Source organism: Clostridium sp. 1001275B_160808_H3 (genome assembly GCF_015550425.1).
Classification (GTDB): Bacteria; Bacillota; Clostridia; order Clostridiales; family Clostridiaceae; genus Clostridium.
In genome coordinates this window covers 115344-173014 of record NZ_JADNAT010000002.1, presented here as the reverse complement: position 1 = coordinate 173014, position 57671 = coordinate 115344, and the positions used below count along the sequence as shown (strand labels likewise).

Here is a 57671-nt window from a genome sequence, read left to right as displayed (position 1 = left end):
TAAATGCAAAAGTTGTTGTTGAGCATATATAAGGAATGTTCAATTTTTTAGCAAATAATTTCCCCCAAAAGCATAAAGAATCTGATACAATACAGTCAGGCTTAATACTTTCTAATTCAGCAGATACTTTTTTATCTAGAGATATAGTCGTATCCACCACCATTTCTATTAAAGCAGGGAAATCCTTACCTATTTTTTTCTCATCTTCTGGTCTTAATTCTGGAAGATAATCATCACAACTTATAAAATTTGCACCTGCATCTTGAATTTTATCTTTAAATTCATTAAATGAATAATACCATACTTCATTGCCTCTACTTACTAATTCTCTTACTACTTCAATTGTAGGATTTGTATGTCCACTTGCAGGAATACAAAAAAATATTATCTTACTCATATTAACCCATCCCTTATCAATTTATTTTACTATTAATCATCATTTTTTCTTGGAATTCCTATTTCCCCTATGAAGTTTATCAAGTCTCTCTGATGTACAATAGCAAGACCTCTATCTTCATCTCCTAATATTAATAACTTATCTCCTGAATTAATATTAAAAACTTCTCTTGCATCTTTAGGAATAACAATTTGTCCACGTTCACCAACTGTAACAGCTCCAAAAAAGTATTTTCCTTTTGGTGGTATTACAATGCCTGTCTCTTCTTCTGAATGGCTAACTAAATTATCTATTGTTACATTATATAATTTTGCAAGTTCAATACAACTAGCTATGTCAGGTGCAGATTCACCACTTTCCCATTTTGCAATAGATTGCCTTGAAACATTTATCTTTTCTGCTAATTGCTCTTGAGTATATTGATATATTTTTCTTAATCTTTTTAAATTTTCGCAAATCATATTTATCATACCTTTCATACTTATTATATTTAACTTTACCCTTAATTTCTATCAACCAATCTTAACATCAAAGTATATATTCATAGCATTATTTTTAATTAATTATACAAAAATTAATAAATAATTATACAAAAATTTTTCTCCAAACTACCTTGCATTGCTACTACAAACAAATAAGCTATATATTACTAATTTGCTTTAATTTACACTTGCTTTTATAGAATATCAAAAACTTTTTCGCAAATAATAAATATTAAAGTAAGGTGGTGATATATATGGGTAGTTCTCAATATAACAAAAATAAGAATAATAAAAGTAACTTTGGGAAAAATAGAGACAACAATAACAAGGATAAGGGAAATAATCAAGTAAAGTAAATTCTATACCATAGTATATAATTTACAAGATAAAAATTAAAAACTTTTGATTTAATTCTTTTAAATTTTTATGATAATATTAAAAGTGACAACAAATCTAAGATAATAGTAGATTTGCTGTCACTTTTTTATAAATTTCCTTATAACAAGGAAACTACATTATTTATATGTATTTTTATGTATTATATAACTAAAAATTATAGTTTTCATCCAATAAACTATTTAAATCACTTTTAGTAGCTACAACCATTTCCTCAATGTTAATATTGTCTTCATCATCTGTATTAACATCAATAATAACGCTTCTTTTTCTATTTCGTGCTGATTTTCTCTTATTTTTATCATCTAATGCCATCTTTATTAAATTTATTGATTCAGTAGGAGTTTCGCATCCTCCAAGAACTACTATATTATTTTTATCATTATATGTTATATATGTACTTCTATAAACTTCAAATAGCTTAGATAATTCATATGGATCGTATCCATCAATTTTTAAATTAATTCCCAAGTAATCACAATCATATATATCTGGTTGAACAAACACACTATTTTTTATAGCTAAATCAACAGCTGTTTTAACATCCTTTAATCCATCATATAACTTTAAAATAAGCCCTGATCCCTCTGCAGTATTTATTCTTAGAGAATCTTTATTATCAATGCAACCATCAGCATGAATACCTATTATATTATAGGCTAGATCTAAACTTTCAATTACTTCATTATTTATTTCTTTATATGTATTCCTTCTATTATTATCTACAAATTTAACGTCATTTATTAAATTCATTACACTATTTATGTCATTCCAACATTCTATAGTATTTTTAAATGCTAACTCATCTTCCTTTAAGCTAGGTAAAATAGCTACTACATTAATCTTTGCATTTTTTAGTACTTTTTTCGCTATTTGTATGAATGTTTTTATTGCACCAGAGCCTGTCCCTCCCGCCATAGTTGTAAATACTACTATGGCTTCTGTTAACGGATATTTACTTAATAACGCTGCTAATGAATTGACGTTGTCTTTAATCATTTCCTTAGATTTATTTCTATCTCTTCCTGAACCATCTTCTCCAGGATAAACATATACATTTTTTGTTATATCTGCATTTCTTAATGGCTTAATATCAAATAAGCTGCTATTTATAAATAATCCATTATATCTTGGATTTTTACTTAATAGTCCATCTACTATATTTCCAGCACCTTGCCCTAATGAAACTAATAACATTTTGTCTTTTTCCATAATAACTCTCCTCTATCATACTATATAGATTTATTATCGGTAAAAAGTAAAATAACCTTATATTTATTTTTTAATCAAATTATAATTATTACTTAAGCTATCCTATTGTTCGTTCGAAAATATAATGGGGTGAATAAATTATTATGGATAATAAAGAAAAATACATAAATAATCAAAAAATCAATTCTAAAATCCTAAATAAAAAAAGAGGAGAAATATTATATTATTCTATAGATCAAGTATCTGACTTATTAAATGAAAGTATAGATAATATAAAATACTACACTAACATATTTGACGATATACTAAAAATCGAAATACTAGATAAAGAATTACGCTATAAAGATAATGATATAGATAAACTAGAACTTTTAATAAAACTAAAAAATAGAGGCATGTCAATAAAAGAAATATATGAATATTATAACAAATTACCTTTAAATGATAGTGAGATTCAATATAGTGAAGGAAACTTATTATCTGTTGAAGAATTAATTGATTTAATTAAAGAAAATCAACAAATTCAACTAAATATTTTTAAAGACCAATTAATTAACGATTTACAAAATGTAAACTCCCTATATCTTAATAACATTAGTTCAATTGTTATCGAATCTCAAAATAAAAAACTTAATGAACTTAAAAATGATTTATCTAAGGAAATTACAGAATACCTAACTGTTAAATTAGATAAAATCAATGAAGTTAATAATGATATACATAATAATATAATTAATGATGCTAAAGAGTTTATATCAACTAAAATTGATAATAAAAATGAAGAGTTAATAATTGATTTCAAAAATAATTTTGATGATTTTACTAAGCTATCTTCAAATAATAATGACCATTTAATAAATGAAGTTAAGTCCTTTAAAAGAGTTATGGAAGATGCTTATTATACTAAATGTGAAGTTGAAATGGAGGAAGATGCAAATAAAGGATTTTTTGCTAGACTATTTCAAGCATTAAAAGTTAATTAGTTACATTTTTATCTCAATGAAAATTATAGCTCTACAACATTTGTCGTAGAGCTTACATTTAATATTGTACTTTTTCAAATTTACATCTATCAATATTGTACATAGTTTATTATTTAAGTACATTTCTTATCTTTCTGGAAGAAAAACAGTTATTCTCGTACCTATTTCTTTCCTACTCAAGACGCTAAAATATCCATTGTGACTATCAATAATCCATTTAGCAATAGAGAGTCCAAGCCCTGTGCCACCATTTTTTCTAACCCTTGCAGTATCTGCTCTAAAAAAGCGTTCAAATATATGAACTACGTCATTTTCATCCATTCCTATTCCATTATCTTGAATTGAAAAATAAGGTTCATTATTATCATTTTTGCCACATTTTAATATTATCTCTTCACGTTTATCCGTGTATTTTGCTGCATTTTCTATTAATATTCTAGCTGTTTGTTTAAGTAAGGATATATCACCATAAACTTTTATATCTTCTGAATCTATATATGTGTATGTGTGATATTTATCTATCATTTGAGATTCTTCTAATACTTCTTTCATCATATCATTAAGTGAAAATTCTCTAAGTTTAAGTTGAGTTTTACCATTAATACCTCTAGCTAGAAATAACAACTGCTCCACTAAGTTTTTCATATTTTCTGATTCACTTTTTATAGCTGCAATAGATTCTTCTAATACTTCTTCATCATCTTTTCCCCAACGATCTAGCATATTTGCATATCCTTGAATTACAGAAATAGGAGTTCTAAGCTCATGTGAAGCATCTGAAACAAACCTTGCTTGTTGTCTATAAGATTCTCTCATTCTATCTAATAAGTTATTAATTGCTTCCTCTAACCCCTGAAGTTCACTATCTCCAATATGAATTCTTTCATCAGATGCAATTGGACTAATCTTAGATATAGCATCTTCAAGACTATGAAATTTTTCTTCATCAAAAGCCATATCACTAAGTCTACTTGCAGTTTCTGCTATTTCATTAAGTGGTTTTAAAACTTTTCTATTTTTTGAAGTACCAAATATTATTTCATTTAATAGCATAATAAATTCTATGATTCCAATAACACTAATAGCTCTTATAACAAGATTTAAAAAAGTACTAGCTTCTTTAATCATGATCTTTCCATCATCAAAGACAACTTTATAAGTTGCTGTTTCTATAGGATAAAAGTTAAAAGACCTTTGAGCATTTTTTATAAATTCACCATAAAAACTTAATTCACTTTCAACACACCAAATACCAATAAATATAATAATTATAAATATATCAATTAAAATAAACTTAAAAAATAAATCTCTTATAAAAATGGAATTTAACTTTATTGCAATAGATGTAACATTTTTGTTTTTAATCTTTTTACTCATCCTTAATTACGTACCCCACACCACGAACTGTAGTTATTATTTTTACTTTAAACATATCATCTATTTTTGTTCTTAAATATCTTATATAAACATCTATAACATTTGTTTCTCCAATATAATCATATCCACATACCTTTTCCATAAGTGTATTTCTAGTTAGTACTATATTCTTGTTTTCCATTAATATTTGCAACAAAGTAAATTCTCTATTTGTAAGCTCTATTTCTGTACTATCATAAATTACCTTATACTTCATTTTGTCTAATGATAATAACCCACATCTTAATATGTCTTCATCCTTTTTTACTGTAACTATTCTCTTTTTAAGCGCTGTTCTTATTCTTGCAAGCAATTCTTCAATTGCAAATGGCTTAGTTATATAATCATCTGCACCTGCATCAAGGCCTGAAACTTTATCCATAATCGCATCTCTTGCAGTAAGCATTATAACTGGAATATCTGAAATTCTTCTAAGCCTTCTTAATACTTCAAGACCATTGATTTCTGGAAGCATTATATCAAGTAGGATTAAATCCATCTCACCTTTTTCTGCAATTTCAAGACCTGTTCTTCCATTATTAGCTTTTACTACTTCATATCCTTCATGTTTTAACTCAAGTTCAATAAACCTTGCTAGCTTTTCTTCATCTTCAACTATTAAAATCTTAGTCATTCTTAACACCCTTTTTAAACTTCTCTTTTATATCTTTTACATATTTTGAAATCTCATTTAGTATCTTATTAACTTTATCTGTATTGATACTATTTGCATAAACATAAAATTCTATATCAAAAAATAGTCCAACAATAATTAAAGGAATAATAATCCAAAACATAAAAAACGAAAGTAAAATCACTACTGTAAGTGGAATCTTTAAAAATATCTTGTTTGCCTTTTTTATCTCTAGGAAAATATTATTACATGTATCTATAAACTTACATATAGCTTCAAATATTCCTTGAAAACTGCTGTTAGTTTTATACTTATATTCTTCATTATTTCTAATAACTTGTATTTCTCCAGTATATCTTGTTTCATTAGTATAAAAAATGCTAACAGAAGGCTTTTCAACTTTTCCACTTTCCTCTAAGTACAATAAAGCATCTAATATATCCCAATTGCTATTTTCTAAAACTTTTTTAGCTTCCTCATAACTTATATTTGTTTTTTTTCTTAATTTCTCTACTAGCTTATGCTTATCCATAAATAAACCTCCATATCTATGGCATATAAAAATAACATATATTATTTAAATTTTACTATTTTACTTATGATAAGTATATTAATTTTTTAATAAATTGCACAATACTTTTACAAATAATAATCTCATAACCAATTTGATATTATTTCGAAATAAAAAATACCGTATATTCATTTCTTAATATACGGTATTTAGATAATTTTATAGTATAATCTATTTACTTTTTTCAAATGATAGTGCTACTTCGCCATCACCAATTATTGCTATTATTTTTTTTGGTGCAATATTACGGAGATAAAATCTAGTGTTATATGGTATTGAGCTAATAAATTGAATATTCATATCTTCATCAAGAATCATAATTTTAGTAGGAACTTGAGTAAGTAGTGTTACGCCTATATCAACATCAGTTGCATTATTAAATTTATGAAAACCCTCTGTATATGTTTTTGAAATAGTTGGTATAGGCTTATAATAATTAGATGTAGTACTTGCACTAACAATGTTAGGCAATGATATAAATAGTATTAGTGCTAAAAATATTGATTGCTAATGATAATTTAATTGGCAATTCAGAAATTATAAGATGTCATTATAAAAATCGGAAAGTTAATACATATCATTAAGTCTAATTATCATTCATTATTTCTCATAGCCTTCTTTAAAGTCCTTTTTAATAGTATCTGCTGATTCTGATGCTTTTTCAAAAACACTATTTACTCCATCATAATTAATATTAGCACCAGCTAATGAATATTTATATCCACAGAATAGTCCAATTACTAATAATACTATAGTTGGTGCAAATAAAAATACTAATAGAAGTATTGATACTGTTATTGATACTCTTATTGGCTTTTCATTATCTTTTTTTATTTCAAAAAAGTTCTCATTCCCCTTTTTTATAAATTTACCTATAAATTTAAATATTCTACCTATGATTTCTCCAATTCCACCATATCCTTCTTTATACCTTTTACTATTTTCATTTTTTTCTTGCTTTTGATCTTCTTCTTTAACTTCAATTATTGTAGTAGTTTCATTATTTTCTATTTTCCCATTTCTCTCTAGATATATAATAGTATCTACAACATCCCAGTTACATTTTTCCAAAGCATCTATTGCCTCTTCACGAGTTATCTTAGCTTTTGCAATTATAATTTCAATCATTTCATTTCTTTCCATTTGATTTACCTCCATGTATTTATTAATCATTCATCATGGTTATATAATACTTTGGAAAGATTAATCTAAAATATAAGAAAGATTAAAATTAGATTAAAAAATTAAAATAATTATCACTAAAAATTAATTGAAAAGCTACATAATATTATCTTTAGTCTATTTTCATTAATAACCCTTCTTTATTTAATATAGGTCTTAATACATTATATATAATTACTACTACTATTGTAGAAACTATCGCATTTACCAATGTAGTAACTGCACTTATTTTAGCTAAAATAGCTGCTGCATCTTGTGGTTGTCCCAATATAAATTGTTTATAAAAAAATCCAACTATAGGGTCTGCTACTACATTAAAAACCAACCCACCAACAGATGCAATAATGCTCCACTTAAAAATATACTTTTTATCATTATTTTCACTAATTTTTGCAATTCTATGTGCAATTAATCCAGTTATCAATCCAATACACAATTTTAAGATGAATGTTTTTGGTGCTACCATTATATATACAGGATCTAACAAATCTGCAATAGTCATCCCTATTGCTCCTGCTAGTCCTCCATACCATCCACCAAGTAATAATGCAGCTAAGACACAAAATGCATTCCCAATATGAAGTGAAGTTGTATTTCCTCCCGGGATTGGTATTTTAATTTGTAAATAAGTAAATGATACAAAACATAATGCTGCTAATAATGCTGTTTGATTTAATTTTTTTATTCTTGTTTGTTTATTCAAAACAACCGCCCCTTTACTGGTAAAACTTACTATAAATTTTACACTTTCTAATCTTAAAATCAATTTTATCGATACAATACTGCAATCACTTATATATTTATTTTTTTCATTATAAATAAACATTATTATTTGGTTTATTATAAATTTTGAAATAATAATGTACAGGATAACCAATATTTTTATGTAATTATTGAAGATATAATAACAAGGGCTATTTTTCAATAGCCCCACTTATTTTTAATTTACCTTTTAATTTACTTTTTAACTTAATTGCTTAAATATCTAAACTCTATACTTGTTAGAAGTAATGCACCAGCAAAGTCATTATTGTTTGGAATACGTGCAACACTTAAAAGAGCAAAATCTTCTGCTCTAATAATATCATTTAATTCAAATTCTAATACATAATGATTATATTGAAAATTTCCTGGTGAGTTTTGTATTGGAATATTAACTCTATTCATAGTCCTTAAATTTGCTATATTTACTACTCCATTAACTCTAGTAAATAATGATGACAACCTTATTGCAAACCTATTTCCAATTGGAGTATTTGAATTATCGGTTAATAAATGAACAAACACCCTAGCTCTTGAAGACCTAATAGCATCCCTCGGAACGCTAAAAGTTAGTGAATACTCATTTGTATCACCTTGAGGAAGAAGCCATCCTAATATTCTAATACTAGAAGTAGCACTTCCTAGAGGTACAGTGTCAGGTGAAGTTTCTTCAGCATCATTAATTGTTCCAGCATTGAATATTAATGATTTGAATTCTAGTTTATTATTAAAACAATAATCATTTAACATCTTGAATCACCTCAAAATTATATAAAAGCTTTCTAATATAGTGTATTACAAATATATAATTATGTTACTAAAATATTAATTCATTTATATATTCTTCTAATTTTTTATTTCTGTATAATAGTACAACAAATAATATACTCTAAAGGATTAAAAATCTCCATCATAATCCATCTATAGTAAGTTAACCTATTCATAAATAAAGGAAGTCGCGAAACGCGACTTCCTTTACTTTGACCTTTACTCTATAGATTTTAATGCATCTACCATATTTACTTTTTTTAGTTTTATATGCATCATTATCATAACTAATATTGCAAAAAACATTGTAATTAATCCAGCAATTATATAGCCACTTATATTTACAGTTGGTATCATCATCATATTATCCATTTCTGCCGTACTTACTAAAAATACATATAGTATTTTACCGAGGAATGTACCTAAAAGTATTCCTAATATAGTAAGTATTATGTTTTCTCTAAATATATACATTGCTACTTCACTATCATAAAAACCTAATACCTTTATTGTAGATATTTCTCTTATACGTTCAGATACATTTATATTTATTAAGTTATATAATACAACAAATGCTAAACTTCCTGAAGCTACTATTATTACTATCATAACTAATCCTAAATCAGCAGATTCACTTAAACTCTTCATCTTTGAAGCAAGTGTAACATTTATTACTTTATCGTTATCCATAAGAGTAGTAGATACTTTATCATCATCTTCTCTTTCTGAATTTAAATTTAATAATTGCGCATTATATATTAGCTCACTATTAAATACTTCTTTATAATAGTCTGGTGATAAATACATATAATGTCCAGCATAATTTTCTACTATATTATCTACCTTAACTTCATAATCATTATTTTTTGAATCTGTTACAATTATATTATCACCTACAGATGCATCTAAAATTTTTGCTAGTTTTTCATTTATAATTACTCCACTATTTGATAATTTGTACTCAATACCACGTTCTCTATCATTTAGTAATATATACTTATTTAATTCATCTGTATTTTCTGGTACATACATAGTGGCAGTTTGCTTGCTTACACCTTCTTTGCTAAAAGTAACTGAATCTTGATAAATGTTTAAGCTACTTTCATATCCTCTTAAGTTATTTAAAGACTCATTATATTCTTCATTTTCTTTTTCAATATTCTTGTCATTAAATATTACCATAGCATCATATTTAATTAATTTACCAAACTGAATACCCATGACTGAAGAATTAGATTTTTCAAGGGCTAATCCTGCAACAAGCATAGCCATGCATCCTGATATACCAAGGATTGTCATTAACATCCTTTGTTTATATCTAAAAAGATTCCTGAAAGTAACCTTTTGATTAAAGTTTAATCTTTTCCATAATGGTGTAATTCTTTCTAATAATATCTTCTTACCAACCTTTGGAGCTTTTATTCTCATCAAATTAGAAGGACTATCTATTAATTCTCCTTTTAATACAATTAAAGCTGCTCCTACTGTACAAACTATTGAAGCTACTAAAGATTGAATTATATAAGATGGATAAAAATATATATTTACATTTGGTAAAGTAAATGAAGCTGAATACGCTTGGCTAACTATATACGGAAGCATGCTACTTCCAATTGCTATACCAAGAATACTTCCTATAATACTAGCTAATGCTGCATAAACTACAAACTTTTTAGCTATTTCTAAATCTCTATATCCTAAAGCTTTTAGTGTTCCTATTTCTACTCTATTTTCTTCTACCATTCTAGTCATTGTAGTTAAGCATATAAGTGCTGCAACTAAGAAGAAAAACACAGGAAATACTAAAGCTATCTTATCTAAGCTATCAATTGAACCTTTATAAGTTGTATAACCAGGATTATCCTCCCTATCAAAGAAATAATATTTGCTATCATCTAAATCATTTAGTTTTTCCTTTTCCTTATCTATTTCTTTTCGTCCATCTATTAGCTTTTCTCTATTTTCTGCAATTTCTTTTTCTCCATCAAGAAGTTTTTGTTCTGAATCCTCAAGCTCTTTCTTAGCCTTATCAAGCTCTAACTTACCTTGAGTTTTACCTTCTTCAAGATCTGCTTTTCCTTTTATAATTTCTTCTTGTCCTTTATCTAATTGCTTTTCGGCTTCTTCAAGTTTTATCTTACCTTCATTAAATACTTTAACTTGCTCTTCATAAGCAGTTACTCCTTGCTGATACTTAGTTATTCCCGCCACTAAAGTATCTAATTTGGATTTATTTTCACTTACAGTTTTACTAGCTGCTTCTATAGCATTAGAAATATTAAGTGCCAGAGAAATATTTTCTGGATTTTGTTCTAAAGCATTTACTAAATCATTTAAAGCAGTTAATCCTAAGCCTTGGTTAGATATAATTCCTTTCCAATATTGAATTTTCTCATTTGGAATTCTATCATCATCTTTTAGATTGCTTGTTGTTTCTTTTATATCATTTGAAAGTTCATCATATGTTTTAATTAACATATTTAATCCTTCTATTTGATTCTCATATTCTTTTGTACTTTTAGTAGGATCAATTCCTTTATTTAAAAATTCCTGCTTTGCATTATCAAGTTCAACTTTAGCTGACTGAAGCTTTATTTCTCCATTTGAAAATTGTTCTTTTTGCTTATCTAATTCATTTTGTCCATCAACTAATTGCTTTTCACCTTCAATTAGTTTTAATTCACCATCTTTAATTTCTTGATTATATTTTTCTACAGCTTCTCTATATTGATTTTTTCCGTCAATAAGTTGAATCTTCCCATCATCTATTTCTTTTTGAGCATCTTCAAGCTTTATTTCACCATCTTCTATTTCTTTATAAGCTTTATCAAACTCTTTTTGTGCTTCTGATTTTATTTCTTCAACTCTTTCTATAGCTCTATTTGAATATAAATCTTCAAGATACTTATTATTTTCTTCCATCTTTTCTTTATATTCATCACTATATGAGCCAAGACTTTCTACATTTTTAAATCGTACATATATTTCAGTATATACATCCATTGATATATCACTACTATTTAAAATTGCAAAATAATCAATACTTCCTTTTCCAACAGTAGTTGTCCCTCTAGATATATTTTCTATATACATAGGACTTTGAACAAATCCAACTATCTTAAAAGTTTTCTTACTAAAATACTCATCTAAGTTTATATCAGATTCTATTGTATAATTATCGCTTATTTTTAGATTTTCATTTTCCTTTAAAGCATTTTTATCTAAAGCTATTTCTCCACTATTTTCAGGTAACCTACCTTCTATAACAATAGGATTATTCATATTAATAGAATCATTAGGATTATACTCCATAAATCTAACAACATTATTTGTATTAGTTAAATTTACATCTATGCTATGTGTTGCATAATAATCTAAAATTTTATCGTTATTTTCAAGTAACTTTAAATCATTATCATTAAGACCTATACTAGATACTATCTTACTATCCATTAAGTTTTGCTGATTAAAAAATTCGTTTATAGAATCTTTTAAGTCTGGACCAGCTGATTTTATTCCAGAATAAACAGCTACGCCTAAAAATATTATTGCTAATATTGAAATAAACCTTGCTTTTGAAGATAGTATTTCTCTTGTTATTGATTTTTTATATGCTATATTTTTCATCTTTATCCTCTACCACTCTATAGAATCAACTGAAACAGGATTTTCGTTTACTTCTATGCTTCTAACCTTTGCATCTTTTATTTTTATAACTCTATCTGCAATTGGTGCAAGAGCTGAATTATGTGTTATAACAATTACTGTTGTTCCTGTATTTTTACATGTATCTTGCAGAGTCTTTAAAATCTGCTTTCCTGTTTTATAGTCAAGGGCACCAGTTGGCTCATCACATAAAAGTAATTTAGGATTTTTAGCTATGGCTCTTGCTATAGCTACTCTTTGCTGTTCCCCTCCTGATAATTGAGATGGAAAATTACCTTTTCTATGACCAAGTCCAACTAACTCAAGAGTTTTATCAACATCTAAAGCATTTTTTGTAATTTGTGTAGCAAGTTCCACATTTTCCTTTGCAGTTAAATTTTGAACTAAATTATAAAACTGAAATACAAACCCTACATCATATCTTCTGTAATTTGTAAGCTGTTTATTATTGAACTTTGATATATCAACATCATCAATAATTACCTTACCTTCATCACAAGTATCCATTCCTCCAAGAATATTTAATACAGTTGTTTTTCCAGCACCACTTGGTCCTAAAATAATAACAAACTCTCCTTTTTCTATTGAAAAATCAATTCCATTGTTTGCTATAATAGTGTTTTCTCCAATTTTGTATCTCTTATATTCGTCTCTTATTTCTATATATGACATCTCTCTCTCCCTTATCTTTATCTACTCAAAATACTAAATGTTATTAAATAGACACCTTGTTTGGTTAATGCTATAATTAAGTATAAATAATATGTACTCTAATTACAATAATCACATACTTTTCTAATGTTATTAAATATACATTTTGATTGTTTTTGTTGATTTATTAACATATAATTAAAACTTTTAAATAAATACATAAAAGGATGGGTTAAATGGCAGGAATTAAAGGAAACAGAAGAACCTTATATACTAAAAAAATAATAAAAGAAAGTTTAATTGATTTACTTCAACATAAAAAAATTCATGAAATTACAGTTACTGATATCTGTAAAAAATCAGATATTAATAGAGGAACTTTTTACACTCATTATAAAGATTCTTATGACTTACTTAAATCAATAGAAGATGAGCTATTTAATCAAATATCCATATATATTGAGGAAACCCCTGTAGAAGATTACAAAGAAGTTTTATTACTCAAAGCCCTTGAATTGATTTATGAAAATAAAGATTTATGCAAAATATTATTCAGTAAACAAATGGAGACTAACATTATGGATCGTATTATTTACGTGACAAGCAAATCTGAAATTGATAAGCTGGTTGGAAGTGCAAATATTGATGCTGTATTTTTAGATTATTTTATAAAATATACTGTAGGCGGAGTTGTTTCAGTTATTCAAACGTGGTTAGAAAATGATTTAAAGGAACACCCAAAAGAAATATCTAAAATTATAAATGATATTATTTCATTTCATCCTTAATTTTTATAAAAAACATAATCTTATTTTAGATAAGTGCATTAAAATATAAAATACTCATACCAATTTTGATATGAGTATTTTATAGGGTATTTAGAAATTAAATATTAATTAAACACTTATTTTGATAATAATGAAATATATTCGTTTTTAGGAACAGGCTTAGAAAAATAATATCCTTGAGCAATAAAACAATTATTTGCTATCAAAAATTCAACTTGTTCTTGAGTTTCAATTCCTTCCGCAATAATTTTCATATTTAATTTTTTTGCCATATCTATCGTAGATTTTATAATAATATCCATCTTAGGATTTCCTATATTATCTATAAATGATTTATCAAGTTTCAAAGTATCAAAACTTGATCTTGATATTGAACTAAGTGCAGAAATTCCTGTACCATAATCATCCATTTCTACTTTAAACCCCAACTTATGCAATTCATCAACAATACTATTTAATTTATCATTATTATTAATAAATACGCTTTCTGTTATTTCAAAAGCAATTTTAGATGAATCTATATCATATTTTTCTAACAAAGCTTCAATTCTTTCTACAATTCCCTGATATTCAAGATGAAGCCTTGATAAATTAATAGAAATTGGATGGATTTCATATCCTAAATAACTCATTTCCTTAATATCTTTGCATACTTTTCTTATAACTTCCTCATCTAGTTGAATAATTTGTCCATTATTTTCAAACACAGGTATGAATTTAGCAGGAGATATTAAAGAACCATCTTTTTTTCTCCATCTTATCAATGCTTCTGCTCCACAGATTTTCTTATTTCTGATATCATATTTGGGCTGATACCAAACTTCAAATTCATCATTTTTCAAAGCTTCTGGAAACTCAGATTCTATTCTTTTATTATCTATTATAGTTTTTTTATTTCGCTCATCAAAAAACTTATAACTTTGATTCATTTTATCTTTTATCTCTCTTTTTGCTATAAGAGCGTTACTATATACCCTATGCAGACTCTCAGAGTTATCTAAAGAACATATGCCCATAGATATTTTTATAGGTATTACTTCATTTCTTTCAATATCCGTTTTAATTCTATAATCAAGCATATTTAATTTTTTAATTATTTCTTCTTTGTCAGCATGATATATAATTCCTATAAACCCATCTGCCTTATCCTTATATAACTCATCATTAGGTAGCACTTCCTTAAATATTCTAACAATATATTTTAAAACATTATCTCCTATATCAGTTCCATGCATTATATTTATAACATTAAACTTATCTATATCAAAAACCACTAATGATTTATTTTTTCTATCAATCTGCTTCATATTTTCAAAATGCAATCTCAAACATTGATAATTTCTTTCTTTTGTCAATTCATCTATAAAGATAAGATAAGAAATCTTCTTTTGATATTTGTTATAAGATAAAATAAATATTCCAGCAGCCAAAATAAACGTAATATAAAATAATGCACTCTCTATATGAATACCTCTAAATATTATATCCGCATTTTGATATACACGCCTATTAGGTACATAAGATATTAAATACCAATCATTTATATTAAGAGGCTCATAATATATCAAATAATCTTCTTCCTCATAATTGCAACTAATAAATCCACTTTCTTCTCTTGAGATATTTTCTTGAACTACTTTATATAATTCTGAATCCTCTACTTTTAACTTATTAAACACATTGAAATCCCTATCATATATTTTATTAGGATTAGAAACAAGATTTCCTAATTTATCAACTACAACACTTTTTCCTTCTCCATTAAAAGAATCGATATTTAAAATATTATAAAAATCATCGGATTTATATGTAGCGGTTAATATCATCTCTACATCATTTCCATTGTAAATTGGAAATGTAAATATATTTAACATAAATTGTTTATCTTCACTAAAATAACTTTTAGATACGCCCGAAATCCCATTCATTCCATTTTTGTAATAATCATATTTACTTAAGTCTAATACTTCACCTAAAGTCGTATAGCAAATACCATCTTTATCAATAATACCCATATTGTAAAATCCATAAGCTTTACTATAAATTTTAAAATTCTCAACTATATTCAAGATTTTATTACTATTAATATCTTCTATACTTTTCGCTAAAGATTCTAATACTTTTTGTTTTGCTTCAATTTCTGCCTGCATTGCTATAACATTTTGTGAAGATACATTTTTAAGCTTTGCCCTAGCCTCTTTATCAATCAAATCACTTAAACGTCTATTGTGATAGCTAAATAAAAATACTCCTATAATTAACATTAAAATAAACACTATACATATTGATATAGATAATCCTTTTTTATATTTGTCATTAAACTTTGCTACACTTATCATAAAATTTTGCTCTCCATACCAAATTCTTATTTTTAAGATTAATTTCTTTTTATAAAAATAGTTTTCAAAATATATCTACTCATTTATCAATCATTTTATAACCTATATCAGTACCACTTTTATACTTTTATATACTTTTTTTGTTATTAATAAATTCATCCTAATTATCTTATTAACTTTATCTTTATAAAAAATAAGCTAGATGAAGTAATTCTCACCTCATCTAGCTTGTCTATTTAATAATGATATAATTAGATTTTTTAAAGTTTCATTTCATGATAATCTTCATTATCACATATAATATACTCTTTTACATCTGGTAGTCCTATTGTAAATCTACTACCTTTATTAGGTTCACTTTCAAGTTTAACATAACCACCATGAAGTTCTGCTATATGTTTAACAAGAGTAAGTCCAATACCACTACTACTTGCCTTTGTAACACCAGTTCCCTCAACTTGTGAAAATCTTTGGAATATAAACTCTTGGTCTTCTTTTGATATTCCTATTCCTGTATCCTCTACAGTAATCTCAATATTATTTTCAACTTCTTTAATAAATACTCGGATTTCCCCACCTTCTGGAGTAAATTTAACTGCGTTTCCTAATAAGTTAATTACACATCTTTCTATTTCAGTATCATCAAAAGAAATAATTTTTTCTTCCATATCTGGGTCAATTATAAGAGATAGCCCTTTGTCTTCTATGAACTTACTCATATTAAGTGCAGCTTCTTCAACTACATATACTATATCATTATTTGTTTTGTTAATTTTATACTGGCCTGTCTCTATTTTTGAGCTATCTATAATATCATTTATTATTTTTAATAAATTCCCACAGCTTTTATTTATAATATTCATGTATTTATTAGATTTTTCTTGTGTTAATGATTTATCTCTACTAATTGCGTTTATTAACTGTACTGTTGATGCTATAACATTTATTGGTGTTCTTAGTTCATGAGATAAATTTACAAAATAATTATTTTTAAACTTTTCTTTGTCTATTATTTCTTCACTTAATTTTTTATTTTCTTCAATCTGCATGTTAAGTCTCATTGTTTTTTGAGTTACTAATTTTTTTAGTATTTTAACATAATTTAATATATAAAAAGCTATTAATATTATTAAAATTAAGTATATTAAATAAGCTAATGGACTTTTCCAAATTGGTTTTTCAACTCTTATATTCATACTTGTCTCTTCAGTTAATTCCCCATGTCCATCTCTAGCTCTTAATTTCAAAGTATATTTACCTGGATCTAAGGATTTAAAATGTAAATTACTTGTAGAGTCTATATATGACCAGTCAGAATCAATTCCTTCAAGCATATATTCATAAGTTATTTGATTTAATCTTTCATAGTTAGGCAAGAAATAATTAATATATAAATCTCTATTTTTATATTTTAAAACTAATTCATTTTCATCATAAATGGCTTTATTTTTGCCAATATAAATATCACCAATTACAACTTTATTTTTATTTCCCTTAGGATAAACTATATCATTAGGATTAAAATGTATTGCTCCATTTGTACTTCCAAATATCATAAATTCGTTTTTAAGCTTTATACCTGAGTTTAAATTAAATTGATATCCGCGTAATCCATCTTGCTTAGTAAAGTTTGTAAAACTTTCTTTTTCTATATCAAACTTATTTAACCCTTTATTTGTGCTTATCCAAGCATTATTATTATCATCAAATAAAATCGAATTTATAAAGTTATTTGTTAATCCATTAGCTGTAGTGTATGGAGTAATTTGATTTGTTTCTATATCAAATCTAATAAGTCCTATATTTGTCCCTATCCATATCTTTCCTTCACTATCAAATCCCATACAATTTATATATTTATTTATTAAGGAATCTTCATAGGAACAATCTTTACCATATTGCCCTACAACTCCATTTTTCTTATGATATTTTACTAAGCCTGTATCAACTCCACCTAACCAAAGAATATCTTTATCTTTATAATCTGGCAATATATAGTTTATGCGTCCAGGATTTATATTAAATTTTATTAAATTATCACTATGATATATATTCTTTCCAGTATTAAGATCACAACTAAAAAAATTAAATGTGGACGCAACCCAAACAATATCTCCATCACTATATACATAATTTAACTCGGAAGCATAACCGTCTTCAACTAGATGTAATTTACTTAACAACTGTTCTGTATCAAATGATATTGTTCCATTATTAGTTGTAATAATAATATACCTGTCATTTATCTTAAATAAACTCTTTATATATTTACCTTTCAAGCTTATCTCATCATTAATTTCATATATTGACTTTAATAATTTACCAGTAGAATATTCAAATATATATATTCCATTATATTTAGTTGCTACCCATATTTCCCCCTTATTCTGAAGTATAGATACTATATTTTTATCCCCTAAATTCACTTGATCTAATATGTAATTGAATTGATTATTAGTATTTAATATATTCACACCTTTATCTGTTCCGATCCATATTGTTCCATTAAAATCTTCATAAAAGCATGTTATAACATTACTAGTAAGAGATGAAGATAAACTTGTATTTTTTCTTAATATATCCACATCTTTATTATCAGCTGTATATCTCATTATGCCATTATTAGTAGCCATCCATAAATTATCTTTACTATCACTCATAATAAAATAATTGTTATGAACTTTTTCTATATGTTTATCACTAGTATAAACGGTCTTTATTTCTTTTTCTTCAATGCTATATATTTTTATCCCCTCAGAATCTATAACCCATATTATTCCTTTTTCTTCTGATTTTATATCACACATAAGAATACTGTCTTTCGTAGAAATCCATACTCTACTTGAATTATCAATTTCTATGTTATAGATATATAATTTATCTTCATATATTTCAGCTTGATTAACAAAGATGTTCAAATTTTCATTTATAACATTTATACCATATTTTGTTCCAACCCATATAGATCCATCTTCTCCTTCTGTTAAGCAAGTTATTGATGAATTAGTCAAGAAACTTTCGCCATTTTCATCATGATAAAAGGCTCTAATGCTATTATTCCCAAGGTCTATTTGCATTAATCCGTATTCCGTACCAACCCACATAATATTGTCATTATGGCTGCTTTTCAATAAAGATGTAATCTTTAATTTACCTAAATTATATTTATCTTCAGGTAAATCCTTCATTCTTACTATAGTATCTTTGTCCCTAATTAAGAAATCTAGTCCATGATCAGTAGCTATCCATATATTCCCATATTTATCTTCCTCTATATCTGTTATATATGTTGAACTTAAAGTATTTACTTCTTCATAACTACAATTATATATCTTTATAAATTCACCATCATACCTATTAAGCCCATCTACTGTACCTATCCACATATATCCCATGCTATCCTGAAATATTGTTGTTACATATTCATTAGAAAGCCCTTCATCAATAGATAAACTTTCAAACTGCTCTCTTGTTAATATATCTGCTGATACTTTTATTGGTATTAAATTACTTATTAAAGTTATTATTAAAATACATGTCAACAATTTACATTTTAGCAATTTAGACTTCATTTAAATATTACCTCACATTTCTGAATATTACTCATCTTTAGTATAGTTTTATTTCTATAATCAAATAATTATATGAGTAAATAATAACATTTTTCTTTCATATTTTCACCTAAGTTCACCAATTGTTAACATAAAAAATTACATTTTATTATTTTTTTCGACACTAATACCATTTTTATATCTAACCCACAAAAAATGGATTAAATAAATCATTAGTTTTATACTCTCAATACTAAATAATGTTGTCTATAATATATTTTTAATATTGTAACTTTTCATCTTAATTATCTTATTCGCTTTATCTTTATAAAAAAATAAGATAGATGTGAAGTAATTCTCCCCTCATCTAGCTTATCTATTTAATAACGATATTTAGATTTTTTAAAGTTTCATTTCATGACAATCTTCATTATCACATGTAATATTCTCTGCTACATCTGGTAGCCCTATTGTAAATCTACTACCTTTATTAAGCTCACTTTCAAGTTTAACATATCCACCATGAAGTTCTGCTATATGTTTAACAAGAGTAAGTCCAATTCCACTACTACTTGCTTTTGTAGCTCCTGTTCCCTCAACTTGTGAAAATCTTTGAAATATAAACTCTTGATCTTCTTTTGATATTCCTATTCCAGTATCTTCTACAGTGATTTCAATATTATTTTCAACTTCTTTAATAAATACTCGGATTTCCCCACCTTCTGGGGTAAACTTAGCTGCATTTGCTAGCAAATTAATAATGCATCTTTCTATTTCAGTATCATCAAAAGAAATAATTTTTTCTTCAATATCAGGATCAATTATAAGCGATAAACCTTTCTCCTCTATAAATTTACTCATATTAAGTGCCGCTTCTTCAACTACATATACTATATCATTATTTGTTTTGTTAATTTTATACTGGCCTGTCTCTATTTTTGAACTATCTATAATATCGTTTATTATTTTTAATAGATTATTACAGCTCTTACTTATGATATTCATATATTTATTAGATTTTTCTTGTGTCAATGCTTCATCTATACTAAGTGTATTTATCAACTGTACTGTTGATGCTATAACATTTATTGGTGTTCTTAGTTCATGAGATAAATTTACAAAATAATTATTTTTAAACTTTTCTTTATCTATTATTTCCTTACTTAACCTTTTATTTTCTTCAAGCTGCATGTTAAGTTTCATTGTTTCTTGATTTACTAATTTTTTTAATATTTTAACATAATTTAATATATAAAAAGCTATTCCTATTATTACAGTTAAGTATATTAAATAAGCTACTGGACTTTTCCAAATTGGTTTTTCAACTCTTATATTCATACTTGTTTCTTCAGTTAATTCACCATGTCCATCTCTAGCTCTTAATTTCAAAGTATATTTACCTGGATCTAAGGATTTTAAATTTAAATTACTTGTAGAGTCTATATATGACCAATCAGAATCAATTTCTTCAAGCATATATTCATAAGTTATGTAATTTAATCTTTCATAGTTAGGCAAGAAATAATTAATATATAAATCTCTATTTTTATATTCTAAAACTAATTCATTTCCATCATAAATAGCTTTATTTTTGCCAATATACATATCACCAATTACAACTTTATTTTTATTTCCCTTAGGAGAAACTACATCATTTGGATTAAAATATATTAATCCATTTGTACTTCCCAACATCATAAATCCATTTTCAAGCTTTATACCTGAGTTTAAATTAAATTGATATCCACGTAATCCATCTTGCTTAGTAAATCTTGTAAAACTTTCTTTTTCTATATCAAACTTATTTAGCCCTTTATTTGTGCTTATCCAAGCATTATTATTATCATCAAATAAAATCGAATTTATAAAGTTATTTGTTAATCCATTAGCTGTAGTATATTTAGTAATTTTATTTGTTTCTATATCAAATTTAATAAGTCCTATATTTGTCCCTATCCACATTTTTCCTTCCTTATCAAATGCCATACAATTTATATATTTATCTATTAAGGAATTCTCATAGGAACAATCATTGCAATATTGCTCTATAACTCCATTTTTTTTATGATACTTTATTAAGCCTGTATCAATTCCACCTAACCAAAGAATATCTTCATCTTTATTATCTGGGAGTATATATTTTATACTTCCAGGTTTTATATTAAATTCTATTAATTTATCCCTAAGATATACAGTTGTCCCATTATTTATATCATAACAATACAAATTAGATGTAGTTGCTCCCCAGAGAAATTTTCCATCACTATATGCATAAGATAATTCTGATGAATAAGCATTATCAAGTAAATAAAACTCAGCTAATAGCTCCTTTGTTTTAATTAATATTACTCCCTTATTAGTTGCAACTAAGATATCACTATCATTCACCTTAAATAAACCCTTTATATATTGATTTCTTAAACTTATTTCATCATTAATTTCGTTTATTTGCTTCAATAATTTACCAGTAGCATATTCAAATATATATATTCCATTATATTTAGTTGCTACCCATATTTCCCCATTATGCTGCAGTATAGATACTATGCTTTTATCTCCCAAATTCATTTGATCTACCATTGAATTAAATTGATTATTAGTATTTAATATATTTACACCTTTGTCTGTTCCAATCCACATTGTCCCATTAAAATCTTCATAAAAGCACGTTATAACATTACTTGTAAGAGATGAAGATAAACTTACATCTTTTCTTAATATATCAACATTATTTTTCTCAGGTGAATACATTACTATCCCATTATTGCTAGCCGTCCATATATTATCTTTACTATCATTCATAACAAAATAGTTGCTATTAATTTTTCCTATATCAATAGAGTAATTATAAACGGTCCTTATCTCTTCTTCTTCAATATTATATTGCTTTATTCCATCAAAATCTACTACCCATATTGCTCCTATTTCTTCTGATTTTATATCACACATAATAGTACTATCTTTTGTAGAAATCCATACTCTTCCTAAATTATCAATGTCTATATTATAAATATACAATTTATCCGAGTGAATTTTAGATTTGTTAACAAATATATTTAAATTTTCGTCTATGATATTTACTCCATATTTTGTACCAACCCATACGATCCCATCTTCTCCTTCTTCTAAACAAGTTATTGATGAGTTAGTTAAAGATTTTTCATTATTTTTATCATAATAGAATGCTTTAATATCATTACTTTCAAGATTTATTTGCATTAATCCATATTCCGTACCAACCCACATAATATTGTCATTATAGCTACTTTTTAATAAAGATGTAATCTTTAATTTACCTAAATTATATTTATCTTCTGGTAAATCCTTCATTCTTACTATAGTATCTTTGTCCCTAATTAAGAAATCTAGTCCATAATCAGTAGCTATCCATATATTTCCATGCTTATCTTCTTCTATATCGGTTATATATGTTGAACTTAAAGTATTTTCATCTTCATAACTACAGTTATATATCTTTATAAATTCGCCATCATACCTATTAAGACCATCTACTGTACCTATCCACATATATCCCATGCTATCCTGGAATATAGTTGTTACATACTCATTAGAAAGTCCTTCATCAATAGATAAACTTTCAAACTGTTCTCTTGTTAATATTTCTGCTGATACTTTCACAGGTATTAAACTACTTATTAAAGTGCTTATTAAAATACATATCAGCAATTTCCATGTTAAAAATTTTGACATCATTTAATCAGTACCTCACATTTTTAAGTATTTTTATCTTTTGTTTAATTGCATTTATATTAATATACTTAATACCTTTGTTGAATACTATTCCATCTAAATAATACCATTATTCTAATATATTTTCACCAAAATTAACTTAAATTAACTAAATGTTAATAGAAATATCATACTTTTTTCAACTTTTTTCTACAAAATTTGATTCCATTGATTCTTTACAATATTTCATTATATATATAACTTCTATTTTATAATTAATTAGTAGTTTATTAATAATTTATAGATTAAAATATCTATCTTGGATATGTAAATATATTTCCATACTCCTATTAATTAGTAACTATTACATTTGTGTTATATGCTATAATATTCTTGAACTTTTTAGATATTGGAGGTGTTTTTTTATGAAGGTTAATTATACATTCAGCCTTAAATCAGTTTGCTCTTTGCAAGGATTACTAAAGTCAGCTATGCTTTGTTTGGAGCCTAAACTGTTTAATTAGCTGAAAGTTTTATACTTTTTAGGTTCTGTAACACATAGCATTTTGTATTCTTTGCCTTAATTATTTAATAAAAAATTAAGGAGTAAGAAAAATGAAATATGCAAAAGCAAATGATGTGTTACCAGATGAAATAATTAAAATAATCCAAAAATATGTAGATGGGAAATATATTTACATCCCTAAAGTAAGTGCTACTCATAAATCCTGGGGTGAAGAAAGTGGCATAAAAGCTTCACTACAAATTAGAAATGCTGAGATTTATGAAAAGTATCTTAATGGTTGTAGTATAAATAAATTATGTGAAGAATACTTTTTATCAGAAAAAAGTATAAGAAGAATAATTTATCAGCAAAAAAATTGCTCATAATTATTGCAGAATCATTTTATAGCTTGAATATGTCTTATATCCACTATATCCTTATTTGTATAAAATAAGTTCAATAAGCGGAGGTAAATAATGAAACCTTTTATTAAAAATCATGAGTTTAATTATATAAAGAGGTGCATGAAAGATTTAAATAATTCTTTTTCATTATGTGTAGATAAAGATATTATTCAAGCTAACAAATTATATATAAATCAAAAAATCTTAGATAAGTTTTCAAATTTATCTAAGGAAGAAAGTGATTTACTTGATATTACAAAAATAACTGAACAATATCATATTGATTTTTATTTAGAAAAGTTATTGAATTACGTATACGAAAGACCTAGTATAACAAATGCACAAATAAATAGGTTATTTAAAAAAGAAAAAAAATTTAAGCTACCTGATGAAGATACTATTAATTTAAAAAGTACTTACTTAGGATGGATTGATAATCAAATAAGGAAATTATTTATTGCGTATAATTTAGATGGAAACCTTCTTGGAATGGCTTGTAGAATATCTAATCCTGAACCTAAAGGTTCACATAGATGTATTCTTTGTAATCACATTGGTAAGGAAAATGAAGTTGCCTTTGTTTCGCCAATATGCAAACCATCATCTAAAGATGCTTATAAATCTATAGGCTTTGATATATGTTTAAATAGTAAAGAGTGTAACGAAAGAATAGTTTCTATCAGTAAGCTCGAAGAACTTTTGAAAACCGTAAATAATATTAAATAACTTTTTTAACTAAAAAGTTAAAGGGGGTCGCGTAACGCGACCCCCTTTAAAATAAACATATAATTTAAAATCACTTTGATATATACTTAATTACAATTAATAAAATAAATGCTTATGAAATAATAACTAATCAGTTGGTAATATTATTGTAAACTTACTTCCCTTATTTAATTCACTTTCCAAAGCAACATGTCCCCCATGTAATTCTACAATATATTTTACTAATGTTAATCCTATTCCACTACTACTTACTTGAGTAGAATTAGAGTTCTTTCCTTGTTCGAACCTTTTAAATATAAATTCTTGATCCTCTTTAGATATTCCTATACCACTATCTTCCACAGAAATTATTACAACATCATTATCGTCTTCAATTAAAACTTTAATTTCTCCACCACTTTCTGTAAACTTAACTGCATTCCCAATAAGGTTAATAATACATCTTTCTATTTCCTTAGGATCACAGCATATAGGCATTTCTTCAATTTCAGGATCAATGATTAATTCGATCCCCTTATTATTAATATAATCACTCATATTTAATGCAGTTTCTTCAACTAAATAGACTATATCAACATTTTCTTGCTTATTTATCTTATAAGCACCTGTTTCTATTTTAGAACTATCAATAATGTCATTTATTATATTTAATAAATGATTGGAGCTTTTCTTTATAACATTCATATAGTTATCAAATTTCTCTTTAGCTACTCCTCCATTTTTGTCTAAAGAATTCAATAATTGAAGTACTGATAAAATTATATTTAAAGGTGTTCTTAATTCATGAGATAAATTAACAAAATAGTCATTCTTAAACTTTTCATTTCTAATATTTCTTTCATAAAGCCTTTTATTTTCTTCCATTTGTGAACTTATTTCTTTTGTTTGCTTATCTACTAAAGCTCTTAAAATTTGTACATAATAAGTAGAACATAAAATTATTAAAAATATAACTACTATATAAAGACAATATGCTAAATCCGATTTCCAAAACGGTTTTTTTATAACAAAGCTTATAGATGATTCTTCTGTTAGACTTCCATCACTTTTAGATGCCTTAACTCTAAATGTGTAATTACCTGGATTTAATGTTGAATAAGAAGCATACCCCTCCCTAGTACTGCGCACCCACTCTTCATTTATTCCATCCATTTTGTATAAATAAATTATTCCTTCTATTCTTGAATAATCTGGAAAGAAATACTGTATTGATATATTATTTTCGTTATATTTAAGCTCAATATTTTCTTTTTCCTCCAAATATAACTCTTTATTTACCCATAAATTATCTATAACTATTTTATTTTCTTTAGAAACTACTTCTTTTATATTATTGGGATGAAAGGAAACAACACCTTTTGTTGTTCCAAATAATAAATGCCCAATTTTTGTTTTATATACGGCTCTTTTATTAAATTGGATTCCACATAACCCATCAACTTCTGTAAAATTAATAAATCTATTTTCACTTATAATAAACTTACTTAATCCATAACTTGTCCCTAACCATACATCTTTATTATTATCTATAATAATGCTATTTATATAATTGCTACCTAAACCATCATCTTCACAATATCTAGTAAAACTCTCCTCTTTAATATTAAACTTATTTAAACCTACTTCAGTTCCTATCCAAAGATTTCCGTTACCATCTCCCTGAATACAATTTATAGAATCATAACTTAATGAATTACTTTCAGAAGATGATAAATAATTTTTTAGTACTCCTTTAGTTTTATGGAATTTTATTAAACCACCGTTTCTTCCTCCTGCTAACCAAAGAATATTTTCATCATTATCATCTTGATAAATATCAGATACTATATAATTTACTATGCCACTTTCGATAAAATGTTTTTTATAATTCACAACTTCATATTTCTCATTGTTACCTCTATAAAGTCCTTCATTAGTTGCAATCCAAATATATTTATCATCATTTAAAATTTTTAATTCTTGATTAAAAAAAGTAACTTTTTGAAATTCTTCTTCAGCATATTTATTTATTGTTCCAGTTGCTTTGTCAATTATATTTATTCCTTTTTCAGTGGATACTAATATTTTGCCGCTTTGTCCTTGAATAATACTTTTTATTGTATTACTACTTAATGAATTTTCATTATTTTCATCATAAAGAAATCTTGTCATAGTATTTTTATCTACATTAAAATAAATTATTCCACTTTGTTCAGTACCTATCCATAAATCATTTTCATTATCTTCTAAAAATGACGTTATACTATTCCCGCTTATATTGTATTTCTTAAATAAATTATTTATTTTATTACTAAACTGTTGTTCAATATTTAATATACTAACACCATTATCCGTACCTATCCATAGTACTCCATTTCTATCTTCATATAAACATCTTATTGAATTACTTAATAAATAATTTGACGAATTATTCCCTGACTGATATATTTTTGTTGCATTATCGCTTGGAGTATATTTTATTAACCCATTTAAACCACCAAACCATATATTCCCTTTGCTATCACATAATACCCTAGTTATATCTTGCTTTAATTTTTCTCCAATATCAATGCTGTAATTTGATAATTCATATCTACCAGCTGTTATCTGATATATACCATTTTTACTTACGCTCCACATATTCCCTTCATTATCTTTATCTATTTTATATGTGTGCACAGTATTATTATCATTTTTTCTATTTTTTATATCAAAATTATCTAAATCTATAGTTCCAACTCCATCTGTAGTAGACACCCATAAATATCCATAATTATCTTCTTCCATATCTGTTATATAATTATCGTTTATACTTCTATCTGTTCCATCTGAATAATACTTTACAAACTCTTTGTTTTCTTCGTCATACATATTAAGCCCATTTATTGTTCCAACCCACATAGTATCATTTATATCTCTATATATCGTTGTTATTGTATAATCAGATAATATATCATTGTCTCCCTCATTTTTTGCTATTTTATAAACCTTATTTTCAGGTCTATTTATAATATTTAACCCATTATCAGTTCCAACCCATATATTCCCATACTTATCTTCATTTATACTTGTAATACAAGTTGAAGTAAGCCTACATTCATCATTACTGTCATAGTTATATTCTATTATTACATTCCCATTGTATTGATTTAAACCATCTTCAGTACCTATCCAGATATAACCTAACGAATCTTGGTAAATATCTGTTATAAGATTACTAGATAACCCATGCTTCATAGTTATATTATAAAAATTAATTTTATCTTCTTGAGCAATAGAATTGTTATAAAAATCTACATTATTGGCGAAAACTACACTTACATTGCTAAATAAAGTTAAAAATGCTGCTACGAATACTACTATATTTTTTCTATATTTTTTCATTTTCTTAATTAATTCCTAACTAAATATTAATATTTTTACAACTTATTTTAAACATTTTTTCCCACAATAGTCAATATACGATTAATACATTTACAAAAATATAATTTTCTCCATAAAGTACTTTCTTTATTTTCTTATAAATAAAAATATTTATTAATTTCTTTTATTTATAAAAATAAAAACAGAGTCTATTGACTCTGTTTTTATATACTCTTTTGCTATTTATTACTTTCCCTCTTCTTATTTCTTACTGGTACAAATTCTGAAGTTTTATCATTTGGATCAATATAAACATATTCCCCATTGCTATCCTTCTTCAGACCTAAAGATGCCATTTTCTTTTTACTATTTCTATACTTTGTACTCATTAGCTTCACCTCTTAATGATATTTATATTACTTATTATGTCTTAACCAATTAATTGCACAATATGTATGCATAGCTGCACCTGTAACCAATATATCTTCATTAAATACTACCTTTTCATTATGCATTGGTTCACCATATAAAGGATTTTCTTGCTTTGTACCTGCTCCTAACATAAGATAAACACTTGGAACCTCATATGAATAAGATGCAAAATCTTCTGATCCCATTCCTCCACCTTCAAATAAATGAACTGACTTTTCACCCAATAAATCTTTTATATAAGAAGTAACTTCTTTAGCTAAATCAGTATTATTAGCTAATGGTGGTACTGATGACAATTCTATAAGCTCTGCTTCTCCTCTAAACATCTTAGCAGTAGAAACTACTATATCATTCATTCGATTAAATATAAATTCTCCTACTTCCTTATCTAAACTTCTTATAGTTCCTTCCATAATAACTTCACCAGGTATTATATTAGGAGCATCTCCACCTGAGAATTTTCCTATTGTCAAAACAGCAGGTTTAGTTGCTGTTATTTCTCTTGATATTATTTCTTGAAGTGATATGTATATGTGAGCTGCTATGTTGATTGGATCCACGCCTAGTTCTGGCATAGCTCCATGACAACCTGTTCCTTTTACAACTATTCTAAATCTATTACATCCTGCTATACTAGTTCCTAACCCACATAATACAAAATTGGAAGGTGTTCCGGAATGAACATGCATTGCCATAGCTGCATCAACCTTAGGATTTTCAAGAACACCTGCCGCTAACATTTTCTTAGCACCAGTAAAGCCCTCTTCATCTGGTTGAAACACCAATTTAACTGTTCCCTCAATTTGATTTTGATTTTCTTTAAGTAGTCTTGCAGCTCCTAAAAGCATTGCTGTATGCATATCATGTCCGCATGAATGCATACAACCATTAGTTGACTTAAAATCACATTCAGTAGTTTCTTTCATTGGTAGTGCATCCATATCAGCTCTTAATAAAAATGTTTTTCCTGGCTTATTTCCTTCAATTGTAGCAACTATTCCACTTTCACATATTTCCTTTGGTTCATACCCAAACTCTCTTAACTTATCCATTACATAAGCTTTTGTTTTAGGTAATTCAGGTCCAACTTCAGGATTACTATGAATAGTTCTTCTATAACTTATAATATCATTTTTTATTGATTTGGCTTTTTCTATAAATTCATTCATATCTACACCTCATTTTCTAATACTCATATTTATTCTTCCACTTATTTTTATAAATTAATTATTCATTTGTCAACTTATAGTTTTATTTAAAGAAAATGTCCACAGTACGTATTATAACTTTTTTATATTCATAATAAAGAAATTAAGGCTTTCTGCATATTTAAATAGTAAATTGAATTCTTTCAGTTGTTAAACTTCTTGACAAAGCTAGTATTTTCAAGGGATTATACAAGGGGCTAACGTTTCGTTAGTCCCTTGTAAATACTGCATATAAGATAGAAAATTGTACTGAAATAACAACATCAATTTCTTTTTTTATATTGTAATTAAATTAAATTCTTTAAAATTTTGTAAATATCTATATAAATTTATATTCTTATTCTGCTTAGTATGATAAACTAACCAATATAAAATTTTTAAGGAATGGTTAAATGATTAAACATAAACAAAAGATAATAATTTTTATAGTAATATTTTTAGTATCTATAAATATTCCAATATTAACTTATTCATCTGAATTCATGTTTTATAATATGACTGCATCAAATGGATTATCACAAACTTCAGTGAGTACTATATATCAAGATAGTTCAGGCTATATCTGGATTGGTACTAAGAATGGTTTAAACAAATATAATGGATTTGACTTAGAAATTTATAATAAAGGTTTTAGTGAAAAACGTAATATTGTTGATGGATATATTACATGTTTGAATGAGGACTTAAGTAAAAATTTATGGGTAGGAACAAATGATGGTTTAAGTAAGATTAATTTAGACACTAATAAAATAACCAATTATACTATAAATACCAGTTCATTGTTATCAAGTAAAATTAGAGATATTAAAATTAATAATAATGGTGATATTATAATTGCCACTTCTAATGGATTATATAGATATGATAAATTTGCAGATGATTTTATCTCTTTGATTCATGAAGATTTTAAGCCTTCATCTTCCAATATATTATCTATAGAAATTTATAATAACACTGAAATTTATATCATATCACCAAACTGCCTTTTTAAATATGATATGACAAATGATAAATATACAATTATTGATAATGAACTAATAGATACTATAGCAAAGAATAATACTTTTACAACTTTCTCTCTACATAAGGATAGCATCTACTTAGGAACTCTATCTGATGGTTTATATGTATACAATATTAAAACTGGACAAGTAGATAAAGACTATAAATTATATACTGATGGAAATAGTGGTCCTTCTAATACTGTTAATAGTATTCACATTGATGAAACTGGAATTTATATTGGCACAAAGAAAGGTCTATACATAGATGAAAGAGACGGATTACAAAAACAATTTACACATAGCTTCTATGATAGATACTCATTGATTGATGATAATGTTTCTTATATTATGAAGGATTCTAGTGGTCTTTTATGGATAGGTACATTTTCTGGGATAAGTACAGTTGATTGTAATTTAGGGATAACTTATTATAACGATTTTTTCGTTAATCCAAGTATAAATAATAATAACATTGTAATTGGTACATATGAAGATATTGATAAAAAATTATGGCTTGGAGTCTACAACAATGGTATTAGTATATGGGATAGAAAAAATAATACTGTTACTCAGCTAAATACTCAAACCATTAATAAATTAAATTCTGATACTATTTGGGATATAAAAGGTACGGAAAAATATATTTTCGCTACATCGTCAGTTGGATTAAATATTATAAATAGAGAGACTTTAGAAGTTAAACATATATTGGACAATATATATTGTCATACATTATATGTAGATGGGGATTATCTATGGGTAGGAACTTTAGATGGCTTTAATATTATTGATTTAAATGATTTTAGCATAAAAAATATGAACAAATTGTTTGCTAAAAATAATATATCTGTTAAATTAGGCGGAGCAATTTTTAAAGATTCTAAAGGCATTTATTGGCTTGGAAGTTCAACAAAAGATGGATTGATACGATTTGATCATAAAAATAACTCTTTAAAGCTCTTTAAATATAATGAATTTGAAAATAGTATTTCAGATAATTCCATATTATCAATAAACGAAGATAATAAAGGAAATCTATGGTTTGGTACTGAAAGTGGTCTAAATAAATATAATAGTGATACTGAAGAATTCATATTATACTCTATTGAAGATGGTCTATCTAATAATACTATTTACAGTGTAAAGCCTTTTAATAATGACATATGGATAAGCACAAATTCTGGAATAAATTGTTTGCAGTTTGAAGATAATCAACTGATAAATATAAGAAAATATTTAAAAGGCGTAGAATTTTCTTCAAATTCATTTTTTGAAACTTCAAATGGAGAATTTATTTTAGGAGGCATTGATGGATTATATAAAATAAACCCTGCTGCTGTAGAACGTAGCTTATATGCACCAATGCTGCAATTTGATTCTTTTATACTAAATGGAACTAAAGTAAATGATTTTAATAATACCTCCATAAAATATAAAGATAATTTTATTTCTATAAAATTATTTACTACTGCTTATAGTAGTATACAAAGTATAAACTTTTATTATCGAATAAATAACGACAAATGGATCTTGATGGATAGTAATGAAGTTACATTTTCAAATTTAGCAGATAATAAATATACTATAGATTTCATAGCTAAAAACTCTAATGGAAATAACAGTGAAATGAAAAGTATATCTTTTAATGTAGATCCTCCATTTTGGAGAAGTAAAATAGCTATATTTATTTATTTTTTATTATTTTGTATAATTGCTATTTACTTATATTTAAAAATAGCCTATATGAGCAATGCTATTATATTAAGAAATAAACAATTAGCAAAAGAAATGTTAGAAAAAAATCAACTTCTTACTAAAAATATTGAACTAGAAAAGCGTAAGAATAATTACTTAATTAATATGTCTCATGAACTTAGAACTCCATTAAATGTTATAGGCGCAACTCAACAATTAATAACTCGACTTAATAACAATGGATCTATTTCATCCGAGGATCTATCAAAGTATATGGAAATAAGTGATAACAACCAAAAAAGACTTTTAAAAATAATTAATGATTTAATAGATTCCACAAGAATGAGTGAGGGTGTTTATAAATTATTTATTGAAGAAAAAGATATTATCTATGTGATTGAAGAAGCTGCTCTATCATTAAATAGTCTAGCTGAAGAAAAAGATATTAATCTTATTATTGATACAACTATTGAAGAATGCATTATGAAATTTGATGAAACGGCAATTGAAAGATGTATTGCTAGTATTGTTAGTAATGCTATAAAATTCACTAATCCAGGTGGAGAAATATTAATTAATATAATAGATTTATATAGTATATTAAAAATAGAAATAAGCGATACTGGAAGTGGAATAGATTCTGAAAATATAGATAATATTTTTGATATATTTAGCCAAAATGTAAATTCACAAAGAGAAGTTTCAATGGGTAGCGGCTTAGAACTTACTATTATAAAAGGCTTAATTGATCTTCATAATGGAAATATTTTTGTTAAAAGTGAATTAGGTAAAGGTACAACTTTTACAATAATATTACCTAAGACTATTCGAGAAACTGATGAAGTGTAAAAAATAATAAATAGTATAGTAGAAATCAAAATTTTGAAACGCCTATGTGCAATATGATGCATAGGCGTTTCTCTTATTTATGATGCAATTTTATTATCTAAATTAATTTAAATTTCATTATTTTTAGCCTTTAAATCCCTTCCTAACACAACTTTTATCCATTTGAAAGTAACAATATATTGTATTATTTTAATGTCTACTGCATTTTAAATTAAGTGATTTATATTTGTAACAAAAGTTTAAGAAATGGATTTACTATTACTTGCTAGATTATTTTGAGTATATGATATATGGTTAAGCCTATACTATTGATATGTATTCATAAATCCTTTATTACATTTATTAAATGATTTGGTATTTAATACAATATAATAGTCATTTAGCATAAATTATTGGACACATTAAGATGAGTTAACTAAAATAATATATAAATACTTTCTTAGAAAGGAGAAGGATTAACTTGGATTACATAATTAATATATTAATTCAATTTATGGACAGAGCTGTATTACTTCTTGCATGTTTATTTACTATAACTAGGCTACAAAGTTTTAGAAATATATTTCAAAGAGATACCTATAGAAAAAAGGATTACTTAATTGCATGTACAGTCTTTTCTGTGTTTGCAATACTATCAACATATACAGGTCTTAATGTAGAAGGTTCTTTAGTAAATGTTAGAACTATTACTATAGTATCTGGAGGGATAATCTTTGGTCCGGTTGTTGGTATAGTAACAGGATTAATATCAGGAGTACATAGATATCTAATAGATATAGGGGGAATAACTTCTATTCCATGCCTCATAAGCAGTATATGTGCTGGAATAATCTCTGGGTATATTAATAGAAAGGTAAAAAGAAACTATAGATGGATAGCAGGAATAATAGCAGGAATGTTTTCTGAGACTATTACAATGATACTTATACTTCTATTAAGTAAGCCTCATTCCTTAGGTTACGACATCGTATCTAAAATTGCTGTTCCAATGATTATTGGGCAAATCTGCGTAGGATTTATTGTATTATTAGTTCAAAGTATAGAAAATGATAAAGAAAAGATTTCTGCTAAACAAGCAAAATTAGCGCTAGATATAGCAAACAAAACTCTTCCTTATTTCAGGAAAATTAATAGTGAATCTTTAAATAAAATATGTACTATTATAAAAGAAGATATTCAAGCTGATGCAGTTTCAATAACTGACACGAAAAATATATTAGCTTATAGTGGTATTGGTAAAGAATATTATAATATTGGTCATGAAATTATAAATTCTGAAACAAAAGAAGCTATTAGTAGTGGTAAAATAGTCATAAAAAATACCGGTTTTAAAGAAAAAACATCACTTTTAAAATCAGCCATTATTATACCACTTAAGGAAAAAAATGAAGTTACTGGTGCATTAAAAATATACTATAGAGCTTCTAACAACATAACTTATACTATAGAAACTCTTGCTGTAGGACTTTCACAAATCATTTCGACTCTTATGGAAGTATCAAAAGTTGAAGAAATGAAGGAAATGGCTAATAAAGCAGAACTTAAAGCCCTTCAAACACAAATTAATCCTCATTTTTTATTTAATGCACTAAACGCTATAGCTTCTTCTATAAGGATAAATCCTAATAATGCAAGAGAACTTATAATAAATTTATCTAGTTACTTAAGATTTAATTTAGAATTAAACAGTGAATTTATAGATGTAAAAAAAGAGCTTAAGCAAGTAAAAGATTATATTGAAATAGAAAAGGCTAGATTTGGAGATAAACTAAATGTCATCTATGATATAGATGATGTTGATATTAAGATACCAAGTCTTACAATACAACCTTTAGTTGAAAATGCTATAGTTCATGGAATTTTAAAGGATAATCATAATGGAACAGTTAAAATAAGTTTAAAGGATGAAGGTGAAAAAGTTAAGATTTCTATAATAGATAGTGGTGTAGGGATAAGTGAAGAAATGATAAGTAATATTTATACTGATAATGTTCCTGAAAAGAAAATAGGTCTTTATAATGTTCATTCAAGAATTAAGCTTATTTATGGAGAAGGTCTTAACATAAAAAGACTAGATAAAGGAACTATGGTAGAATTTTATATAAAGAAAAAAATATAAGAGGGTGAGATATATGAAAGCAATAATAGTTGATGATGAATTCTTAGCAAGAGACGAACTTAAATATTTTATTCAAAATTACAGTAAAATAGATATAGTATCAGAGTTTTCAGATGGGATAGAAGTTCTTAAATTTATTCAAAATAATGAAATTGATGTTATATTTTTAGATATAAATATTCCTTCACTAGATGGTGTTTTACTTGCTCAAAGTATAAGTAAATTTACAAAAAAACCTTATATAGTTTTTATAACAGCATATAAGGAACATGCTGTTGAAGCCTTTGAAGTTGAAGCTTTTGATTATATATTAAAGCCTTACTCCGAATCTAGAATTGTATCAATGCTAAAAAAATTAGAAAGTGTTGATAATAACACTAAAAATAATTCTCATAAAAATATCATATCAAATAAGATAAATTTATGGAAAAATGAAAAAATAATAGTTGTAGATATTAATGATATATATTATTGTGTAGCAAGAGAAAGAATAACTTATGTTTTTACGAAAAATGAGGAATATTCAGTTAACCTATCCATATCTGATTTTTACGAAAAGCTTCCTAAAAATATATTCTTTAGATGCCATAGATCATATATAGTAAATATTAATAAAATAAGAGAAATAATACCTTGGTTTAATAGTACCTATAACTTGAAACTTCAAGATATCGATTATGAAGTTCCTGTTAGCAGAAGTAATGTAAAAGAATTCAAGCAACTCATGAACATATAAATGCATTCTATTCAATTTTTTTTGTATTTCATTCATAAAATAATAATTTTATTTTTTACGGATTTATAATGAAAACATAAACAGTGTTTGATTATAAAACTTAGTAAATGTTATATATGTAAAAATAAAATTAGAGGTGAATGAAATGAAAAAAGTATCAGAAAATCGTTGGTTAATAGTTTTAGGTTCAGTAATTACCCAACTTGGATTAGGGACAATTTATACTTGGAGTTTATTTAACCAACCCCTAGTAAATAAATTTGGATTTCAATTAAATAAGGTTGCAATTACCTTTTCTATAACTAGTTTTGCTTTAGCAGTATCTACACTAGCTGCTGGTAAACTTCAAGACAAGCTAGGAATTAGAAAACTTACTTCAATTGCAGGTATAATACTAGGTATAGGATTGATATTAACATCATTTGATTCCTCATTACCTATGCTTTATATTACAGCTGGTGTGATAGTTGGGGCTGCAGACGGTATAGCATATATTACAACACTTTCAAATTGTATTAAATGGTTCCCTGATAAAAAAGGACTTATTTCTGGTATTTCAGTAGGAGCTTATGGAACAGGTAGTTTAGTTTTTAAATATATAAATGGAGGCTTAATTAATAATGTAGGAGTTTCAAAAGCATTTTTATATTGGGGAGTTATAGCTATGGCTTTAATCTTTATAGGTGCTCAACTTTTAAAGGATGCTCCATTAGTAATCAGTAATTCTACAGATAGTAAGAATACAAAGGAGTTTACAGTAAAAGAAATGCTTAAAACAAAAGAAGCTTATGCTTTATTTGTAATATTCTTCTCAGCATGTATGAGTGGTCTTTATTTAATAGGTATAGTTAAAGATATTGGTGTTGAACTAGTTGGACTTACCCCTGAAGTAGCAGCAAATGCAGTTGCCATGGTAGCAATATTTAATACAGCTGGAAGAATTATATTAGGTGCTTTATCAGATAAGCTTGGTAGATTAAAAGTAGTAATTTTATCACTTTCAATTACAACTGTTGCAGTATTTGTACTAAGCTTTGCACATTTAAACTTCGCAATCTTCTTTGCCTGTGTTGCATCAATTGCATTTTGTTTTGGAGGAAATATAACAGTATTCCCTGCTATAGTAGGAGATTTCTTTGGTGTTAATAATCAAACTAAAAACTACGGAATTATATATCAAGGATTTGGTTTAGGAGCAATTTCAGGTTCATTTATAGCATCATTAACAGGAGGCTTTAAATCTACATTCATAGTTATTGGAGCTTTATGCTTAATATCAATAGTTTTAGCTTCTACAATACAATCTGTAAAATCAAATCAAAAAGTTAAACATAATGCTAAACTTGTAGAAAAAATTGCATAATCTCCTTTCATATTTTATATATGAATTAAAATAAAAGGGCTGTCACATAATTAAATTGCTTTCTGTGGCAGCTCCTTTTTTTTCGTAAATTTACAATTACTTTTTTATTATTGCTGTAACCACTTCTATTGCTTTCATATTTTCTATTTACTTTTCTAAATAGTTTTGTAGTTACTAAATTTTTTAATAAGGTAACTACATTTCTCTATAGTAAACTAATTTATATAAGCAAGTCACTACATCTATAATCAAAGAATAATATTTAATAAATAAAAAAAATAGGGAATAGCTAAAAGCTATTCCCTACTTTATACAGACACCCACGGATTTTTTCATAACTTTTCTTTAATTATTTATTAGTAGATATTCTTACTAAAGTACCTATCTCCTCTATCTGGAAAAATGGTAACTATATTCCCTTTATCTATTTTATCCGATAATTTTAATGTAGCAGATAGTGCTGCTCCAGAAGAACTTCCTACAATCAGTCCTTCCTTTAATGCTATTAATTTTACCATATCATATGCATCTTTATCAGAAACCTTTATAACATCATCTACTAATTTCATATCCATGGTACTAGGAATAAAGTTATTTCCTATACCTTCAATATCATAACAACCTTCAATACCCCCACCCATAGTCGAGCCTTCTGGATCTGCTAAAATGGTTTTTATATCTTTATTTTTTTCTTTTAGATATTTAGCTACTCCAGTAAATGTTCCTCCACTTCCTGCTCCACACACTAAGTAATCTATTTTCCCTTCCATAGCTTCATATATTTCTGGAGCAGTTGTTTCATAGTGAGCAAGAGGATTTGCTTGATTTTCAAATTGTCTTAAGCTTATTGAATTTTCTATAGTATTTAGTAATTCTTCTGCCCTTTTTACAGCTCCAAGCATTCCTTCTTCTCTTGGTGTATTTATAATTTTCGCTCCTAAAGCTCTCATTAATGTTTGTTTTTCTATTGAAAACTTTGTTGGAACCACAAATATTATATTATAGCCTTTATTTATTGCAGCAATAGCTATTCCAAGACCAGTATTTCCTGCAGTTGCTTCTATTATTGTATATCCTTTTTTTAATATTCCTTCTCTTTCTGCTGCTTCTATCATGTAAATTCCTATTCTGTCTTTTACACTTCCTCCAGGATTATTTCCTTCAAGCTTTGCAAATATATTCACACCTTCTTTAATATTTAAATTATTAAGTTTAATTATTGGGGTGTTACCTATTAACTCTTGAATATTATTTAAATATTTCACTGCTAAAGCCTTCCTTTATTGCTTTATTAGCATATTCATGTGCAAGCTCTATAGAATGATCTCTGTAATTACCACATTGAAGTTCGTTAGCAGCTGGAACTTCTTTTGCTTCTAACACTTTTTTCAAACCATATTCTAATGCTTCTATTACCTCATTTACTTCAACATCTCCCCAAGCTGTCAAATAAAATCCTGTTCTGCATCCCATTGGTGAAATGTCTATTATAGTCTCTATTTTTTCTCTCATAAATCCTGCTAGTAAATGTTCTAAGCTATGAATTGCAGCAGTTGGCATTACTTCTTTATTAGGTTGTAAAAATCTCAAGTCAAATTTTGATATACTATCTCCATTAACTCCTTTTTGAACTCCGCATTTTCTAACGAAAGGTGCCTTCACCTTTGTGTGATCTAATGAAAAACTTTCTACTTTAACCATTTAACTCACTCTCCTTTAATGCATTTTCTATATCTTTTATTAAATCTTCAACATTTTCTATACCGATAGATATCCTTATTAAATTATCAACTATTCCAACCTTTTGTCTTATCTCATAAGGTATTGCAGCATGAGTCATTGAAGCTGGATGACAAATTAATGATTCAACACCACCTAAGCTTTCAGCAAAAGTTATTATCTTAAGACTTTCAAAAAACTTTTTATAGTCATAACCTTCTTTTAAAACAAATGATATCATTCCACCATAGCCCTTAGCTTGTTTCTTTTGAATTTCATGTCCTTGGTGTTCTTTAAGACCTGGATAATATACCTTTTCAATTTCTTCTCTACTTTTCAAAAATTCAGCAATTACTTTCGCATTTTCATTATGCCTATCCATTCTGACAGCTAATGTCTTTATGCCTTTTAATAACATAAAAGAATCAAAAGGTGATAAAATTCCACCTGTTGAGTTTTGAATAAAATGAAGTCTTTTAGCTAAATCTTTACTGTTAACAACAACTACTCCAGAAACTGTGTCACTATGTCCACCAAGATACTTAGTAGCACTATGAATTACTATGTCAGCCCCAAGTTTAATTGGCTTTTGAAGATAAGGAGTCATAAATGTGTTATCAACTATAGTGTATATCCCGTTTTCTTTAGCTATATTTGAAATTGCTTCAATATTAGTTATATCCATTAAAGGATTTGTTGGACTTTCTATAAAAATAGCTATTACAGTTTCATCAATACTGTTTTTTACTTCTTCTAAATTAGAAGTATCAACTAATTGATATTTAATTCCAAAATGGTTAAAGACCTTGTCTAAAACTCTAAAGGTTCCTCCATATACATTGTTTGAAATAACTATCTTATCACCTGATTTAAAAAGGGAAAGAACAGCAGTAGTAGCTGCCATTCCAGAAGCAAACCCAAAACCTGCATAACCTTCTTCAAGATCTGAAACAAGTTTTTCTAAAGCCTCTCTTGTTGGATTCCCTGTTCTCGAATACTCATAACCTTTATTTACACCAAACTTTGGTTGTTTATAAGTTGAAGTCTGATATATTGGTATATTTACTGCTCCTGTTTTCTCTTCCCCATCTATTCCTCCATGAATTAACAATGATTCTATTTTCATCTCCTAATTACCCCCTATTATTTTCTAGTTGCTCTTGCTATAAAGATTCCTGTTTCAGTATATTCTCCCTTGCTTGAATAACCTTTGCAGCTTAAATCTGTATTTTCTATTTGTATATTATTAAAGCCTGCTTCTTCTAGCCAATTTTTTATTTGCTCATTTGAAAATCCAAGCCACTCATCAAACATTTCTTCTCTAGCCCATTCCCCATCATGCTCCATAACATCAGATATAATTACTATCCCATCTTTTTTTAATACTCTATGCATTTCTGATATAGCCTTTTTTGCATCCTTTATATGATGAAGTGCCATATTTATAAAAATAGCATCTACAGATTCATCAAAAAGTGTTAAATTATCAAGTGAAGATTTAATAAGATACAAGTTTTTATAATTTTTATCAGATGCATTAATCTTTAATTGCTTAAGCATATTGCTTGAATTATCTACAGAAAATACTATACTTGCTTCATTTGCTAATGCCAAAGAAACAAAGCCTGTCCCGCACCCTAAATCAGCTACAACTTTATCCTTTATATTAGTTATTGATAAAAGTTTATATTTTAGCCTTTCTTCAAAATAATCACTTCGTATAACATTCCAATTTTCAGCTATGGAATCAAAATATTGTACAGAATTCATAATACCCCTCCATTTTTAATTAATAATAATTTCAATTTTTCTATAAAATTTATTTAACTTACCTATTGTCATACTAGTTAAGTCAGATTTTTAAACAACACCTAACTAACTTGCTCCTAAATAAAAAAACTTCTGCCTCTAAAAACTTAGAGGCAGAAGTAAACTTCCGCGGTTCCACTCTAATTATCTAAGCTATCGCATTATTCATTTTAAATTGTGCGACTGCCATAAGACATCTTAATCTATTGGTACAAATATACCTCAACGCTTTAACGGGCGTTCCCGCTGAAGTCTACTATAATTTCGATTCAGAGCTCAGAGATGCACTTCAATTAATATCCACTTAAAACCTCTTACACCCAGGGAGGTTTCTCTCTGAAAGCTTTCATTAACTTACTCTTCTCGTCCTAGCCGATAATTCCTATCGGATTACTTTGTTTTATAATACTATTATATCACACAACTGTAAAATGTGTACCAAAAATAATATTTTTCTAAATTTTTTATTTTTATTATAGCCTTCATTTATACCATTCTGTAAGCACAAAAAACTCTTCAAAGCATACCAAAATAAAACTGGTAATGCTTCGAAGAGTAACAGTTCATATCTTTAAATAAATAAAACTACCTTGTATAATTTTTATTAATGCTATTTCATAATTATAAATAAACTTTTTCCTCTAACTTATTTAATATAATATTGCTCCTATACCTAATAATTTCAGATGATTTTTCAATATACCTCTCTGCAAACTTATTATAGTTATTTTCATTTTTGCTCCAAAAGCTTGACATTTGCCACCCTGGATATATTAATCCTCTATTGACATCATTAACTCCAAAACTAATTTCATTATTAATATAATAATCTAAAAAATTTAACTTACAAAATTCTAAAAATCCTCTTTCACTTTTTTCAAATCTATTAAAATAAAAACTATTACAATTTAATAATTCCTTAAATCCTTTATTATTACTATAATCTGATAAAAAATATAATCGTAATTCTAAAAGAAACTTATCAAAGTAATCTTTCCACCTGACACCTCTATATTGATTTATATTATTATTCTTATTGCTCTTATTAGGTAGTAGAGCCATATTCCCTATAGTTCTATAAAGCTTATGAAATTCAATTATTTTTTCCTTTAATTTTTCATCTTCTACTATAAAACTTTTATTTTCATTTCCTATTTCCAATGCCGTATAATTATTATTCCTAATATTACTTAGTTTCTTATTTAAATTTCTGCTAAATAAAGTATTAAATGAATTTATTATGTCTCCTCTATAATTTTTTCCTGTACCAATATCATTAAAATTTATATCTGGTAAAACATCCCCCCAAACAACACAATAAATAGCTCTTGCTAAAATTGTATCATCTGCATCAAATCCTTTATTTTTATTATATTATGTACATCCATATTTTTTATCTTCTCTTAATTCATTAAAGTTAAAATCTTTAATTTTTTCAATATCGCCTTCTAATTTTTCATCAATAAAAATCCTTATTAACTTAATACATTCCTTTTGATTTACTACATCCATTTTGGATTCGCCTTCTTCCATAAAATTCATATATCATTATTAATTATTGGTCATAAATCAAAATTTAATCATATGTTATAAACTTTATTTTCGAAAAATTATTCCCCCTAAAATATCTAATTAATAAATATTACTTAGGGGGAAAAATAAATATGCTATGTTTTCGTTATTAATATTAAATTTATTTATAGTAACTTCTTAATAATTCCTGAACTACGTCAATATCTGCAGGAACCCACTTATATAATGGTAATTCATTTATTGATACCCACTTTGCATCATTATGTGCATTTAAATTCAATGTACCGCCACATATTTCACAAATAAAACAATACATTGTTAAATGAAAAGTAGGATAATCATACTCTATTGTTGTAAGATGTTGTAAGTTGTTAATATCTAATTCTAGCTCTTCCTTAATTTCTCGTTTTAATGCTTCTTCTTGTGATTCTCCACTTTCTATCTTTCCACCAGGGAATTCCCACATATCTGCAAACTCTCCATAGCTCCTACGAGTTATAAATATCCTATCTTCCTTTTTTATTATTGCTGCAACAACTTCTATTACTTTCATATCTTGATTCCTTTTCTAAATAGTTTTGTAGTTACCACATTTTTAAATGAGGTAACTACATTTATTACTTAAATAATAATTGATTTATTTGCTTTATTAATTAACTTAGGAGGAATTTCTTCATCTAATTCCCATACAAAGCTTATTGGTTTATTTCCAGTATGGCTTCTATATTCACAAGTTCCTAAATATGTGAATGGAGATGTTAGACCATCTTTTGATTTATACTCTCTAACAAATAGAGCTATTTTATTTTTTGTTTTTAAGTGATTAATATATCTTTGTCCTGTTGTACTTTCAACTGAAGTCCTTGACTGAGTTTGCCAATGAAATAATTTTTCATTTATAGCATAATCCTCATATAATGTTGAAGGTGAAAAGTCTTTATCACTTTTATTTAATGTAATAAAGAATATATCTAACTTCTTATCTTCAAAGTATTTAACTCCTTCTCTAAAGGCAGGTTTTTTAACTTCATTATAATAACCAAAGGCAGCCATTATTACATCAGTTGAATAATCACAATGTAAATCTAAAGGACATTCAAAACCTAACTCTACCTTTTTATCTACAAATTCAAGATGTCTATAATTATAACTTAATATATCACAAGCTTCCTTCATCATAGTCTTATTATTAAGAAGTCTATTAATCCCTTGCTTTAATGATGATAAGCCAACCTTTTCTGGCGCATCATTATAAAAAGTGTAATACATCATATTTAGCATTAACTCTTCTTCTTTAGTAAATTGAGTATTACTGATATCACTATTATTGTTTATTAAATCTATCATAAAGGCTATAAATCTTCTAGAGTTTATAAATAACAAATTGTATAGTTTCTTTGTTATTTCTTCTTCATTCTCATTATTAAAATCTTTTCTTTGTTCTGCTAATACACACATCCTAGAAAAGCTTCTATCTCTAGTGCTACCATAAAAATCTGTTAAAGATAAATTATGATAATCTAAAAAGTTTTCTAAAGTTAATTCTAAATCTGTATCTATTTTAAATGCTTTGAGCTTATTAATTAAATTTATTTTAGAATTGGTTGCAGACTTTATATTTCTTAGTATATACTCTTTAGCTTCTTTTTCTAATTGGATGTAACAACCTTTAGGTAAAGTTAAAAATCCATTTTCAATATAATCTTTTACTGAACTTTTACTTCTGCCAATTAAAGCTCTAAACTTTTCCTCAAAATCATAATTTTTATGAGCTTGCCCTACAAAGTCTAAAACAGTTAAACATTCTTTATCTTCATGTAATCTTAAACCTCTTCCAAGTTGTTGCAAAAATACTGTTAAACTTTCAGTTGGTCTTAAAAATAATATTGTATTAATTTCTGGAATATCCACACCCTCATTATATAAATCAACAACAAATATGAATTTAATTTCTTTATTTACTAATTTACTCTTAGCTTCTGCTCTTTCTTCTTTCCTACTCTCATCTGTTAACGCTATGGATTCAATTCCTAATTCATTAAACCTTTTAGCCATAAAATTAGCATGTTCTTTACTTACACAAAAGCCTAAACCTATAACATCATCTATATCTGTTACATACTTTTTTAATGCAGTTACTATCTCATTTACTCTTATATCATTTCCTGTATAAACATTACTTAACTCAGATAAATTATAACCCTTCCTTTGCCATTTTATTTTAGTTAAGTCAACAGAGTCAGATACTACAAAATACTGAAATGGACTTAATAGCTTTCTATCAATGGCTTCTGGTAATCTTATTTCACCAGAAATTCTATCTTCAAAATACTTAAATATATCCTTATTATCAGCTCTTTCTGGCGTTGCTGTTAAACCTAATAAAATCTTTGGCTTATAGTAATTTAATAATCTTTGATAAGATGGAGCTGCTGCATGATGAAATTCATCTACTATAATAAAGTCATAATAATCTTCTGTAGTTATTTCACATAAATCCTTACTGTTTAAACTTTGAATAGATACAAATAAATGTTCTAAACTATTTGGAAGATTACCACCTACCATTAAATCACCAAAATTATTATCCTTAAGAATTACTCTAAAAGTATCCCTTGCTTGCTTAAGAATTTCTTCACGATGAACAACAAATAATAATCTATTTGGCTCTTTCTTATTTTTTTTACAGAAATTCTTATAATCAAAAGCTGAAATTACGGTTTTACCTACTCCTGTTGCTGCAATAACAAGATTTTTATTTTTATTAAATATTTCTCTTTCAACTCTTAACTTATCTAAAATCTCCTTTTGATAAGCATATGGTCTTATGTCAAAAGAAAAATTCAGCTCATCCTCATCTATTCTTTTTTCCTTATATAATGATTTCTTTAATATATTTTTATCTTCTTCAGTACCTAAGTAAGATACGAACTCACCATCATTCCAATAGCTTTCAAAAGTAGCTTCAAACTTCTTTATAATATCAAAAGAATCCTGCTCTGTTATTTTTATATTCCATTCTAAACCTGAAGTTAAAGCCGCATTAGAAAGATTAGATGATCCAATATACGCAGTAGTAAAACCTGTATCTCTTTTGAACATATAAGCTTTTGCATGAAGCCTAGTTCTTTCTGTATCATAAGATATTTTAATTTCTGTATTTGCTAGCTTACTTAACTCCTCTATTGCCTTTACATCAGTAGCTCCCATATAAGAAGTTGTAATTATTCTTAACTTTTTTCCAGCCATTGTAGCTTCTTTCAAACTTTCAATTATACATCTAAGTCCACTCCACTTTATAAAGGAAACTAATAAATCTATAGAATCAGAGGTTAATATCTCCTTGTTTAATTCTCCAAGCATATTAGGCTCTAAGGAAGCCCCTGTAAATAAAGAACTTTGAGATAAAGGAGTTACTGGTCTTACTGACTTTTCTTTCTTTAAAGCCTTTTTATTGTTAATCTTACTATATAAAGCATTAAGCATTTCTCCATTTTTATCTATTTCATATTTCTTAATATCATCTTCATTTGACACTTCACTTAGTATGTTAATAATATTATTACAAGCTTCTATTTGCTTTAATAGTTTATCACTATCTTCCTTTTCTTTATCTCTTATGTAATTTAGAGATTTTCTAATAACTTTTGATATGTATTGAGAAAGAATTGCCTTTGCTTCTTCATTATCTATTTTACTTTTCTCTATAATAAACTTTTCATTTTCTAAACTTTTTAGTTGTTCTTGTATTTCTGTGTTTATTACTTGTTCATATAATCCTTGCTTCAATGAAATTCCCACCTATTTTATATTAATATAACTTACCTACAACTATACAGATTCTTATTAATAGAGACATCTACAAAATATAAAACCCATCGATTATAAATTTAAATCCTAGTTTTAACTTCCAAAACACTACCAATTAATCATATATTATACTAAAAATTTAGTAAAAATTAATATGTTATATTATATAATTCTCGATGTAACTCAATAATAAACTTATCTGTCATTCCTGAAATATAATCACAGATATTTCTAAGTAAAATAACATTAAATTCCTCTTTATTATCATTGTAATACATATTATTTAACTCATTTCTCATATTCCCAACATTGTATTCTTTATCAACCATAAATTCACATTCCTTCATTTTTTCTGAATATAATTCCCCATATCTTTCTAAATAGAAATCTTTAAATATTCGTACTATAGACTTATCAGGCAATAATTGTTGATTAATTACTAAAGCTTTAAAAGTTTCTCTAATAACGTAATCACCAATTCCATCCATCTTTTGTGCCTCTTGTGAATTTAATATTCTATTTCTTAATAACTTTTTTAATTTTTTATCAAAACTATACATTTCTTTTGTATAAAAACTAGTTTCTTTAAAAATATGCCTTATTTCTTTACCTATACTGCTTTTATATTTCATAAAATCTTCTATTTCATTTATTTTATATTTTTCTTTTAAATCTTCAAATATGTATTTCAAATTATATATTACATCAGTTGTAATAAAATTAACAAGAAATTTAGATAAAAGGCTTTCAAATATATCCTTTTCAACAGATGAATCGATATTTTTAAAATCTTCTATCACTTGTTGCACATCTTTAGTCCACTCTCTATCTCTTCTTACTTTTTCTTGTTCAAGGTATTTCTTTAATAATAAACTTTCTTTTTTTTGATTAAACTCTAATAAATTTTCAATATATCTTTTTAGAAATTCTCTAGATAGAAGATTATATTCTATTGCATCCTCAATATCATGATGTCTTTGCGCTATCTCATCTGCTATGGCTACAACATATGCTTCAAAAGTCCATGATTCTTCTATCCCACTTAATACATTAAGTCCATTTTCATTTTTCATATTTATATAGTAATTTAAATCATCTTCATTCTCTATTTTGCATTTTAAATCTTTTTCATTTCTATATAAACAATACTTACACTCGTCCTCTTTCGCAAAAGACTTCATCTTACATTTATCATATTTTAACCCGCTATGATTTAAAATTCCCCATAATGTATAATCTGTTAAATTAAGATAAGAATATAAATTCGTTGCTACTCTGACACCTTGATAATTATGTTTAAATCCTTCATTTCCCTTTAAAATTTCTGGTAAATTATATTCTCTAATTGGATAACATCCTCTCATTATTTTATCAAGTATTCTTTCTCCTACATGTCCAAATGGTGTATGTCCGATATCATGTGCTAAAGCTATTGACTCAACTAATATCTCATCTACCCCCACTGCTCTAGCTATAGTTCTACCTATTTGTGATACTTGTAATGTGTGAGTTAATCTTGTTCTTGTATGATCATCTTTTCCTGCTAAAAATATTTGTGTTTTTCCACTTAATCTTCTAAATGGTTTAGAATACATCACTCTATCCCTATCACGTTCAAATTCATTTCTAATATTATGTCTTTTCTCTTCTTTTAATCTTTTTGAATACTCTGGCACAGCCTTGAAAACATTTTCCTTCATATAATTCTCCTTAAAATATACGATTTAACACCCTTTAATATCCATATTATATCATCATTTGTGGTAAAAATCCAAAATTTAACTATATCCTTTTGATTAATCATACAATAAATTTTATAATGTGCTACCTTTTAAAATATTTTAATCATTCTTATTCATAATTACTTACAATATAATATTTTTTCTTAAATATCTTAATAATATTAGTTATCTATAATTTTAAAAGATTATTAAAATCAATACTTCTTCTAATTTTAATTTTCTTTTATTCTGTCAATATCATATTGATAAATTAATTATTAAAAAAATTAAAACAAATGATTTTATTATCATCTGCTTGCCTTAAAGCAGATTAAGGTTAAATTATTATACTTAAGCAATTAATTTTATCTTTCAAATATAGCCTTTGTAAATCTATAACGCCAGTTATTATTAATCAAATCTAAATCTTTTATATTAAATTCATTTATCACTTCATTATATATCTTGTTGTATTTAATTTGTTTTTCTAGTAGTTCTATTACTTCTCCAATTGTCAATGCAACGATCTTTGTTCTATCAGTAAAATTACCTTTATTTTTAGATGATTCCAACTTTATTAAATCACAAAATCTAAAAATATTAACTACATTATTATCAAGCTCATTAGCAACAAATATTGTATATGCTATATTATTCTTATTGTCTATTGTTAAATTTGTAGTATGTCTTATTACTGGCTCAAGCTCACCTCTTTTTTGAGTATTTATATCCATTAATGTAGCTTCTAACATTAATTTATGTCTCTCTGGATTATCATACTCTATTACTATATCTCCCTCACCGCCAGCTGCATGTGTTAATGGATAATAAGTACTATCTAATGTTAAATTTAAGCTATCATATAAATTAAATTTATAGTCTGATATATGATACCACGCTATCCCTAATATATATTCAAATATTGTCGGTATGGTTGTTTGATCTGTTACCTCCCCAAATACTTTTTTATCATCTCTTTTACTTATATCTTTTAATATATTTATTATGTTTTCTCTTGTAAATCTCTCTTTTATAAAACACTCAAAATCTGATATTTCTTTACTTTTAATAACTTTATCTATATCTTCACCAAGTTTTAGCCCTAAATTTTCAGATATAATCTTGTCTACTTCTGCAGTTTTATTACTACCTAATATTTGAATAGTAGTCTTAACACTAAATATCTCATCTTGATTATTTGGTATTAAAGGGTTTAGGTTATTATCTATATACTTAAAATATTCTTTAGCATAAAATCTCCCTATTGTTATTTTATCATTTTTAAAATTAATTAATCCTGTTAGATTAAATACTCTAAACGTCATATCTACATATTCACTAATTAAATCTTCTTGTTTTGAAATTATGAAAGTATCAAGAAAAAACTCCCTAAAACTCTTTCCATAGTTATTAATAAACTTAACATCTCCATATATATGATTAAATTGTGTTATCGTTATTTTGTTTAGTTTTCTTGTATTAAAAAATTTGCTAGTTGAAAATGCTTTTTTTATTGCCTTATCTTTAATTAAAGTAATTAACTTCTTTAAATTCTCATTACTATTACTCTTATTATATTCAATTAATGCATTATAAAACATTTTATATTTTATAACACTTTCAGATGTCTTTCTATTAACGAACACCTTTTCAAATAATTTTTCATCATACTCTTCGCTATTTATAAAACTATTTCTTTCTTCAACTATTATATCATCAGCTACTGTAATATTTTCTTCCAAAAATTTTGCTAATGTTATTTCCTTATTTCTAACTTTAACAAAACTTTCAATTACATAATCATAATTTGTTCCTCCATTGGAAAGATGAAGCAATAACATGAATTCGTCTTTAGTTAAATAATCATATTTATTTATAAGTTTTATTAGAAAAATAAAAGGATTAAATGCTTTACTATTATTTTCATCATATATACATAATTTTAATAACTGTCTTAAAAATATTATATTTTCTTTTTTTATCATTAATTTATTTTCAAGTTCATCAGGACAAAATTCAATCTTCCCTAAAAATTGTAGTCCAACCTCTGATATAACCCTTTGTTTAGTACATAATCCAATCTTATATAGTCCACTAGTATATGTTCTTCCTAACTTATCTTGCCTATTAGCAGAACAATCCTTATCATTTAATAATTCCGTATTTCTAACTAATTTCTTATAATACTGCTCTTGTATCTCCTTGCCCCAATTATTATCAAATTCTTCATTTAAATTGAGTAATTCACTAAGCAACTCTTTGTAATCATCTAATAATCTTTTTCGTCTAAAACTTGTATCTCCAAGATTCCATGTTATTGAACCAGATTTAATTTCCATAACTCTTTCCCCCATTATATATTTCTTCACTTTATATTATATCTCTAATTTATAATAAAAAAAGCTGCCTCTTAAGCGAAGCAACTTTTATTATACTACTTATGTTTTAATAATTGCATATTAAAACTTCTAAAGTTCTACTGCTCTTATCTTTAACTTGGTAATTTGAATTATTATAATTATGATTTAAATTATGTACTGTGTACCTACTAGCCCATTCAATTAAAATATTATTTGTTTTACCTTTACTCTCAAATACATTTGATAATGCAAACCTTATTCCCCTACTATTAAGATTATCTAATAAATTTAATAAATCTTTCTCATCTTGTTCTGTCCAGCCGCCTTGTTCATTATATGCAGCTTTTGTTATTAAATAAGGAGGATCTAGATATACAAAATCATTTTCATTCAAGTTGTCTAAATTAACATCTCTAAAGTCTGCATACTCAAAACTAATATTTATTCTTCTGATTCTATTAGAAAAATAAATTAATTTTTCACGTAACTTGTTATTAAAATCTCTTTTTCCAGATGGTATATTGAATTCTCCATTTTTATTAAATCTTATTTGATTATTAAATCCAAAAATTATAAGTGTATAAAACCATAATATTTTCTCATTATTAGTTTCATAGGCTTTATTATTATAATTATCTCTTAATCTCATATATGCTTCTTTATTGTATTGTGATAATCCTTTAGATGTATTACAGTCATAATGCTTATAACCATTTTTATTAGTTTCGGACAATCCATATCTATCTATAACTTCTTCTATTTTTACTATTATTTCCTCAACATCATTACTTCTTATAAAATTAAACAACTCTATTAATTCATTAATATCATCATAGCAGTTTATTTTATTAGCATTTACATTTATAGCTACACTCGCCCCACCACAAAATAAATCTACAAATCGGTCTATATCTTGTGGAAACAACGGTAATATTTGATTTAACAATTTGTATTTACCACCAGTATAATTTAAAAAAGATTTTATATACGTCATACTTTATCTCCCCTCAACTGTACATAAATACAATAATTCTTGATGATCTTTAATATCAGTTTTTCCTGCATTATAAGTATTATAATCTACATTAAATATTTCAACTTTTCCACGCTTTAAAAGTGTTTCTATTATTTCTTCATTACTAATTTTAGCATTTGAACGTCCTACTCCCTTTTGTGCCATATTATTATATGAAACTAATATATATCTACTATTTATATTCCCTATAAGTTCGTCAAAAGCCTGTGGAGCTTTAACAGTGCAATATTTACTTTTAATATTAGATCTATCTACCATCTTTTTTGCTTTCCCAGTAACTATTGGCTTTTTCCACTCTGCTAAATTCTCTAGTAAATGATATAAATCTCCATATTGTCTAGAATTATATGGAGTGTCAATGTATACTAAGTCAGCTTCAATATGCTTAACTAACTCATTCGCATCTTCTCTGAATATTTCACATTTAGACTCACTTTTTTTTATATCCGGCATTAGTAATTTAACCTCTTGTGTAGTGTCTAATGTTTCTCTAAAAGCATCATAATGCCCACATGTATTAGCTACTTTATCAGCAGCAAAAATTAAACTAGTTATTAATATTGCCCTTTCTCTTTCATTTAACTCATCTTTCAATTCTTCTATTCGTTCTCGTATATATCCAATCTTCCTTGAATTATCTAAGGTAAAAAATGTATTCCCAAAATTTAAGGAAAAATAATTATCTTCTGTTACCTTTTTACTATTAAATTCGTTAATTAGTTCTTCTAGCTTTTTATTATCTATTTTTTCTTTTGAGAAAAACGTATTATATGCCAGAACATTAGATAATAATAAATCATTAACTATAATTTTCTGTCCTTGCTGATAAAATAAATCAGCCACTACTCCCGTTCCTCCAAATATATCTGCTACTGATCTTATATCTTCACAATTATCTTTAACTATCTTATTTATAAAATCTAGTAACTTAAACTTACTTCCCAGATATCTACGGTTATTAAGTGAAAACTTTTCTATTTTAACTTTTCTATTTTTGCTGTTTTTTTTCTTATCATTTATTAAATCTTCTATTTCTTCAATTAAGCTTTCATTCCAAATCCTCCATCCCCTCCAATCTCTTTTAGGTTCACTTATCTTATTTGCATCTATCCATTGGTTTAATGTGGGCTTAGAAATATCATATTTTTTTACTATATCTTTAGTTTTAATATTTTTCACTTTACGCATCTCCGCATCTATTAAACTTTACTACTTATAATATCAAAAAAAATTCTTTATTACAATATAAAATTTCCATATATTTTTTATTTAATGACAATATAACAAGTCAAATATATAGTTATCACATATAATTAAATTAATAGTAAGTGGGGTACTAAGCACCCCACTAGTACCCCCGGGCATAATAACTTAATATTGTAATATGTCTATTTTTATCTTTGCTCCAATTGTTCCTTCTACAATTCTATCTATAATGTCACTTTTCTTATTTCTACTCTTAATGTATACATTTGCTTGATTAGCTATTTTCTTTAAATCTATTACGTTAAATTTATTTAAATATTCTAATGCTTCATCTTTATTTGAATAGGAATATACCTTATCTATTACTTCTTCTACCTTTTCTTCTTTGTTATTTATTTTCTTACCTTTTAGATTCTTTTTATTATCTATTAAAGTTATTTTCTTTTCTCCTTTGATTAATGAATTTAAATCTTCGTCTTTAAGTTTTAATATAAAATCAAAAGCTAACTTACTTAATAAAAGTATTTCTTTCTTATTCATATTATTTTACCTCTCTTAAAAACTCATTTTTAAATTCTTCAAAATCAATATCTATATTGGATTTCTTTTTATTAATGTTATTTAAAACAAAAGGAATTGAAGTGCTATTATCTATTTCATTATCGTTGCTTCTAATACTACTATTGAAGGCTTTAACTCCTTTAATTTTCTTAACCTCTTGGAGATACTGATAATGCAAACTCTTAGGTTTACCACTTATTATCTTAACCATAGTTGGTAGTAATCCTAAATTTTTAACATCCATCTTATTAAATTCTCTAAGATCAAACTCATCTATACCTTTTGAAACTTCATCTCTTAACTTTTCAATATGCTCATATAGTGTAGGTGCGCCTACTGTAGATAGGTAATCTAACTTTGTTGGTATCAAATAATAATCCGAAGCATAAATTGCATTTTGTGTTATTAAATCAAAACTTGGTTGGCAATCTAATAATACAAAATCATACTCTCCATCAATAGTCATTATTTCATTCTTCAGTCTTGATATGCAATTTAGTCGATTCTTTGTAAGATTTCTTCTCCAAGGACCTTTTATAGTACGAGCTAAATCTATCTGTATCTCATATAAATCAGTACTAGATGGAAGTAACCCTATAGCTTGTCCTCCATTTTTTATAATAATATCATTAGCTTTTAGATCTTTAGTAATATAATTCTTTATGTTATCTTTATTGTTATTAATTAATGTATTAAAGAAAGTTTTTATGGTTTTATCTTTTTTATAAGCCTTTTTCCAAACCTCAACATCTATATAAGAAAATGTTAAACTGGCTTGTGGATCTAAATCAACTAATAATACTTTATATCCTTCTAAAGCTAGTAAAGCTCCTAAATTAGATACAACTGTACTTTTGCCTACTCCTCCTTTGTAATTTACAATAGAAATGACTTTCAAAATAATTTCCCCTTTTACATACTCACTTTCTATATATACTATTGTAATTTTTAATTAATCCATGAACTATTTAAAAAACTCATTTATATTACTCTAAATAAAAATAAGCTAATACCTATTCAAACCTAGTTACTAGCTTATTCTTCAAAATTCCGTATATTTTTTTGCTTGTTCATTTAAATGTTTCTATCAAGTGATATACTTAGTATCTCACTAATACACCTAGACATAATCCATTTTTTAATTTGTTTCTTTAAGATTAATCATAATCTTATCTATCTCTAACCCATTTGCTCCAAAATATAATTTAATGTAATGATTTGTTCCAAAAACAAAGCCTAATGTTCTAGTTTCTGTAACAAATTCACCTTCAGTTCCTCTAATAGTAATGGTTGATTTTAAAGCATTGTCATAATACACAGATAATGGTAATTGTGCAAGTGGTCCTAAATCTGATTTCATTTTTATTGAAATATCATATATACCATATTCATTAACAGTAATACCAAAAATCTCTGAATTACCTTTTTCACTTTTGAATCTATTTCCATCAATAACAATATTATTAGTTTCTTTATCTGCTTTATAATAAACTATATTTTCTATTGGAAAATCCTCTTCATCTTTTTCATTAATTTCTCTTAATTCCTCTTCACTAATAAGATTTAATTCATGTAAAATTGATGGTGATTTCATTATAAAGTTTAAAATATTTTTTGCATTTCTTTGTAAGTCACTTCTTTTTAGTTCTCCAGCTTCTAACTTTTCTTTAACATTATCATTTTCAGGATTTGATTTTGAATCTCCCACGCACATATATAAATCATTTTGTGCTGCTACCATTGGAGCCTTATTTTCTTTTATTGATTTCTCACCTTCTGTATTTGCATTTGCCCACCAATCTGACATTACTATACCATCAAAGCCCCATTCTTTTCTAAGAATTGTTGTACATAAGTCATAATTTCCAGCAGTCCAAATACCATTTACCGGTCCATAACTAGTCATAACAGAACGTGCGTTACCTTCTTTAACAACTATTTCAAATCCTTTTAAATAAATTTCACGAAGTGCCCTCTCTGATACTACTGAATCTGCAAAGTGTCTAGACACTTCTTGGTTATTAGCACAGAAATGCTTAACAGTTGCTGCAACCCCTTGTGATTGCATTCCAATTACTTGAGCTAAACTTATTTTTCCTGTTAATAATGGATCTTCTGAAATATATTCAAAATTACGTCCATTTAATGGATTTCTATGGATATTCATTCCTGGCGCTAAAAGGGAATCTATCTTATTTTTTCTTAGCTCTTTTCCTGTCATTTTATAAAGTTCTTCTACTAATGATATATTAAATGTACAACCTAGAGCTGTTCCATTTGGCAATGAACATGCTTTAGTTCCACAATCCATACGTATTCCTGAAGGTCCATCTGCACAACATGCAACTGGTATTCCAAAACTTCTTAAATTCTCTGTAACTCCGCCAAAAGCTGCTGCTGTTCCTGGTGTGACTTTAGGACTACACATCCCCTCGCCTCTAAACATATGAATTAAATCATCATCACTTAATTGCGCAACGAAATCATCTATATCTACCTTTTTATCAAATACATCTCCAAGCTTATAGCCTTTGTCACCAGTATAAGCTATCTCATCTTTGTATCTTTCTTCCATTCTTTTATATGGATTTATAGTTCTTGTGATCACATCTTCCATTATAATTTTGTAATTACCATCTTCATTAACAGTTGATTTGAAACGTTCAAATGAAGCTGTAGGTGCACATGCTTCTTCTAGCTTTTCTACTAGAGTAAATTTTTCATTATATTCTCCAGAAATATTGGCACTTCTAACATCTGAACCGATATAAACCTTGTAACAACCTTCTTCAAGAACATAGCATGACTTATATCCAGTTATTCCATTATCATCATAAGAAGCAATATAATATTTAGGAATTTTTATTTCTACCTTTTCATTTTCTAATGGATTAATTACATTAGTTTTTGTAAATCCAACAAGTGATCTTGAGGCTTTTCCAAGTTTTCCTTGTGGAGCTTCTATATATACTTGTACAACTTCTTTTCCTGATATATTTCCTATATTAGTTACATTAGCTTCAACAATTACTTCTTTACTTGTTACACTTTTAATTTTTCCTTCAATATTAAAATTAGTATAAGATAGTCCATATCCAAAAGGATACATTACTTTATCTTTTGCAAAAGTTTCAAAATAACGATATCCTACATAAATATCTTCTTTATAATAATTTCTTTCCACATCTCCAAAATTTTCAGTTGATGGATAATCTTCTATATTCTTGGCAATAGTATCTGTTAATTTTCCACATGGATTTACTTTTCCTGTTAAAACATCAACAACACCATTACCTCCTTCTTGACCTCCTTGCCATACATAAAGAACAGAAGAAGGATTATATTTCTCTACCCATTTCATATCTATAATATTACCAACATTTAGAATTACAGCTGTTCTTTTAAATGTCTTAGTAACTTTTTCAATCATACTTTCTTCATCTTCAGTTAAAAGATAACTTCCAGGCTCATTTTTACTATCTTGGTCTTCTCCTGCAGTACGTCCTATTATAACTAATGCAATATCCGCATCAGAAGCAGCTTGTACTACTGAATCCTCAAGCTTCATTTCTTTTTGAGACCAAGGTACCTTTCCCCATCCCTCACCTTCATCATAAGGATTTTCTTTAATCCATTCTTCATATACTTTCACTAATTCCTCATTTAAAATAATCTTTTTATTTTCTCTTAAAGCATCTAAAATACTAACTACATACCTTGTATTTACAAGACCACCTGAACCTAATCCACTTTTATAATAATTAAAAGCGCTCCTTCCAAATACAGCTACCTTATCATTATCTCTAAGTGGAAGTGCCTTCTCATCATTTTTTAATAAAACACTACTTTCTGCTGCTACCTGCCTTATAATACTTGCATACTTTTCTAAATTCAATGTATATTCTCCCATATTATCCTCCATTAACTTTTATTTAAATTAACTTTTTACATATTATATAATTTCATACCTATAATCTTAATTTACTTTAATTTCAAATTACACCTCCCATTCTTTATATAACTTCTCACATTTTCATATTATTTT

Annotated in this window: 41 protein-coding genes and 1 other annotated feature (1 of these 42 only partly in view); of the genes, 8 read left to right on the top strand and 33 right to left on the bottom strand. The window is 26.4% G+C overall.

The genetic code is table 11. The features are described from left to right. From I2A75_RS02690 to I2A75_RS02680, 3 genes are all read right to left on the bottom strand, one after another. Nucleotides 1–397, bottom strand: partial view of a macrolide family glycosyltransferase gene (locus tag I2A75_RS02690; RefSeq protein WP_195262926.1) — the beginning only. 773 nt of this gene lie to the left of the window's left edge; 397 of the gene's 1170 nt are visible here — the first part of the coding sequence; it begins with the start codon at nt 395–397; its stop codon lies off the left edge, out of view. Between the two features lie 32 nt (nt 398–429). Beyond that, nucleotides 430–876, bottom strand: coding sequence for a helix-turn-helix transcriptional regulator (locus I2A75_RS02685; RefSeq protein WP_347707746.1), 447 nt, complete (start codon nt 874–876; stop codon nt 430–432). Between the two features lie 549 nt (nt 877–1425). Then, on the bottom strand, nt 1426–2487 hold the full coding sequence (locus I2A75_RS02680) for a cell division protein FtsZ (RefSeq protein ID WP_195262925.1): 1062 nt from the start codon (nt 2485–2487) through the stop codon (nt 1426–1428). Between the two features lie 143 nt (nt 2488–2630). Between I2A75_RS02680 and I2A75_RS02675 the strand changes: the two genes are divergently transcribed. Then, nucleotides 2631–3470, top strand: a complete 840-nt coding sequence (locus tag I2A75_RS02675) for a helix-turn-helix domain-containing protein (protein ID WP_195262924.1) — start codon at nt 2631–2633, stop codon at nt 3468–3470. A gap of 126 nt (nt 3471–3596) precedes the next feature. Here the strand turns inward: I2A75_RS02675 and I2A75_RS02670 are convergent, their stop codons facing one another. From I2A75_RS02670 to I2A75_RS02630, 9 genes are all read right to left on the bottom strand, one after another. After that, nucleotides 3597–4847 (bottom strand): HAMP domain-containing sensor histidine kinase, encoded by a 1251-nt coding sequence (locus tag I2A75_RS02670; RefSeq protein WP_195262923.1) that lies wholly within the window; start codon nt 4845–4847, stop codon nt 3597–3599. After that, nucleotides 4840–5520 carry a response regulator transcription factor gene (locus I2A75_RS02665; RefSeq protein WP_195262922.1) on the bottom strand — a complete coding sequence of 227 codons (681 nt, stop codon included), beginning with the start codon at nt 5518–5520 and terminating at the stop codon, nt 4840–4842. The genes I2A75_RS02670 and I2A75_RS02665 overlap by 8 nt, the downstream gene beginning before the upstream one ends. Next, the gene (locus I2A75_RS02660) at nt 5513–6052 is read right to left on the bottom strand and encodes a ubiquitin (RefSeq protein WP_195262921.1); all 540 of its coding nucleotides are present in this window, start codon (nt 6050–6052) and stop codon (nt 5513–5515) included. Before I2A75_RS02660 ends, I2A75_RS02665 begins: the two co-directional genes overlap by 8 nt. Nucleotides 6053–6262: 210 nt before the next feature. Next, entirely contained in the window at nt 6263–6562 is a 300-nt protein-coding gene (locus I2A75_RS02655) for a hypothetical protein (RefSeq protein ID WP_207733748.1), read from the bottom strand. A gap of 129 nt (nt 6563–6691) precedes the next feature. Beyond that, nucleotides 6692–7234 carry a DUF4342 domain-containing protein gene (locus I2A75_RS02650; protein ID WP_195262920.1) on the bottom strand — a complete coding sequence of 181 codons (543 nt, stop codon included), beginning with the start codon at nt 7232–7234 and terminating at the stop codon, nt 6692–6694. Between the two features lie 151 nt (nt 7235–7385). Beyond that, nucleotides 7386–7976: an ECF transporter S component gene (locus tag I2A75_RS02645; RefSeq protein ID WP_243241960.1), complete on the bottom strand. Its 591-nt coding sequence runs from the start codon at nt 7974–7976 to the stop codon at nt 7386–7388. A 266-nt stretch (nt 7977–8242) separates the two neighbouring features. Next, nucleotides 8243–8785, bottom strand: coding sequence for a hypothetical protein (locus tag I2A75_RS02640; protein ID WP_195262918.1), 543 nt, complete (start codon nt 8783–8785; stop codon nt 8243–8245). A gap of 237 nt (nt 8786–9022) precedes the next feature. Beyond that, nucleotides 9023–12430 carry an FtsX-like permease family protein gene (locus I2A75_RS02635; protein ID WP_195262917.1) on the bottom strand — a complete coding sequence of 1136 codons (3408 nt, stop codon included), beginning with the start codon at nt 12428–12430 and terminating at the stop codon, nt 9023–9025. Between the two features lie 9 nt (nt 12431–12439). After that, nucleotides 12440–13141: an ABC transporter ATP-binding protein gene (locus tag I2A75_RS02630; RefSeq protein ID WP_008680044.1), complete on the bottom strand. Its 702-nt coding sequence runs from the start codon at nt 13139–13141 to the stop codon at nt 12440–12442. Between the two features lie 215 nt (nt 13142–13356). Between I2A75_RS02630 and I2A75_RS02625 the strand changes: the two genes are divergently transcribed. Continuing rightward, nucleotides 13357–13908 (top strand): TetR/AcrR family transcriptional regulator, encoded by a 552-nt coding sequence (locus I2A75_RS02625; RefSeq protein ID WP_195262916.1) that lies wholly within the window; start codon nt 13357–13359, stop codon nt 13906–13908. A gap of 116 nt (nt 13909–14024) precedes the next feature. Here I2A75_RS02625 and I2A75_RS02620 read toward each other — a convergent pair whose 3' ends face one another. The 3 genes from I2A75_RS02620 to I2A75_RS02610 all read right to left on the bottom strand — a co-directional run bounded on the left by I2A75_RS02620 (nt 14025) and on the right by I2A75_RS02610 (nt 23512). Continuing rightward, a complete protein-coding gene (locus I2A75_RS02620; RefSeq protein WP_195262915.1) occupies nt 14025–16247 on the bottom strand; it encodes a GGDEF domain-containing protein in 2223 nt (740 codons plus the stop codon). Nucleotides 16248–16507: 260 nt separating this feature from the next. Then, nucleotides 16508–19819, bottom strand: coding sequence for a sensor histidine kinase (locus I2A75_RS02615; RefSeq protein ID WP_195262914.1), 3312 nt, complete (start codon nt 19817–19819; stop codon nt 16508–16510). 381 nt (nt 19820–20200) lie between these two features. After that, entirely contained in the window at nt 20201–23512 is a 3312-nt protein-coding gene (locus tag I2A75_RS02610) for a sensor histidine kinase (RefSeq protein WP_243241957.1), read from the bottom strand. Nucleotides 23513–24103: 591 nt separating this feature from the next. Between I2A75_RS02610 and I2A75_RS02605 the strand changes: the two genes are divergently transcribed. Together I2A75_RS02605 and I2A75_RS02600 are read left to right on the top strand one after the other, a co-directional pair. Beyond that, nucleotides 24104–24379 carry a CD3324 family protein gene (locus I2A75_RS02605; RefSeq protein WP_195262913.1) on the top strand — a complete coding sequence of 92 codons (276 nt, stop codon included), beginning with the start codon at nt 24104–24106 and terminating at the stop codon, nt 24377–24379. Nucleotides 24380–24469: 90 nt separating this feature from the next. Continuing rightward, nucleotides 24470–25123, top strand: coding sequence for a FusB/FusC family EF-G-binding protein (locus I2A75_RS02600; RefSeq protein WP_195262912.1), 654 nt, complete (start codon nt 24470–24472; stop codon nt 25121–25123). A 126-nt stretch (nt 25124–25249) separates the two neighbouring features. On the opposite strand, the gene I2A75_RS02595 is transcribed toward I2A75_RS02600, so the two are convergent. The 3 genes from I2A75_RS02595 to I2A75_RS02585 all read right to left on the bottom strand — a co-directional run bounded on the left by I2A75_RS02595 (nt 25250) and on the right by I2A75_RS02585 (nt 30066). Then, entirely contained in the window at nt 25250–28486 is a 3237-nt protein-coding gene (locus I2A75_RS02595; RefSeq protein WP_195262911.1) for a sensor histidine kinase, read from the bottom strand. A 218-nt stretch (nt 28487–28704) separates the two neighbouring features. Beyond that, nucleotides 28705–28854, bottom strand: a complete 150-nt coding sequence (locus I2A75_RS02590; protein WP_195262910.1) for a hypothetical protein — start codon at nt 28852–28854, stop codon at nt 28705–28707. Between the two features lie 27 nt (nt 28855–28881). Next, a complete protein-coding gene (locus I2A75_RS02585; protein WP_195262909.1) occupies nt 28882–30066 on the bottom strand; it encodes a M20 family metallopeptidase in 1185 nt (394 codons plus the stop codon). 431 nt (nt 30067–30497) lie between these two features. Between I2A75_RS02585 and I2A75_RS02580 the strand changes: the two genes are divergently transcribed. The 4 genes from I2A75_RS02580 to I2A75_RS02565 all read left to right on the top strand — a co-directional run bounded on the left by I2A75_RS02580 (nt 30498) and on the right by I2A75_RS02565 (nt 37871). After that, nucleotides 30498–33653 carry a two-component regulator propeller domain-containing protein gene (locus I2A75_RS02580; protein ID WP_195262908.1) on the top strand — a complete coding sequence of 1052 codons (3156 nt, stop codon included), beginning with the start codon at nt 30498–30500 and terminating at the stop codon, nt 33651–33653. A gap of 460 nt (nt 33654–34113) precedes the next feature. Further along, nucleotides 34114–35772 (top strand): sensor histidine kinase, encoded by a 1659-nt coding sequence (locus I2A75_RS02575; RefSeq protein ID WP_195262907.1) that lies wholly within the window; start codon nt 34114–34116, stop codon nt 35770–35772. Between the two features lie 13 nt (nt 35773–35785). After that, nucleotides 35786–36508, top strand: coding sequence for a LytTR family DNA-binding domain-containing protein (locus I2A75_RS02570; RefSeq protein WP_195262906.1), 723 nt, complete (start codon nt 35786–35788; stop codon nt 36506–36508). A 145-nt stretch (nt 36509–36653) separates the two neighbouring features. Beyond that, nucleotides 36654–37871, top strand: coding sequence for an OFA family MFS transporter (locus I2A75_RS02565; RefSeq protein ID WP_195262905.1), 1218 nt, complete (start codon nt 36654–36656; stop codon nt 37869–37871). Between the two features lie 356 nt (nt 37872–38227). On the opposite strand, the gene I2A75_RS02560 is transcribed toward I2A75_RS02565, so the two are convergent. From I2A75_RS02560 to I2A75_RS02495, 15 genes are all read right to left on the bottom strand, one after another. Continuing rightward, complete coding sequence (locus tag I2A75_RS02560) at nt 38228–39136, bottom strand: cysteine synthase family protein (RefSeq protein WP_195262904.1); 909 nt, start codon at nt 39134–39136, stop codon at nt 38228–38230. Then, complete coding sequence (locus tag I2A75_RS02555) at nt 39120–39572, bottom strand: S-ribosylhomocysteine lyase (RefSeq protein ID WP_195262903.1); 453 nt, start codon at nt 39570–39572, stop codon at nt 39120–39122. Before I2A75_RS02555 ends, I2A75_RS02560 begins: the two co-directional genes overlap by 17 nt. After that, nucleotides 39565–40716, bottom strand: a complete 1152-nt coding sequence (locus I2A75_RS02550; protein ID WP_195262902.1) for a PLP-dependent aspartate aminotransferase family protein — start codon at nt 40714–40716, stop codon at nt 39565–39567. The genes I2A75_RS02555 and I2A75_RS02550 overlap by 8 nt, the downstream gene beginning before the upstream one ends. Before the next feature lie 17 nt (nt 40717–40733). Next, the gene (locus I2A75_RS02545) at nt 40734–41360 is read right to left on the bottom strand and encodes a class I SAM-dependent methyltransferase (RefSeq protein ID WP_195262901.1); all 627 of its coding nucleotides are present in this window, start codon (nt 41358–41360) and stop codon (nt 40734–40736) included. A gap of 145 nt (nt 41361–41505) precedes the next feature. After that, nucleotides 41506–41778 (bottom strand) — a binding site (T-box leader). A gap of 242 nt (nt 41779–42020) precedes the next feature. Beyond that, the gene (locus tag I2A75_RS02540) at nt 42021–42560 is read right to left on the bottom strand and encodes a hypothetical protein (RefSeq protein WP_195262900.1); all 540 of its coding nucleotides are present in this window, start codon (nt 42558–42560) and stop codon (nt 42021–42023) included. Between the two features lie 213 nt (nt 42561–42773). Next, nucleotides 42774–42911, bottom strand: a complete 138-nt coding sequence (locus I2A75_RS02535; RefSeq protein WP_195262899.1) for a hypothetical protein — start codon at nt 42909–42911, stop codon at nt 42774–42776. A 181-nt stretch (nt 42912–43092) separates the two neighbouring features. Then, a complete protein-coding gene (gene mutT / locus I2A75_RS02530) occupies nt 43093–43485 on the bottom strand; it encodes an 8-oxo-dGTP diphosphatase MutT (RefSeq protein WP_195262898.1) in 393 nt (130 codons plus the stop codon). 68 nt (nt 43486–43553) lie between these two features. Next, entirely contained in the window at nt 43554–46721 is a 3168-nt protein-coding gene (locus tag I2A75_RS02525) for a DEAD/DEAH box helicase (RefSeq protein WP_195262897.1), read from the bottom strand. A 170-nt stretch (nt 46722–46891) separates the two neighbouring features. Beyond that, on the bottom strand, nt 46892–48442 hold the full coding sequence (dgt, locus tag I2A75_RS02520; RefSeq protein ID WP_195262896.1) for a dGTP triphosphohydrolase: 1551 nt from the start codon (nt 48440–48442) through the stop codon (nt 46892–46894). A gap of 386 nt (nt 48443–48828) precedes the next feature. Then, nucleotides 48829–50802 carry an AlwI family type II restriction endonuclease gene (locus I2A75_RS02515; RefSeq protein WP_195262895.1) on the bottom strand — a complete coding sequence of 658 codons (1974 nt, stop codon included), beginning with the start codon at nt 50800–50802 and terminating at the stop codon, nt 48829–48831. A 106-nt stretch (nt 50803–50908) separates the two neighbouring features. Then, complete coding sequence (locus I2A75_RS17855; RefSeq protein ID WP_207733747.1) at nt 50909–51817, bottom strand: DNA adenine methylase; 909 nt, start codon at nt 51815–51817, stop codon at nt 50909–50911. A 3-nt stretch (nt 51818–51820) separates the two neighbouring features. Continuing rightward, complete coding sequence (locus I2A75_RS17850) at nt 51821–53038, bottom strand: DNA adenine methylase (RefSeq protein ID WP_347707745.1); 1218 nt, start codon at nt 53036–53038, stop codon at nt 51821–51823. A 192-nt stretch (nt 53039–53230) separates the two neighbouring features. Continuing rightward, nucleotides 53231–53605: a hypothetical protein gene (locus I2A75_RS02505; RefSeq protein WP_195262894.1), complete on the bottom strand. Its 375-nt coding sequence runs from the start codon at nt 53603–53605 to the stop codon at nt 53231–53233. Nucleotide 53606: 1 nt separating this feature from the next. Then, on the bottom strand, nt 53607–54524 hold the full coding sequence (locus I2A75_RS02500; RefSeq protein WP_195262893.1) for an AAA family ATPase: 918 nt from the start codon (nt 54522–54524) through the stop codon (nt 53607–53609). A 240-nt stretch (nt 54525–54764) separates the two neighbouring features. Next, nucleotides 54765–57536: a glycoside hydrolase family 3 protein gene (locus tag I2A75_RS02495; protein ID WP_195262892.1), complete on the bottom strand. Its 2772-nt coding sequence runs from the start codon at nt 57534–57536 to the stop codon at nt 54765–54767. Nucleotides 57537–57671 lie beyond the last annotated feature (135 nt).

What these genes read in the sequence shown, in the direction of transcription:
- I2A75_RS02580 (WP_195262908.1), top strand. Translation starts at nt 30,498, where the DNA reads ATGATTAAACATAAACAAAAGATAATAATTTTTATAGTAATATTTTTA.
- I2A75_RS02590 (WP_195262910.1), bottom strand. Translation starts at nt 28,854, where the DNA reads ATGAGTACAAAGTATAGAAATAGTAAAAAGAAAATGGCATCTTTAGGT.
- I2A75_RS02640 (WP_195262918.1), bottom strand. Translation starts at nt 8,785, where the DNA reads ATGTTAAATGATTATTGTTTTAATAATAAACTAGAATTCAAATCATTA.
- I2A75_RS02665 (WP_195262922.1), bottom strand. Translation starts at nt 5,520, where the DNA reads ATGACTAAGATTTTAATAGTTGAAGATGAAGAAAAGCTAGCAAGGTTT.
- I2A75_RS02600 (WP_195262912.1), top strand. Translation starts at nt 24,470, where the DNA reads ATGAAACCTTTTATTAAAAATCATGAGTTTAATTATATAAAGAGGTGC.
- I2A75_RS02620 (WP_195262915.1), bottom strand. Translation starts at nt 16,247, where the DNA reads ATGATAAGTGTAGCAAAGTTTAATGACAAATATAAAAAAGGATTATCT.
- I2A75_RS02630 (WP_008680044.1), bottom strand. Translation starts at nt 13,141, where the DNA reads ATGTCATATATAGAAATAAGAGACGAATATAAGAGATACAAAATTGGA.
- I2A75_RS02680 (WP_195262925.1), bottom strand. Translation starts at nt 2,487, where the DNA reads ATGGAAAAAGACAAAATGTTATTAGTTTCATTAGGGCAAGGTGCTGGA.
- I2A75_RS02565 (WP_195262905.1), top strand. Translation starts at nt 36,654, where the DNA reads ATGAAAAAAGTATCAGAAAATCGTTGGTTAATAGTTTTAGGTTCAGTA.
- I2A75_RS02505 (WP_195262894.1), bottom strand. Translation starts at nt 53,605, where the DNA reads ATGAATAAGAAAGAAATACTTTTATTAAGTAAGTTAGCTTTTGATTTT.
- I2A75_RS02610 (WP_243241957.1), bottom strand. Translation starts at nt 23,512, where the DNA reads ATGATGTCAAAATTTTTAACATGGAAATTGCTGATATGTATTTTAATA.
- I2A75_RS02605 (WP_195262913.1), top strand. Translation starts at nt 24,104, where the DNA reads ATGAAATATGCAAAAGCAAATGATGTGTTACCAGATGAAATAATTAAA.
- I2A75_RS02570 (WP_195262906.1), top strand. Translation starts at nt 35,786, where the DNA reads ATGAAAGCAATAATAGTTGATGATGAATTCTTAGCAAGAGACGAACTT.
- I2A75_RS02670 (WP_195262923.1), bottom strand. Translation starts at nt 4,847, where the DNA reads ATGAGTAAAAAGATTAAAAACAAAAATGTTACATCTATTGCAATAAAG.
- I2A75_RS02495 (WP_195262892.1), bottom strand. Translation starts at nt 57,536, where the DNA reads ATGGGAGAATATACATTGAATTTAGAAAAGTATGCAAGTATTATAAGG.
- dgt (WP_195262896.1), bottom strand. Translation starts at nt 48,442, where the DNA reads ATGAAGGAAAATGTTTTCAAGGCTGTGCCAGAGTATTCAAAAAGATTA.
- I2A75_RS02685 (WP_347707746.1), bottom strand. Translation starts at nt 876, where the DNA reads ATGAAAGGTATGATAAATATGATTTGCGAAAATTTAAAAAGATTAAGA.
- I2A75_RS02660 (WP_195262921.1), bottom strand. Translation starts at nt 6,052, where the DNA reads ATGGATAAGCATAAGCTAGTAGAGAAATTAAGAAAAAAAACAAATATA.
- I2A75_RS02555 (WP_195262903.1), bottom strand. Translation starts at nt 39,572, where the DNA reads ATGGTTAAAGTAGAAAGTTTTTCATTAGATCACACAAAGGTGAAGGCA.
- I2A75_RS02615 (WP_195262914.1), bottom strand. Translation starts at nt 19,819, where the DNA reads ATGAAGTCTAAATTGCTAAAATGTAAATTGTTGACATGTATTTTAATA.
- I2A75_RS02585 (WP_195262909.1), bottom strand. Translation starts at nt 30,066, where the DNA reads ATGAATGAATTTATAGAAAAAGCCAAATCAATAAAAAATGATATTATA.
- I2A75_RS02515 (WP_195262895.1), bottom strand. Translation starts at nt 50,802, where the DNA reads ATGGAAATTAAATCTGGTTCAATAACATGGAATCTTGGAGATACAAGT.
- I2A75_RS02535 (WP_195262899.1), bottom strand. Translation starts at nt 42,911, where the DNA reads ATGGATGTAGTAAATCAAAAGGAATGTATTAAGTTAATAAGGATTTTT.
- I2A75_RS02545 (WP_195262901.1), bottom strand. Translation starts at nt 41,360, where the DNA reads ATGAATTCTGTACAATATTTTGATTCCATAGCTGAAAATTGGAATGTT.
- I2A75_RS17855 (WP_207733747.1), bottom strand. Translation starts at nt 51,817, where the DNA reads ATGACGTATATAAAATCTTTTTTAAATTATACTGGTGGTAAATACAAA.
- I2A75_RS02650 (WP_195262920.1), bottom strand. Translation starts at nt 7,234, where the DNA reads ATGGAAAGAAATGAAATGATTGAAATTATAATTGCAAAAGCTAAGATA.
- I2A75_RS02675 (WP_195262924.1), top strand. Translation starts at nt 2,631, where the DNA reads ATGGATAATAAAGAAAAATACATAAATAATCAAAAAATCAATTCTAAA.
- I2A75_RS02625 (WP_195262916.1), top strand. Translation starts at nt 13,357, where the DNA reads ATGGCAGGAATTAAAGGAAACAGAAGAACCTTATATACTAAAAAAATA.
- I2A75_RS02635 (WP_195262917.1), bottom strand. Translation starts at nt 12,430, where the DNA reads ATGAAAAATATAGCATATAAAAAATCAATAACAAGAGAAATACTATCT.
- I2A75_RS02595 (WP_195262911.1), bottom strand. Translation starts at nt 28,486, where the DNA reads ATGAAAAAATATAGAAAAAATATAGTAGTATTCGTAGCAGCATTTTTA.
- mutT (WP_195262898.1), bottom strand. Translation starts at nt 43,485, where the DNA reads ATGAAAGTAATAGAAGTTGTTGCAGCAATAATAAAAAAGGAAGATAGG.
- I2A75_RS02550 (WP_195262902.1), bottom strand. Translation starts at nt 40,716, where the DNA reads ATGAAAATAGAATCATTGTTAATTCATGGAGGAATAGATGGGGAAGAG.